General features: G+C 67.8%; 53 protein-coding genes (1 of these 53 running past the window's edge). 25 read left to right on the plus strand and 28 right to left on the minus strand.

Annotation, left to right across the window (positions count from 1 at the left end):
* Nucleotides 1-1412, minus strand: a 1412-nt coding sequence (locus BLR03_RS18235; RefSeq protein ID WP_139184594.1) for an HNH endonuclease, incomplete at its 3' end; no start/stop codon positions are given.
* A gap of 99 nt (nt 1413-1511) precedes the next feature.
* Between BLR03_RS18235 and BLR03_RS18240 the strand changes: the two genes are divergently transcribed.
* Nucleotides 1512-2024: a hypothetical protein gene (locus BLR03_RS18240; RefSeq protein ID WP_091255400.1), complete on the plus strand. Its 513-nt coding sequence runs from the start codon at nt 1512-1514 to the stop codon at nt 2022-2024.
* A 30-nt stretch (nt 2025-2054) separates the two neighbouring features.
* Here the strand turns inward: BLR03_RS18240 and BLR03_RS18245 are convergent, their stop codons facing one another.
* Nucleotides 2055-3581, minus strand: coding sequence for an amidohydrolase (locus BLR03_RS18245; RefSeq protein WP_091255402.1), 1527 nt, complete (start codon nt 3579-3581; stop codon nt 2055-2057).
* A gap of 304 nt (nt 3582-3885) precedes the next feature.
* On the opposite strand from BLR03_RS18245, the gene BLR03_RS18250 reads away from it, so the two are divergent.
* From BLR03_RS18250 to BLR03_RS18265, 4 genes are all read left to right on the plus strand, one after another.
* Complete coding sequence (locus tag BLR03_RS18250) at nt 3886-4257, plus strand: hypothetical protein (protein ID WP_139184595.1); 372 nt, start codon at nt 3886-3888, stop codon at nt 4255-4257.
* Nucleotides 4254-5309 carry a zinc-dependent alcohol dehydrogenase family protein gene (locus tag BLR03_RS18255; RefSeq protein WP_091255405.1) on the plus strand — a complete coding sequence of 352 codons (1056 nt, stop codon included), beginning with the start codon at nt 4254-4256 and terminating at the stop codon, nt 5307-5309. The genes BLR03_RS18250 and BLR03_RS18255 overlap by 4 nt, the downstream gene beginning before the upstream one ends.
* Nucleotides 5306-5752: a flavodoxin family protein gene (locus BLR03_RS18260; protein WP_091255406.1), complete on the plus strand. Its 447-nt coding sequence runs from the start codon at nt 5306-5308 to the stop codon at nt 5750-5752. Before BLR03_RS18255 ends, BLR03_RS18260 begins: the two co-directional genes overlap by 4 nt.
* An 81-nt stretch (nt 5753-5833) precedes the next feature.
* Nucleotides 5834-7921, plus strand: a complete 2088-nt coding sequence (locus tag BLR03_RS18265; RefSeq protein WP_254788585.1) for a DUF4389 domain-containing protein — start codon at nt 5834-5836, stop codon at nt 7919-7921.
* Nucleotides 7922-7944: 23 nt separating this feature from the next.
* Here the strand turns inward: BLR03_RS18265 and BLR03_RS18270 are convergent, their stop codons facing one another.
* The 4 genes from BLR03_RS18270 to BLR03_RS18285 all read right to left on the minus strand — a co-directional run bounded on the left by BLR03_RS18270 (nt 7945) and on the right by BLR03_RS18285 (nt 10344).
* Nucleotides 7945-8358: an oxygenase MpaB family protein gene (locus tag BLR03_RS18270; protein WP_139184596.1), complete on the minus strand. Its 414-nt coding sequence runs from the start codon at nt 8356-8358 to the stop codon at nt 7945-7947.
* A complete protein-coding gene (locus tag BLR03_RS18275) occupies nt 8355-9305 on the minus strand; it encodes a hypothetical protein (protein ID WP_091255410.1) in 951 nt (316 codons plus the stop codon). Before BLR03_RS18275 ends, BLR03_RS18270 begins: the two co-directional genes overlap by 4 nt.
* Entirely contained in the window at nt 9302-9784 is a 483-nt protein-coding gene (locus tag BLR03_RS18280; RefSeq protein WP_091255411.1) for a hypothetical protein, read from the minus strand. Before BLR03_RS18280 ends, BLR03_RS18275 begins: the two co-directional genes overlap by 4 nt.
* Nucleotides 9785-9891: 107 nt before the next feature.
* Nucleotides 9892-10344, minus strand: coding sequence for a hypothetical protein (locus BLR03_RS18285; RefSeq protein ID WP_091255413.1), 453 nt, complete (start codon nt 10342-10344; stop codon nt 9892-9894).
* A gap of 335 nt (nt 10345-10679) precedes the next feature.
* Here BLR03_RS18285 and BLR03_RS18290 point away from each other — a divergent pair, with 335 nt between their 5' ends.
* Nucleotides 10680-11459 (plus strand): SDR family NAD(P)-dependent oxidoreductase, encoded by a 780-nt coding sequence (locus tag BLR03_RS18290; RefSeq protein ID WP_091255415.1) that lies wholly within the window; start codon nt 10680-10682, stop codon nt 11457-11459.
* A gap of 6 nt (nt 11460-11465) precedes the next feature.
* Here BLR03_RS18290 and BLR03_RS18295 read toward each other — a convergent pair whose 3' ends face one another.
* The 4 genes from BLR03_RS18295 to BLR03_RS18310 all read right to left on the minus strand — a co-directional run bounded on the left by BLR03_RS18295 (nt 11466) and on the right by BLR03_RS18310 (nt 15536).
* Complete coding sequence (locus BLR03_RS18295; protein ID WP_091255417.1) at nt 11466-12125, minus strand: GntR family transcriptional regulator; 660 nt, start codon at nt 12123-12125, stop codon at nt 11466-11468.
* Nucleotides 12126-12241: 116 nt separating this feature from the next.
* The gene (locus tag BLR03_RS18300; protein WP_091255418.1) at nt 12242-13234 is read right to left on the minus strand and encodes a transketolase family protein; all 993 of its coding nucleotides are present in this window, start codon (nt 13232-13234) and stop codon (nt 12242-12244) included.
* Entirely contained in the window at nt 13231-14130 is a 900-nt protein-coding gene (locus BLR03_RS18305; RefSeq protein ID WP_091255420.1) for a transketolase, read from the minus strand. Before BLR03_RS18305 ends, BLR03_RS18300 begins: the two co-directional genes overlap by 4 nt.
* A 68-nt stretch (nt 14131-14198) precedes the next feature.
* Nucleotides 14199-15536: an MFS transporter gene (locus tag BLR03_RS18310; protein ID WP_091255422.1), complete on the minus strand. Its 1338-nt coding sequence runs from the start codon at nt 15534-15536 to the stop codon at nt 14199-14201.
* Nucleotides 15537-15729: 193 nt separating this feature from the next.
* Between BLR03_RS18310 and BLR03_RS18315 the strand changes: the two genes are divergently transcribed.
* From BLR03_RS18315 to BLR03_RS18335, 5 genes are all read left to right on the plus strand, one after another.
* Nucleotides 15730-16554: a sugar phosphate isomerase/epimerase family protein gene (locus tag BLR03_RS18315; protein ID WP_091255424.1), complete on the plus strand. Its 825-nt coding sequence runs from the start codon at nt 15730-15732 to the stop codon at nt 16552-16554.
* A gap of 101 nt (nt 16555-16655) precedes the next feature.
* Nucleotides 16656-17432, plus strand: coding sequence for an SDR family NAD(P)-dependent oxidoreductase (locus BLR03_RS18320; protein WP_091255425.1), 777 nt, complete (start codon nt 16656-16658; stop codon nt 17430-17432).
* A 60-nt stretch (nt 17433-17492) separates the two neighbouring features.
* Nucleotides 17493-19235, plus strand: a complete 1743-nt coding sequence (locus BLR03_RS18325) for a dihydroxyacetone kinase family protein (protein ID WP_091255427.1) — start codon at nt 17493-17495, stop codon at nt 19233-19235.
* Nucleotides 19232-19711, plus strand: a complete 480-nt coding sequence (locus BLR03_RS18330) for an RpiB/LacA/LacB family sugar-phosphate isomerase (RefSeq protein ID WP_139184597.1) — start codon at nt 19232-19234, stop codon at nt 19709-19711. The genes BLR03_RS18325 and BLR03_RS18330 overlap by 4 nt, the downstream gene beginning before the upstream one ends.
* 34 nt (nt 19712-19745) lie before the next feature.
* A complete protein-coding gene (locus BLR03_RS18335) occupies nt 19746-20627 on the plus strand; it encodes a cytochrome c oxidase assembly protein (protein WP_091255429.1) in 882 nt (293 codons plus the stop codon).
* A gap of 28 nt (nt 20628-20655) precedes the next feature.
* On the opposite strand, the gene BLR03_RS18340 is transcribed toward BLR03_RS18335, so the two are convergent.
* From BLR03_RS18340 to BLR03_RS18355, 4 genes are all read right to left on the minus strand, one after another.
* A complete protein-coding gene (locus BLR03_RS18340; protein WP_091255431.1) occupies nt 20656-21780 on the minus strand; it encodes a sulfite oxidase in 1125 nt (374 codons plus the stop codon).
* A 130-nt stretch (nt 21781-21910) separates the two neighbouring features.
* Nucleotides 21911-22765 (minus strand): SDR family oxidoreductase, encoded by an 855-nt coding sequence (locus BLR03_RS18345; RefSeq protein ID WP_091255432.1) that lies wholly within the window; start codon nt 22763-22765, stop codon nt 21911-21913.
* A 4-nt stretch (nt 22766-22769) separates the two neighbouring features.
* Nucleotides 22770-23774 carry an aldo/keto reductase family protein gene (locus BLR03_RS18350; RefSeq protein ID WP_091255434.1) on the minus strand — a complete coding sequence of 335 codons (1005 nt, stop codon included), beginning with the start codon at nt 23772-23774 and terminating at the stop codon, nt 22770-22772.
* Between the two features lie 40 nt (nt 23775-23814).
* Nucleotides 23815-24450 (minus strand): hypothetical protein, encoded by a 636-nt coding sequence (locus BLR03_RS18355; protein WP_091255435.1) that lies wholly within the window; start codon nt 24448-24450, stop codon nt 23815-23817.
* Nucleotides 24451-24756: 306 nt separating this feature from the next.
* On the opposite strand from BLR03_RS18355, the gene BLR03_RS18360 reads away from it, so the two are divergent.
* Entirely contained in the window at nt 24757-25146 is a 390-nt protein-coding gene (locus BLR03_RS18360; protein WP_254788588.1) for a YchJ family protein, read from the plus strand.
* Here BLR03_RS18360 and BLR03_RS18365 read toward each other — a convergent pair.
* From BLR03_RS18365 to BLR03_RS18375, 3 genes are all read right to left on the minus strand, one after another.
* A complete protein-coding gene (locus BLR03_RS18365; RefSeq protein WP_091255437.1) occupies nt 25119-26021 on the minus strand; it encodes a YrzE family protein in 903 nt (300 codons plus the stop codon). The two genes, BLR03_RS18360 and BLR03_RS18365, sit on opposite strands and share 28 nt — an antisense overlap.
* A gap of 137 nt (nt 26022-26158) precedes the next feature.
* Nucleotides 26159-28105 carry an acyl-CoA dehydrogenase family protein gene (locus BLR03_RS18370; protein ID WP_091255478.1) on the minus strand — a complete coding sequence of 649 codons (1947 nt, stop codon included), beginning with the start codon at nt 28103-28105 and terminating at the stop codon, nt 26159-26161.
* A 153-nt stretch (nt 28106-28258) separates the two neighbouring features.
* Entirely contained in the window at nt 28259-28597 is a 339-nt protein-coding gene (locus BLR03_RS18375) for a hypothetical protein (protein WP_091255438.1), read from the minus strand.
* Nucleotides 28598-28902: 305 nt separating this feature from the next.
* Between BLR03_RS18375 and BLR03_RS18380 the strand changes: the two genes are divergently transcribed.
* The 3 genes from BLR03_RS18380 to BLR03_RS18390 are packed head-to-tail and all read left to right on the plus strand — an operon-like array spanning nt 28903 to nt 34906.
* Nucleotides 28903-30375 carry a DUF3375 family protein gene (locus tag BLR03_RS18380; RefSeq protein WP_091255439.1) on the plus strand — a complete coding sequence of 491 codons (1473 nt, stop codon included), beginning with the start codon at nt 28903-28905 and terminating at the stop codon, nt 30373-30375.
* Nucleotides 30376-30377: 2 nt separating this feature from the next.
* The gene (locus BLR03_RS18385; RefSeq protein ID WP_254788586.1) at nt 30378-31370 is read left to right on the plus strand and encodes a DUF4194 domain-containing protein; all 993 of its coding nucleotides are present in this window, start codon (nt 30378-30380) and stop codon (nt 31368-31370) included.
* A complete protein-coding gene (locus tag BLR03_RS18390; protein ID WP_091255441.1) occupies nt 31367-34906 on the plus strand; it encodes an ATP-binding protein in 3540 nt (1179 codons plus the stop codon). Before BLR03_RS18385 ends, BLR03_RS18390 begins: the two co-directional genes overlap by 4 nt.
* 46 nt (nt 34907-34952) lie before the next feature.
* Here BLR03_RS18390 and BLR03_RS18395 read toward each other — a convergent pair whose 3' ends face one another.
* The 4 genes from BLR03_RS18395 to BLR03_RS18410 form a co-directional block, all read right to left on the minus strand.
* The gene (locus BLR03_RS18395) at nt 34953-35825 is read right to left on the minus strand and encodes a 3-hydroxyacyl-CoA dehydrogenase family protein (protein ID WP_091255443.1); all 873 of its coding nucleotides are present in this window, start codon (nt 35823-35825) and stop codon (nt 34953-34955) included.
* 30 nt (nt 35826-35855) lie between these two features.
* A complete protein-coding gene (locus BLR03_RS18400) occupies nt 35856-37337 on the minus strand; it encodes an aldehyde dehydrogenase family protein (RefSeq protein WP_091255445.1) in 1482 nt (493 codons plus the stop codon).
* 65 nt (nt 37338-37402) lie between these two features.
* Nucleotides 37403-38563 (minus strand): acyl-CoA dehydrogenase family protein, encoded by a 1161-nt coding sequence (locus BLR03_RS18405; protein ID WP_091255447.1) that lies wholly within the window; start codon nt 38561-38563, stop codon nt 37403-37405.
* Between the two features lie 32 nt (nt 38564-38595).
* Complete coding sequence (locus BLR03_RS18410; protein WP_091255449.1) at nt 38596-39984, minus strand: aminotransferase class III-fold pyridoxal phosphate-dependent enzyme; 1389 nt, start codon at nt 39982-39984, stop codon at nt 38596-38598.
* A 113-nt stretch (nt 39985-40097) separates the two neighbouring features.
* Between BLR03_RS18410 and BLR03_RS18415 the strand changes: the two genes are divergently transcribed.
* Nucleotides 40098-41639: a PucR family transcriptional regulator gene (locus BLR03_RS18415; protein WP_091255451.1), complete on the plus strand. Its 1542-nt coding sequence runs from the start codon at nt 40098-40100 to the stop codon at nt 41637-41639.
* On the opposite strand, the gene BLR03_RS18420 is transcribed toward BLR03_RS18415, so the two are convergent.
* Nucleotides 41608-42801: a CaiB/BaiF CoA transferase family protein gene (locus BLR03_RS18420; RefSeq protein WP_091255480.1), complete on the minus strand. Its 1194-nt coding sequence runs from the start codon at nt 42799-42801 to the stop codon at nt 41608-41610. The genes BLR03_RS18415 and BLR03_RS18420 overlap by 32 nt on opposite strands.
* Nucleotides 42802-43136: 335 nt before the next feature.
* Here BLR03_RS18420 and BLR03_RS18425 point away from each other — a divergent pair, with 335 nt between their 5' ends.
* From BLR03_RS18425 to BLR03_RS18445, 5 genes are all read left to right on the plus strand, one after another.
* Entirely contained in the window at nt 43137-43910 is a 774-nt protein-coding gene (locus BLR03_RS18425) for a FadR/GntR family transcriptional regulator (RefSeq protein WP_091255453.1), read from the plus strand.
* On the plus strand, nt 43903-44643 hold the full coding sequence (locus BLR03_RS18430; protein WP_091255455.1) for a cache domain-containing protein: 741 nt from the start codon (nt 43903-43905) through the stop codon (nt 44641-44643). The genes BLR03_RS18425 and BLR03_RS18430 overlap by 8 nt, the downstream gene beginning before the upstream one ends.
* A gap of 118 nt (nt 44644-44761) precedes the next feature.
* Nucleotides 44762-46195 (plus strand): aminobutyraldehyde dehydrogenase, encoded by a 1434-nt coding sequence (locus BLR03_RS18435; RefSeq protein WP_091255482.1) that lies wholly within the window; start codon nt 44762-44764, stop codon nt 46193-46195.
* A gap of 93 nt (nt 46196-46288) precedes the next feature.
* Complete coding sequence (locus BLR03_RS18440) at nt 46289-47806, plus strand: APC family permease (protein WP_091255456.1); 1518 nt, start codon at nt 46289-46291, stop codon at nt 47804-47806.
* Between the two features lie 22 nt (nt 47807-47828).
* Complete coding sequence (locus tag BLR03_RS18445) at nt 47829-49205, plus strand: flavin monoamine oxidase family protein (protein ID WP_091255458.1); 1377 nt, start codon at nt 47829-47831, stop codon at nt 49203-49205.
* Between the two features lie 103 nt (nt 49206-49308).
* On the opposite strand, the gene BLR03_RS18450 is transcribed toward BLR03_RS18445, so the two are convergent.
* From BLR03_RS18450 to BLR03_RS18460, 3 genes are all read right to left on the minus strand, one after another.
* On the minus strand, nt 49309-49803 hold the full coding sequence (locus BLR03_RS18450) for an FBP domain-containing protein (RefSeq protein ID WP_091255459.1): 495 nt from the start codon (nt 49801-49803) through the stop codon (nt 49309-49311).
* Between the two features lie 428 nt (nt 49804-50231).
* Nucleotides 50232-51431, minus strand: a complete 1200-nt coding sequence (locus BLR03_RS18455; protein ID WP_217639813.1) for an NAD(P)/FAD-dependent oxidoreductase — start codon at nt 51429-51431, stop codon at nt 50232-50234.
* A gap of 2 nt (nt 51432-51433) precedes the next feature.
* The gene (locus tag BLR03_RS18460) at nt 51434-51619 is read right to left on the minus strand and encodes a ferredoxin (RefSeq protein WP_091255462.1); all 186 of its coding nucleotides are present in this window, start codon (nt 51617-51619) and stop codon (nt 51434-51436) included.
* 334 nt (nt 51620-51953) lie between these two features.
* Here BLR03_RS18460 and BLR03_RS18465 point away from each other — a divergent pair, with 334 nt between their 5' ends.
* Both BLR03_RS18465 and BLR03_RS18470 read left to right on the plus strand, forming a co-directional pair.
* Nucleotides 51954-52901 carry a LysR family transcriptional regulator gene (locus BLR03_RS18465; RefSeq protein WP_091255464.1) on the plus strand — a complete coding sequence of 316 codons (948 nt, stop codon included), beginning with the start codon at nt 51954-51956 and terminating at the stop codon, nt 52899-52901.
* A 63-nt stretch (nt 52902-52964) separates the two neighbouring features.
* Nucleotides 52965-53804, plus strand: coding sequence for an SGNH/GDSL hydrolase family protein (locus BLR03_RS18470; protein WP_254788587.1), 840 nt, complete (start codon nt 52965-52967; stop codon nt 53802-53804).
* 36 nt (nt 53805-53840) lie between these two features.
* On the opposite strand, the gene BLR03_RS18475 is transcribed toward BLR03_RS18470, so the two are convergent.
* Complete coding sequence (locus BLR03_RS18475) at nt 53841-54128, minus strand: YciI family protein (protein ID WP_091255466.1); 288 nt, start codon at nt 54126-54128, stop codon at nt 53841-53843.
* Nucleotides 54129-54230: 102 nt separating this feature from the next.
* Here BLR03_RS18475 and BLR03_RS18480 point away from each other — a divergent pair, with 102 nt between their 5' ends.
* Complete coding sequence (locus tag BLR03_RS18480; RefSeq protein ID WP_091255468.1) at nt 54231-54710, plus strand: MarR family winged helix-turn-helix transcriptional regulator; 480 nt, start codon at nt 54231-54233, stop codon at nt 54708-54710.
* Between the two features lie 88 nt (nt 54711-54798).
* A complete protein-coding gene (locus tag BLR03_RS18485) occupies nt 54799-55560 on the plus strand; it encodes an SGNH/GDSL hydrolase family protein (protein ID WP_091255485.1) in 762 nt (253 codons plus the stop codon).
* 17 nt (nt 55561-55577) lie between these two features.
* On the opposite strand, the gene BLR03_RS18490 is transcribed toward BLR03_RS18485, so the two are convergent.
* Both BLR03_RS18490 and BLR03_RS18495 read right to left on the minus strand, forming a co-directional pair.
* Nucleotides 55578-56339, minus strand: coding sequence for an FAD:protein FMN transferase (locus BLR03_RS18490; protein ID WP_091255470.1), 762 nt, complete (start codon nt 56337-56339; stop codon nt 55578-55580).
* 40 nt (nt 56340-56379) lie between these two features.
* Nucleotides 56380-56534, minus strand: partial view of an FMN-binding protein gene (locus BLR03_RS18495; RefSeq protein ID WP_091255471.1) — the end only. The gene runs 394 nt beyond the window's last position; 155 of the gene's 549 nt are visible here — the last part of the coding sequence; its start codon lies beyond the right edge, outside the window — the gene reads right to left on this strand; it ends in the stop codon at nt 56380-56382.

A 56534-nucleotide genomic window follows, 5' to 3' on the forward strand; every position in this document is an offset into this window, starting at 1 on the left:
TGCCGCAGCCGGTGTCTTGGTCGTGGCCGCTCGGTAGCTTCCGTTCTGAGTGGCGTGCCCGGCAGGGGCGGGGCCGTGGACTGGTAGGTGTGGCCGGTGGGGGTGGTGAGCTGGATCGTGTGTCTGGGGCCGGGCCGGGGCTGGGCGTTCCAGCCGGGGGTTTCTTTGGTGTGGTTGCAGGCTTCGCAGAGTCCGGCGCCGTTGGTGCGCGTGGTGTCTCCGCCGTGATGCCAGGGGATGATGTGGTCCAGGTGCCGGATCGGGGCGTCGCAGTAGGGGGTGCGGCAGGTGTCGTCGCGGGCCTGGATGAAGCGGCGGAGTCCGGTGGGGAAGAGCCGGGACCGGGAGTCCATCCCGACGAGGTCCCCGGTGCCGGGGCGGGTGTAGAGGCGGCGGAGCCAGATGTCCGGGGCTGGGTTCTCGTCCGGTAGCAGGATCTTGCGGGCCCATCCGGCGGGGACGGTGCCGTAGCCGGGGAGCCGGGCGGGTTCGGAATCGGCCTCAAGGAGGGTGCGGTCGGTCATGATGAGTTGGAGTTCGATGCCGGCGATCCCGCCGGGGGTGCCGGTGGTGCGTTCGACGAGGGTGTCGGCCATGGCCTGGCCGCGGGTGCGGGGGTCGCCCGTGGCGCGGAGGGTCTCGGCGTGCCGGGTCAGGGCGTTATAGACCGCCACGCCCTGGCGGACGGGGAGCAGGGCGGTGAGGCAGGTCATGGTGTCCGGGGCCGGGCGGAGGCTGACGTGCCGGTCGGTGGCGGCGTGCGAGGCGCGGTCGGTGACGGTGACGGTGCGCGGGTCGCGCCGGTAGGCGGCGGTGCGGGCCGCGGCGATCAGGCCCCGGTCCCCGGCCCCGGCGAGGGCGCCGGTGTCGGCGGCCAATTCCTCGTCGACCCCGGCCCGGTCGGCGGCGGTCAGGCAGGCGGTTTCGCGCACGAGCAAGGTGGCGCGCCATTCGTTGAGGTTCCCGGTTTCCAGGGCGGTGAGGGTGTGCGGCATTTCGGTCACGAGGGCTTTGGCCAGGCCCAGGAGGCGGCTGCCTTTGGCGGGGGATTCGCGCCGGGCCAGGGCGATCTGCGCGCCGACACCGACGCCGAGTTTTTCGGCCGGGACGCCCGCGGCGGCCTGCTCGCGGCGCTGCAGCGCATCGAAGGCCACCGTCAGGCGGGCCTGTTGTGCTGCCAAGGCGGACTTCAGGTCCTCCAGGTCCCGGATCTGGTCGATCAGTCCGGCGCTGTCTGTCGCGGGCCGGGCAGAGAGGCAGCAGTTACTGTGGGCGGTCGTCACATCAGGATCGGCGCCGCACACCGGCGTACCGCACGCCGCGGCACCCCGGTGTGCGGCGCGGCGATCCGCGGAGCTGAAACCGCCGCGAAGTGTGGTCGGAACCGTGTCGGGCCCCTGTTTGCCGTCCATGAATCCAGTGTCCCGTCGACCACCGACATTTTTGAGGAGCGCCAAACTTGCGGGTCGGTAAGCTTCGAAGGAACGCCCCCGCCCCGATCCAAGGAATCCATGCCGATCAACAGACAGTCACTGACAAAGGACGGGTTCACCGGATTCCGGCTGCTCGGGGAACTTGACATCAACCGGATCCCACAGAAACCCGGAATCTTCGCGGTGCTAAAGCCCGAAGGGTACCGCCCGCAGTTCCTGGCCAGGAGCACGGCCGGCGTCTTCAAGAAGAAGGACCCCACCCTGAAAGCGGAGACGCTAGGCGCCGAATGGGTCGACGGCGCCGACGTCCTCTTCGTGGGCAAGGCCGGCCCCGGGAGCAAAGGCAACCGCGGGCTGCGGCGGCAGATTCAGGAATTCGTCGACTTCGGTGCCGGCAAGCCGCCCGGCCACTGGGACGGCCGGCTCATCTGGCAGCTCGCCGCGGCAGGGACACTGATCATCGCGTGGAAAGAGCTCCCCGTTGAGCAGCTCAACGCGGCCGAGGCCGGCTATCACGCGGCGTTCGTGGAGGAGTACGGCCGCCTGCCGTACGCCAACCTGGTCCAGGCGCGGGTCAAGGGCAAAGAGTAGTCGCCAGCCAGACGCCGTCGCTATCAACAACTAAACGCCGCCGAACGTAAATCTCCCCGCTATCAGCGTGGCGGCCACCGGCATCGCGGCAAACTCCGCCTCGGAGGCAGTCAGCGGGTCGACGTCGAGCACCGCGAGATCCGCCGGATCCCCGACCCGAATCCTGCCCCGCCCGCGCGTTGACGCGGTGAGGGCCTCTTGCCGGGTGAGGGCCTGTTCGGCATGCCAGGGTCCGCGACCGTCCTGCCGGGCGCGTGCTGTTGCGGCTGACATGGCGGTCCAGGGGTCCAGCGGAGCCACCGGGGCGTCGGAACCGAGGGCGAGCCTGGCACCTGCGGCCACCAACGAACGCAGCGGGAAGGAACGGTCCGTGCGGCCGGGCCAGTTCGCCTCGGCCGCGTCGCGGTCATCGAGGGCATGCGCCGGCTGGACGCTCGCGATCACGCCCAACCGGCCGAAGCGGGCGAAATCGTCGTTCCGGACAAACTGGGCATGTTCCACCCGTCCGGCAATTCCTGCCGCCTCAAACGCGTCCAGCGCCACGCGGTTGGCCGCGTCGCCAATCGCGTGGACGGCCGGCACGAAGCCGGCCTGCCGCGCCCGGATCAGCAGTGCGAGCAACTCTACTTCGTTCACCGTCAGCAGGCCGTGGCCGCCGTTCGGGTACGGGTCAACGCAGTATGCGGTGCGGGTATTGAGCGAGCCGTCGATCAGCACCTTCAGCGGGCCCACCGTCAGGAGCCCGCCGCCGCCGGCGACCTCCAAGCCTGTCCGCAGCCCCTCGGCCACGGCCCTGTCCAGATCCTGCGGGTAGACCCCCGCTTCGACCCGGAGCGCATCGAAGCCGCCGGAGATCCGCCGCAGCCAAGGGTCGCGGTTCCACGTCATCTCGAAGTCCACGATCCCTACCACGCCCCGCGCGGAGGCGGCTTGGGCCGCCTTCTGGACCCAAGCATCCACCAACGTGTCCGGAGGCGTGCCGAGTTCGCGGGTCAGGGCAAACGCCGGTTCTTCCCGGAGCAGGCCGCCCGCGTCCACCTGCACGCCGTAGCGCCGGGCCGCCGCGGAGTTGAGCCAGACGCAGTGGAGATCGTGGCTGATCAGGGCCGTCGGCAGGCCGCGCGTCACGCCGTCGAGGAGGTCCAGACCGGGCAGGTCCGTCCAGACGGCATCACGGAAACCGACTCCCACCAACGTCTGGACTGTACCCGCAGCGGCGTCCACGCCGCCGGTCCCGGCGAGGTGCGCACCGACGACGGCGGCCGCCTCGCGTGCCGAGTCCGCGCCGGAGAGATCAAGCCGATTGGAGGCCAGGGCCCACTGCGTCATGTGGACATGCTCATCCCACAGTCCCGGAATGATGAAGCGGCCGTCCAAGTCGACCACCCGGGCGCCAGTTGAACCTCCGGGAGTTTCGGTTGACGGACTAATCGCCACCACGGCGCCGTTTCGTATATGCACATCGGAGCATGTTTCGTCCCCGGGCTGACGCACTGCCGTCAGCACCACGTCGGGGGCGAGATTGGGCGCGAGGCGTTGATCGAGCTGTTCAGCCATAGACAACAGGCTAGGCGTGGAACGCCGAAGGACCCAAAAACGCCACACGGGACTTTCGCCCCTTACCCCTGCATCGCCCACCCCCCCAAGCTGAATTTGGGGCGGTTCCTGCACGGCCATTGGGGGATGAACCGCTTGCTTATCAGTTGCACGGTCTCGCTCAAACCTTGGGGAAGGAAAAGGGCATTCTGCGCTTTCCCGCGTCGGCGGGAACAGGGCAGTAGACCAAAGCCAAAATGACTATTGCCAGCGATTTTTACCTTCTTAAGTCCACTCACGGGCGGCGCGGGAGCTCTGACCTCACGTGACCCACAGGCAATACGGAAACCGAACCAGCGCCTACTACGCGCACCCCTCGCATGGGGATCCCCGCATCAAAGTCCTTATTCGGATCGACGCCATGGAGCAGTCGGCGAGGGTCAACGTGCGGGGTGTCGTCACGCCCGCAAATATCCGGGCCCTCTATGTTGTCTGCCGCCGCGTTGCAGCCAAACTCCCCGGGTACGAAATCGTGGTGGACCTCGCCCACTCCCTTGTGACGGACGATGCCATTGAAGAACTCTACGAGCATGCCCGTCGTTCAGTCATGTCCTCCGGTATCGACGACTCGGTAACGCCGTGCCGGCTGCGCATCGTGGATCCGCCGACCATCCTCAAAACCAAGGAGCACGTATGAAAGCCCTCGTCTATGGCGGCCCAGGGGAGAAATCCTGGACCGACGTCCCCGACCCCACCATCCAGAGCCCTAGCGATGTGATCGTCAAGGTGGACACCACCACCATTTGCGGCACGGACCTGCACATCCTCAAAGGCGATGTTCCGGCGGTGGCCAAGGGACGCATTCTGGGCCACGAAGGGGTCGGCACCATTACGGAGATCGGCGCGTCCGTGACCAGCCTGAAGGTGGGGGACCGTGTCATCATCTCCTGCATCAAGTCCTGCGGGCACTGCGCCAACTGCAAGACCGGCCTGTACTCCCACTGCCTGGGGGACGAGGGTACCTCCGGCATCGGCTGGGTCTTCGGGCACCTGATCGACGGCACCCAGGCCGAGTATGTCCGCGTCCCGTACGCCGAGAACTCACTGCACCTCCTGCCCGAGGGAGTCAGCGACCAGCAGGCCGTCATGCTCTCCGACATCCTGCCCACCGGCTTTGAGATCGGCGTGCAGTATGGCCGGGTCAAGCCAGGCGACACGGTCGCCGTGATCGGCGCGGGCCCCGTGGGGCTGGCCGCGATCTCCACCGCCGGCCTCTACGGTGCCGCCACGATCATCGCCGTCGACCTCGACGCGAACCGGCTGGAGAAATCCCGCGAATTCGGCGCCACCGATGTGGTCCTCTCCAGCGATGCCAATTGGAAGGAGCAGGTGATGCTCCTGACCGACGGGCAGGGCGTGGACGTGGCGATCGAGGCCGTCGGCGTCCCGGCGACCTTCGCCATGTGCACCGACATCGTGCGGCCCGGCGGCAATGTGGCCAATGTCGGCGTGCACGGCAAAGCCGTGGAACTGCACGTCGAAAACCTTTGGATCCAGAACATCAACATCAGCATGGGCCTGGTCAACACCAACACCACCCCCATGCTGCTCAAGCTCGTGGCGCAGCAAAAACTCCCCGCGGACAGTTTCGCCACCCACCACTTCACCTTTGACGAGTTCATGGAAGCCTACGACACCTTCGCCCGCGCGGCAGAGACGAAGGCCCTCAAAGTGGTGATCACGGCTTGAAAGCCTTCATTGTCTACGACTCGGCCTTCGGCAACACGAAGGCCGTGGCCGAGGCAGTGGCCGGTGAGCTCGAGGGACTGGACGCCGCGGCCGTCCCGGTCGACGACTTCAACGCCGGAGAGCTGGCGGCGGGGGACCTCCTCGTCGTCGGCAGTCCCATCAACGGATGGCGTCCGACGCCGAAGGTCACCGCGCTGCTTTCGGGCCTCGGCAAGGACCGGCTCACGGGAGTCAGGGCGGCCGCCTTCGACACCCGCGTGCGCATGTTCATCCACGGCGACGCCGCCAAGAAGATCACGCATGCCCTCCGTTCGGGCGGAGCCGACATCATCTCCGAGCCCATGCCGTTCTACGTGGGCGGCACCAAGGGCCCGTTGCGCAGCGGCGAAATCGAGAAGGCTGGCAGTTGGGCAAAGACCCTCCTGACCTCGCTCGGTCGGTAGCGGCGCGGCCAGGCGCACCCGGCATCCGGAAGTCCTGCCCGACCGGGCTGGGCAAACGGACCATCTGAAAGGACGGCGGCCATGAAAGCAGGCCGGATTGTCATGCTGGTCCTCGGCGCGCTGTGCGCCTTGGTGGGGCTCGGACTGCTGGCGGGAGCCGGCGTCACGGGCTGGGCCAACTACCAGCAGCGCGACGGCAGGTACTTCGTCACGCCGTCGGAGCAGTTCTCAGGCGATTCCTTCGCCCTGACGACCCCGCGGCTGGACCTCATGACCGCAGGCGGCCTGCCCGAGGGCACCCCCGTGGACCTTGCAGGCAGCGTGCTTCTCCGCGGCTCCACCAACGAGCCCGGCAAAGAAATCTTCATCGGAATTGCCCCGCGGGCCGACGTCTCGGCGTACTTGGCCGGGGTCCGGCATACCGAGATTGTCGACGTCAGGTTCGATCCCTTCCGCACTATCTACCGCGACGTGGACGGATTCAAGCCCCCGGCCGATCCGGCCCAGCAGAGCTTCTGGGCCGCGACCGCCACGGGCCCGGGTGAACAGGAACTCACTTGGAACCTGCGCTCCGGAAGCTGGGCCGTGGTGGTCATGAATTCCGACGCGAGTGCCCCGGTGGCGGTAAATCTGCAGGCAGGGGCACGTTCCGACCTGCTGTGGCCGGTCTTCATCGGCCTGCTGATCGGCGGCCTTGTGATGCTGCTGATCGGGGTACCGCTGATCGTGCTGGGCGCAGCCGGCCTCGGCCGCGCCGCACGGCCCGGCCGAGGCGGGTCGGGCAGTGGCGTCCCTCCCGGCAACCCGCCGCCCCAGCCCGGCCAGCCGCATCCGGTGGGTGCGTACCCGCCCGGGGCCCCAGGGCAGTTGAACAGCGCAGTGACTCCGGGCGCGACAGGGGCCGCCGCAGCCCCGCCAGGGGCCGTAGCTGCCTACGCGGCCGCGCCGGGAACTCCCTATCCGGTGCCTCCGGGCGGCCCCTCGCACTACGTGTATCCGGCCCGCCTCAACGGCTACCTCGACCCGAACCTCTCCCGCTGGATGTGGCTCGTCAAGTGGTTCCTGGCCATACCGCACTGCATCGTGCTGTTCTTCCTCTGGTTCGCCTTCGGCATCGTCACTCTTGTGGCCTGGTTCGCGATCCTGTTTACGGGCCGCTACCCACGCTCACTGTTTGACTTCAACGTCGGCGTGATCCGCTGGAACTGGCGTGTCGCCTTTTACGCCTTCAGCGCCATCGGCACCGATGTCTATCCGCCCTTCACCCTCGCGCGCACCAACTACCCGGCCGACTTCGACGTCGACTATCCCGACCGGCTGTCCCGAGGCCTGATCTTCGTGAAATCGTGGCTGCTGGCCATTCCGCATTTGCTGATCATCGGCGTGCTGACCGGGACGGCGAGGTCATGGGAGCTCCGGGACGGGCGCTGGGTGCAGGAAGGCGTGGGCATCTCGCTCCTCGGGCTGCTGGTCTTCATTGCCGGCGTGATCCTGTTGTTCACCGGCCAATACTGGCGGGGTTTGTTCGATCTGCTGCTCGGCCTGAACCGCTGGATCTACCGCGTCATCGCATACGTATCGCTGATGCGGGATGAATATCCGCCGTTCCACCTCGATATGGGTCCCGTCGATCCGGGCGACATGCCGGTGCCGGCCTATGCCGGACCCCCGGTCGGGCCGCCAGCCGGGCCTTATGGCGGTCCCGCCGTCGGGCCCCCATCCGGGCCTTACGCCGGACCCCCGGCCGGGCCTTATCCGGGGCCCCCAGCCGGGCCTTATGCCGGCTCGCCAGCCGGGCCCCCAGCCGGGTCCGCAGCGGCAGCCCCGTATCCGGGCCCCGGTCCATCCCCGTATCCTCCAGTAGCGCCAGGTCCGGGCCCGGGCCCGGGCCCGGACCCGGGTCAGGGTCAGGGTCAAGCGACCGTGCCAGGCCCGGCACCCGATCGTGAGGCTCCAAGCGGTTCGCCCGGCGGACTCCCGTCCGGTCAGGCCGACGGGCCGGCTGGTGGCCAGGCGGGCTTCTACGGCATCGGTGGCCCTGCGGCCGCGGTCAACGCTGAAGCCCCCGAAACGCCTGAAATCCCCAAAAACCAGGGCGGCCAGAGTGACCCTAAACCGCTGGCTGGCGCCGGCGGTGAAGGGCCCAAGGGAGAAGGGCCCAATGGATAGGTGCCCGGGGGTCCTCCCGGAACCTAGCGCCGAGTCACGCTGGTGATGGCCCCGGGGCCGATCTGGTCCAAGGTATAGCCATCCGGATAGACGGCAATGTTCGCAGTGCCCGGGACTGCCACTTCAGGCTTGTCCATCATCAGGGCCAGAACGAGCGGGGAAAAGCGGCGGAGCGGGGCAGGTAGCCGGTTTTCCAGTGCCGGGACGGTGGCGGCCAGGAAGGCCGCACCCTCGGGGCTGGGGCCAAGGTTCCGGTCCTCGTATTCGTCCAGGAAGCGGCATGCGGCGTCGAAAGACGCGGGGACCGGTCCGAGGCCCATCCGGCGTCCAAGTTCGGAGTAGAAGGCGGTTGCGGCGTCCTTTTCCAAGGCGGTCAGCCGCCGATCGAGGGGACCGCGAAGTTGCGCCCTGCGCCCTGTCGCGGAAGGCCCTGTCACGGAAGCCGGTTCAAATCGAGCTGCTCTTCCGCAGCAAGGAGGAAAGTCCGCTCTCCCGGAGTCAGGGTTCCGTCGGACGCGAGCTCAGCGTCCCAGACCTCGACGATCATCCGGTGAAGCCGTTCACGGGCCGGTGCGGCAGGGTCGTTTTCGAGGACACGTTCGGGGCCCACATTCTGCAAAACCCGAGCCCTGATGGGTTCGACGCCGGCGAGGGTATCGGTCTCCCAACGGGCCTGCCGTTTGCGGATGATTCGACCGGCCATCGCGGGTACCGTCAGCCCCGCCCCGACGAGGATGAAGGTGAGCATCTCCACGACTCGGATGACGGCGTCGGAGGGGATAGGCACCGCATTGAGCGCCGGCAAGGGGATGGAGAGCAGTCCGATGGTGAACTTGATCGACACGATCAGGCCGAGGATGCAGCCGGCGCCGACCATGGTGAAGCCTGCCTTAAACGATCGCCGCATCCGAGGGATGTAGCGGAAGCACGCGATGGCGACACCGGAGCAGACCCACCCTATGAAGGCGATCAGTACGGCGGAAAACAAAGCTGCCGGCAGCCGGTTATGGTACAGACCCCAACTGTCGGTCGTCGTGGTGGGCCCCGATAAGGCGAAGAACACCGATTGCAGCACCAACGTGAGCATCAGCGGCAGCGTGCGGATCAGGGCCCGGCGCATGTCGGCCGGCATGATCGCTTCGAGGACTGCCCGCCGGAGATACCAGAGTCCGACGATCAATGAGGAATGCATGGCGAGGTTGGCGAGGTTGATGCCGCCGACGAGGTGATCCGCCGCGGCGTACACGGCTGGCGACATTAGCACCGAGCCGACACCGGCGAACAAGGCCGCAAGGAGGACGGTGTCCCGGCCGTTCCGGCCCATGGCCGGGATGCGGGCCGCGGCGAGAACAAACAGGACCGCGGCCGTGATGAGTTGGATCATCCGAACACGGAGCTAAAGTTCCCCGGTTGACCGCCCGAGCGGTCTTGTGAACGGCGGATGCGTGCGGCGAGGCGGTCTGCCAAGAGCTCCGCAGTGACCTCCACCTCATTGAGGAAGTCGGTCCGCCTGAGTGCCCTGACGACGCGCTCTGGATCGAGGTCCGGGAAGAATGTGCCGGCGTATTCGGGGGAGACGATTTCCTGCTCGTGGCGCAGGACCATGTGGGCAAACTCGTGGAGGACAATCTGCTGCCGGTGGACCTCGGAGGCCGCCCGTGCGTGCAGGATCAGGTCCATGTGGTCCAGCCCGAACCACAGCCCACAGACCTTGTCTGTTGCCCCTTCGATGGGGTTGATGACGATCTTGCGTCCCCGCTGCCGTTCAAGGTGTCCCTTGATTGAGGCGAGGGACACCGGCTCGGCAAGGAAGAGGCCGGCTTCTGCTTCCCGTGCCCGTGACCGGGCGGCGTCGTAATCCATGTACCGAGTCCTTGGCAGTTGATGGAGCGTCAGTGTGGCCGCGACCATAGTCGCCAAGCTTCGCCAGAAGCATATCAGCGCAGGTCAAAGCAGGGTTGGCGGCTTACTCAGGGCTCGTCCATATCCCCGCGCGAGAGCTGTTCGTCAATCAGGTCCCGGATCTGGAGCAGGGTTTCGGGGGAGAGGCCGTCCAGTTGGCGGGCGGCAAAGTTACGGACTTTGTTGGCCCGCATCGAGGCCAGCAATTCAAGCTGAGCCTCCACCCGGGGCGGAAGTTCGTCGTCACCATCGATCAGGTAGTTCTCGTTCACGCCGAAGAACCTGGCCAGGTTCTGCAGGAGTTCGACCTTCTTGACGGCGGGGCCGGTCCCCGATCGCATGTAGTGCCATCTGGCGCGGGAGAGGGGCGTCCCGGCGTCGGACATGGCATCCCTGACGTCAATGAACGTGATTTTCCGGCCCTCGGCCTCAGCGGTATCCAGGAGAATGTTCAGTTTGCGGGCGAGGGCTAGGCCCGGTGCGGAGGTCGAGTGGTCACTGCTCACAGTGGCTTCTTTCATCAAGCGAATATCGTCGGGCGCGGCTCTTCACGTGTCGTCAGTTCGCCTGCAATGCTAACAGATTGGACATGTCTAATCTGTTCCGGTTACGCTCAGGGCGAGGAATTGGACGTGTCCAATTCCTCGTTGGCAGGACGGTGTTAAGCCGTCAGGCACGGCGTGATTCGGCCAGGCGTAAGCATTTGGGGGGCTCCTGGCCGGGTTGCGGCGTTGCCCCTGCCCCTCCCCGGTGTTGTCCGGCGGCGGTCCGCATGGCTCCGGGCCTCTTGCCACCGACGCCCGGCAAGAACATAGTTGAGGGAATTCACGAACTTCGCGGCACTAGGCAGGCGACCATGCTGAATAACGGGCTTCCGGACAACGGCTTGCTGCACGGCAAGACCGCACTGATCTACGGCGGCGGCGGGGCGGTCGGCGGTGCGGTGGCCAGGGCCTTCGCGGCCGAAGGCGCGTCCGTCCACATCGCCGGCAGGACCGAAGCGCGGCTGGAGAAAGTGGCCCGAGATATTCGCGAGGCCGGCGGCACGGCGGAGACCGCCGTCGTCGATGCCCTGGACGAAGAGCAGGTGGATGCCTTCGTGAATCGGGTGGCGAAGAAGAGCAAGAGAATTGACATCTCCTTCAACGTGATCTCGTTTGGAGACGTCCAGCAGCCGCTCATGGACATTGATGTGGACGACTTCACCCGGCCCATCAGCCTGGCTGCGCGCACCCACTTTCTCACCACCCGCGCGGCCGCCGCCCACATGGTCAAACAGCGTTCCGGTGTGGTGCTCATGTTCGGCGGCTCAGGCCCGCAGACCGTCCCGGGCCTCGGCGGGTTCAAAGTGGCGCTCGACGCGATGGAAGGACTGCGCCGGCAGTGGGCCCTCGAGCTGGGAAAGCATGGTATCCGCGTAGTCACCATGGTGACCGGCGGCATTATCGAAACCATCCCGTGGCAGGCCGAAGGTCGGGAAGAGATCGTGGTGGAGATCGCCAGGACGGCCCATCTGAACCGCACGGCCACCCTGACAGACGTCGGGAACGTGGCCTCGTTCATCGTCTCGGATAAGGCGGCAGCCATCACGGACGCGACGGTCAACATCTCCGCCGGCGCAATCGTGGACTACTGACGCCGGCTAGGCGACGAGGTTCGCCGCCGCGACGTCCATGTGTTCGAGGATGGTTGCGCGCGCCAGCACCGCGTCGCCGGTCTCGATTGCGGCGACGATGTCGTGGTGCCGGTCAACGCTCATGTTCTTGACGGCCCGTTCGATCCCGGCAAACATGATCGACATCCGGATGGAGCCCTCCAGCGATTCCCAGGAGTGCAGCAGTGTCTCGTTTCCAGTCAGCCGGCACATCGTCCGGTGGAACTCGAGATCGGACTCGATCCGCTCCTCCAGGGTCCCCTCCGCGGCCGCCGCCATGGCGTCGATCGCCGAGCGCAGGGACGCGATCACCGGGATCCGGTCCGGCAGTTCACACAGCGTCCGGACCGCGAGCGACTCCAGCGCCGCCCGGACGGCGTAGATATCCCGGATTTCCTTGCTGTCCAGATGCCGTACGGACAGCCGCCCCCGCGGTCCGGCCGAGAGCAGCCCTTCCTGCTCCAGCTGCCGCAGGGCCTCGCGAAGCGTTCCCCGGCTGATCTGGAGCATGTCGGAAAGTTCGGTCTCCACCAGATGCCGGCCGGGCTCAAGTTCACCGCTCGTGATCGCCGTGCGCAGCGCGGACAGCGCCTGCTCGCGAAGGCTCTTCTTTTCGAGTCCGAGCAGCGGGGCTGTTGCTCCGGCCATGGCGTGTCCTCACTGTCAGTGGTCAACTGTCTACAGGTGGTGTGTTAACAGTTGATGGTACGGCACGCGCGCGGGACCAGCGGCTGCCGGCCCCGCGCGGTGACTCTTCTTCGGGCTCAGCCCAGTTCGGCGAGGACCTTGGCGACGATCCGCTGCACCGAAAGCCCGTATCGTTCGTGCAGGGTGGGCAGCGCCCCGGCGTCGAGAAACTCATCAGGCAGCGCCACGGGCACCACCCGCTTGCCGAGTCCCGCCGTGACCACTGCTGAGGCCACGGTCTCGAAAAGGCCGCCCACCACGCTGTGGTTCTCCAGCGTCACCGCGAGGCGGTCGGTGTTCAGCTCGGCCAGGACCGTTGCGGAGTCGAACGGCTTGATGGTGGGGGCATGGACGACGGCGACATCGACGTTGTGCGCGGCCAGCGCCTCGGCCGCCTGAAGCGCCCGCATGGTCATGAGTCCGCTGGAGATGAAGACGACGTCATTGCCCCCGCGCAGGACTTTGGCCTTGCCGAGTTCGAACGTGTAGTCGTACTCGTCCAGCACCGTGGGGACGTTGCCGCGCAGCAGGCGCAGATACGTGGGGCCCTCGCTGGCCGCCAGCTGGGGGACGGCCTGCTCGATGTCGAGGGAGTCGCAGGGATCCACGATCGTCAGGTTGGGCATGCCGCGGAAGATCGCCATGTCCTCGGTGGCCTGGTGACTGGGGCCGTACCCGGTGGTCAGCCCGGGAAGTCCGCCCACGATGTTGACGTTGAGGTTCGGTTCGGCGGCGTCCAGGCACAGGAAGTCGTAGGCGCGCCGGGCGGCGAACACCGAGTATGTGGATGCAAACGGGACCAGGCCCGTTTCCGCCATCCCGGCCGCCGCGCCGAAGAGCAGCTGCTCGGCCATGCCCATCTGGAAGAACCGTTCCGGGAAGGCCTGGGCGAAGATATGCATATCCGTGTACTTGCCCAGGTCCGCGGTCAGGCCCACGATCTTGTCGTTCTCCTGCGCGGCTTTGACCAGGGCATGCCCGAACGGTGCGGACGCGGTCTTCTGGCCCGGGTCCGCGAAGGACGCGATCATGGCCGACGTCTTCAGCTTCGGCGTTGCGGTGGTGCTCATCGTGCGGCCTTTCCTTCGAATCCTGCGGTCAGCTGCTCGCGGCAGAGCTGCCATTCGTGCTCTTCAATGCGCATGAAGTGCGCCTTTTCGCGGTCCTCGAGCAGCGGAACGCCGCGTCCCACTTTGGTGTCGCACAGGATCACGGAGGGGCGTCCGGCGGCGGCCGCCTGGGCGGCGGCGTTGTCGAACGCGTCCAGCAGCGCGCCGACGTCGTTCCCGTCCACGCGCTGGGTGTACCAGCCGAACGCCTCCCACTTTTCGGTGACGGGTTCGGTGCGCAGCACGGTGTCGGTCTTCCCGTCGGCCTGCAGGGCGTTGATGTCCACCATGGCGGTGAGGTTGCCGAGCTGGTGGTGGTGCGCGCCCATAGCGGCCTCCCACGTGGAGCCCTCGTCGAGTTCGCCGTCGGAGAGGAAGTTGTAGACCCGGGCGTCCGACCCCTGGTAGCGCAGGCCCAGGGCAGCGCCGACGGCGATCGAGAGGCCGTGGCCGAGGGAGCCGCCGGAGATCTCCATTCCGGGGGTGTAGGTGGACATGCCGGACATCGGCAGGCGGGAATCGTCCGAGCCGTAGGTCTCCAGCTCCTCGACGGGGATGATGCCAGCCTCGGCGAGGGCCGCGTAGTGGCCGATCGCGTAGTGGCCCGTGGAGAGCAGGAACCTGTCCCGCCCGTCCCATTCGGGATCGTCGGCGCGGAACCGGAGCTGGTCCGCATAGACAACCGCCAGCATGTCGGCCGCGCCGAGGGCCTGGCCCACATAGCCCTGGCCCTGGACCTCGCCCATGTTCAGGGCGTGGTGCCGGATCCGGAACGCGGCCCCCTCGACCCGCTCAAGGCGTGCTGCCTCGACGTCGGAGGCTTTGCCCCGGGCTGCTTTTTCCTGTGTGAGAACCACAATTCTGCCTTTCAAAAGTGACGTGACGAGCTGTTGCGGAAGCCGATGACGGCGTCCGGAGTTGGTACCTATGCGCTCACGTGGGCGGGGGTGCTTTTGGTGGCCTCGTCCGCGAACTGGCGTTCGCGCTTGCCCCAGGTTTCCCGGGTGGCGACGGCGGCCCAGAGGCCGATGGCGGCGTACGCGCCGAACAGCAGTGCCGGGCCCATCCAGCCGAAGCTGACGAACAGCAGGGTGGTGATGAAGGGGGTGAAGCCGGAGATCGTGGCCGAGATCTGGTAGGCCAGGGAGGCGCCGGAGGCGCGGGTTTTGGCCTGGAAGAGCTCCGGGAACCAGGCGCCCTGAGCGCCGGCGAGCGAGTTCTGGCACACGGCGTAAGAGATCACGAGGGTGGCGATGATGAAGATGAACAGGCCGGTGTTGACCAGGAGGAACATCGGCACGGCGAAGGCCACGGCGAACGCGCAGGACCAGATGTAGAGCGGGCGCCGGCCGATCTTGTCGGTCAGGCGGGCCCAGGCCTGCGTGGCGAAGATGCCGATCGCGGAGGCGATGCACAGCGCGACGAGCGTCTGGGTCTTGTCGGCCAGGTGCTGGCTGTTCAGGTAGGAAATCATGTAAGTGATGGACACGGCGTAGCCTGCGGTCTCGGCGATGCGGAGGCCGATGCCCTTGACGATGTTGCGCCAGTCGGTCTTGAGGACCTCCGTGATGGGCGACTTCACGATGTTGCCGCTGTCCTTGACCTCGTCGAAGACCGGTGACTCGGGGACCTTGGAGCGGATGATCAGGCCGACGACGACCAGCACGATGCTGGCGAGGAACGGAATGCGCCAGGCGAGTTCGCCGCCGAGCTGGACGCTGAAGAGGAACACCAGGTTGGCCAGCAGCAGCCCGACCGGGAAGCCGGCCTGGACCATGCCGGTGTACTTGCCCTTGGATTTCCACGGCGCGTGTTCGTAGCTCATGAGGATGGCGCCGCCCCACTCCGCGCCGAAGGCCAGGCCCTGGACGATGCGGACGAACACCAGCAAAGCAGGAGCCATCAGGCCGACCTGGCCGTAGGTGGGAAGCAGGCCGATGACGAAGGTGGCGACGCCCATGAGGATCAGGGAGGCCACCAGGACGGGTTTGCGGCCGAGCTTGTCACCGAGGTGGCCGCCGATGATGCCGCCAATGGGACGGGCCGCGAAGCCCACGCCCAAGGTGGCGAAGGCGGCCAGGGTTCCGGTCACCGGGTCGCCCGTGGGGAAGAAGGCCGTACCGAAGTACAGGGCTGCCGCCGTGCCGAAGCCGATGAAGTCATAGGTTTCGATAACTGCGCCAACGCTGGAGCCGATCGCGACGCGCCGGGCGTCCTTCGTGCCATGCACGGGGCCTCGCATGGTGAGAGCTTCGTTGCTCATGTCAATCCCTTTCGAAGAGAGCTGCCGACGCTTTAGCGCCAACACTGTCGACTGTTAACAGATGATACGCCAGTGTGACCCGCGACATAAGTAATGTCAACAGTCAACTTCAAAGGTTGACTGTTGACAGTCGACTTTGTAGTGTGGTCCGTATCACCACCGCCCTCGGGGCACGACCAGAGGATCAACGACGATGTTCAATTCCCGACTCGGCTGCTCGTCCATCAGCTTCCGCCACCAGGACTTGCCCACGGCCCTGCGCACCATCAGCGGCCTGGGTTTCGAGGAAATCGATCTCGGCGCCCTCCCCGGCGTGTGCGACCACGTTCCCTACGACCTCGACCCCGCTGCCGTCGCCGCCGTGACGGCCGACGTCGTTGCCTCCGGGCTGCGGGTCCGTTCGGTCAACGGAGACATCGGTGACCTGAACGCCGTGCTCGACGCCGACGCGCAGTCCGCCCGGAACCGGCACCTTGACGCCCTCCTCACCCTGGCGGCCGGAATTGGTGCCAAGGCCCTTGTCCTTCCCTGCGGCGCCCTCGGCCACGAGCCCGTCCGCAGCATCGACGAGGACCTGGACACCATTGCCGTTCAGCTCATCCGGGCCAGGGGGCGCGCCGACGAGTTCGGCGTCGAGCTCTGGACTGAGTCACTGCACTTCCTGCGCTTCTGCTGGAACCTGGAGCGCGCGGAACTGCTGGCGGAGCGGCTGGCCGGATCCGGCGTCGGGATCGTCATGGACTTCAGCCACATCGTGGCCGCCGGCGAGGACCCGCTGCACTACCTTGAGCGGCACCGGGGCCGGGTTGCCCACGTCCACCTGCGCGATGCCGTGCCGGGAAACATCAACCTCAGCATCGGCAACGGCGACGCAGATTTCGCCGCCGGCCTGAGCGCACTCGCTGCCCACGGCTACGCCGGCCACTTCTCCCTGGAGCTGGAGACCCGCGACGTCACCCACGACGAACGCCCGGCAGCAGCCGCCAAGGCCGCCAGCTTCATCACAGACCTCATCTGACCCATCGATTGCTCCGAAACGGCCGTTTTGGACCGCCAAAACGGCGCTGTTGGAGCAATCGATTTCATCAAAGAGCTACAACACCAACTCCAAGGAGCATCATGAGCACCACCATCCAGCGCACCGCCGTCCTCACCGGGGCAACCTCGGACCGTGGCATCGGCATCACCACCGCACGCCGTTACGCCAACCAGGGCTGGGCCGTGGTGATCCTGGACCTCGACGGCGAGAAGTCCGCCAAGGTCGCCGCGGACATCGGCAACGAATTCAACGTTCCCGCCTTCGGCCACGAGATCGACGTCGCCAACGAGGACTCCGTCAACGCCGCCTACCAGGCCGTGGCCGCCGAAGTCAGCGCCGGCAACCTGCCCGCCGTCGGCGCCCTGGCCAACATCGCCGGCATCACCTCGCCGGTGCCGTTCCTGGAAACCACCCTGGAGCTCTGGAACAAGGTCATGGCCGTGAACGCTACGGGTACCTACCTGGTCACGAAGGCGTTCCTGCCGGCCATGATCGCCAGCGGCTGGGGCCGGATCGTGAACATGTCCTCGGTGTCCGCCCAGCGCGGCGGCGGCGTCTTCGGCAAGGTCCCCTACTCCGCAGCCAAGGCCGCGATCCTGGGTTTCACCAAGGCCCTGGCCCGTGAGCTCGGCAGCACCGGTGTGACCGTCAACGCCATTACCCCCGGCGCTGTGGACACCAACATCCGCGTGGGCAGCACCGAGGAGCAGGAAGCGGCCATCAACGCCGGTATCCCGCTCGGACGCAACGCCAGCACCGAGGAAATCGCTGCCGTCATCACCTTCCTGTCCTCCGAGGAGTCCGCCTACCTCACCGGAACCACCATCGACATCAACGGCGGAAGCCACATCCACTAGCAGCCTCAACGTCTATTGGACAGAGCGGCAGACGACCGAGTTCAGCTGAGAGAGCCCATCATGACAAGAATCTTTAACGACCCGTCCGATTTCGCCGAGGAAGCCCTCGCCGGCTTCTGCGACGTCCATGCCAACCTGGTGCGCCAGGTGCCCGGCGGCGCCGTCCGCAGGCACCGGCCCCGCCAGCCGAAGGTGGCCGTCCTGGCTGGCGGCGGCTCGGGGCACTACCCGGCCTTCGCCGGGCTCATCGGCACCGGCATGGCCGACGGCGCCGTCGTCGGAAACATCTTCACCTCGCCGTCCGCGCAGCAGGCGTATTCCGTTGCCAAAGCCGCGGACAGCGGCGCCGGTGTGGTGTTCACCTACGGCAACTACGCAGGCGACGTCATGAACTTCGGCCTGGCCAGCGAACGGCTGGCCGCCGAAGGGATCCAAGTGGACAACGTGCTCGTGATGGACGACATCGCCAGCGCACCGGCGTCGGAAGCCGGCAAGCGCCGCGGCATCGCCGGCGACTTCACCGTCTTCAAGATCATGGGCGCCGCCGCCGAGGCCGGCGAGACTCTGCCCGAGGTTGTCCGCCTGGGCCGCAAGGCCAACGACCTGACGCGCAGCATCGGCAGCGCCTTCAGCGGCTGCACCTTTCCGGGCGCCGACGCTCCGCTGTTCACGCTGGAGGACAAAATGATGGGGCTCGGCCTGGGCATCCACGGCGAGCCCGGACTGTTCGACACCGAACTGCCGCCGGCGCGGGAGCTGGGCGAGGAACTGGTGGCGCGCGTGCTTGCTGAGACGCCGCACGGTGCTGGCCGGCGGATTGCTGTGCTCCTGAACGGGCTCGGCTCCACGAAACAGGAAGAGCTCTTCGTGCTGTGGCTGACCGTCGCCCCGCTGCTTCGCGCCGCAGGCTACACACTGGTGATGCCGGAGGTCGGCGAGCTCGTCACGAGCCTGGACATGGCCGGCGTCTCACTGACCGTCACGTGGCTCGATGACGAACTCGAACCGCTCTGGACCGCTCCCGCCGAGACCCCTGCGTACCGGCGGGGCAACGCAGCCCTCCCCGGCGGCGCGGCGGAGGAGCCGACGCCGGACGAGGACACCACGGCACCGGAGACCTTCACCGCGGCCCACGCTTCACGTGATTACGCGCTGCGCTGCATCGCCGCCCTGACGGCGGCCCGGGACGCACTCCACGACGCCGAGAAATCCCTCGGCGACCTCGACGCCATCGCCGGTGACGGCGACCACGGGCGGGGGATGGTCCGCGGCATAGACGCGGCCTGTGCCGCCGCCTCGGACGCTGCGTCCCGCGGCGCCGGAGCCGGCGCCGTCCTGGCCGCCGCCGGCGATGCCTGGGCCGACAACGCCGGCGGCACCTCCGGCGTGCTGTGGGGTGCCGCCCTGCGGGCCTTCGGTGAGTCCCTCGGCAACGACCACGCGCCCGGGGCGTCCCAGCTCGCAGCGGCCGTGGCGGCTTTTGCCGCCCGGATCGCGGAGCTCGGCAAGGCCGACGTTGGCGACAAGACCATGGTGGACGCGCTTGTCCCGTTCACCGAGACCTTCAGCCGGCTGGCCGGCGAAGGCGCCGGCGCGGATGCCGGCTGGGCAGCAGCGGCGCGCGAGGCCACCGCCGCGGCGCAGGCCACCGCGGCCCTGCGCCCGCTCAAGGGGCGCGCCCGCCCCCTGGCCGACAAGAGCGTGGGGACGCCGGACCCGGGGGCCACGTCCCTGGCCATGGTGTTCGGCGTGTTCGGTCCACACCTCGCCGGTGTGCGGCAAGCGGCCGGAGCACGCTCATGAGCCCGGCAGGCATCCGGCTCATTGTCGGCGCGGACGAAGCCGGCGTGGACTACAAGGACCAGATCATGGCGGACCTCCGGACCGATCCACGGGTCGCGGAAGTCATCGACATCGGGGTCAACCGCGACGACGCCCCGGAGCAGTTCACCAAGCCCTACCCGTACGTGGGCATCGCCGCGGGGGAACTGATCCGGGACGGGCACGCAGACCGGGCCATCCTGTTCTGCGGCACCGGAATCGGCGTCGCCATTGCCGCCAACAAGGTGGACGGCATCCGGGCCGCGACCGCCCATGACTCCTTCAGCGTGGAGCGTTCCGTGCTCTCCAACGACTGCCAGGTCCTCACCATGGGCCAGCGTGTTGTGGGGCTGGAGCTGGCACGGCGGCTCGCGCGGGAATGGATCGGCTACACCTTCGATCCCTCGTCCGCCTCCGCGGAGAAGGTCAAGGTGCTCACCGACTTCGAGGGATGCTGAGGGTCTTCCAAGGTAAGGCGCTTATCATGAGCCAGTGCCACCCCTTGATGTAGTCCTCACCGCCTGGCAGATCGACTGGGCCGCCGCTGCCCTCATCAGCGCTTCGGCGGTGCTCTACGCCCTCGGCCTGAAGGCCGCGGCGGCGCGGGGGCACCGCCAGCCCGTGTGGCGGACATTGGCGTTCTATCTCCTGGGCCTGGGGTTCCTGACAGTGCTGACGTGCGGGTTCCCCGGCGTCTACAGCGCCCAGCTCCGGTGGGCCTTCACGCTCAAGATTTCCCTGATGCTCTTCGTGGTGCCGCTGCTGGTCGGCCTGGGAAAACCCATCTCCCTCGCGCGCGCAGCCCTGCCGCCGCGGGGCGTGACCCGGCTGAACAATGTACTCGCGCACCGCGCCGTGCGGTTTGTGAGCAACTCCATGGCCGCCCCGCTCCTTGGCCTTGCCCTGTTCTCCACCTTCCTCACGCCGGCGTTCTACACCCTCCGTACTGCGCCGTTGGCCGAGTCGCTGCTGACCGTCGGGGTTCCGCTGCTGGGCATGCTGATGGCCCTGCCGATCATCGAGGAAGCGGATTTCCGCCGGTCCAGCGCGTTCTTCATCCTGGAATTCGTGTTTGTCTTCATTGAGCTGCTGGTCGACGCCGTTCCGGGGATCCTGCTGCGCCTCAACGGCCAGGTACTGGATCACGTCACGACGCGGCAGTCTTCAGTGGGCTGGTTTCCCGACGCCCTGCGCGACCAGCAGCTGGCGGGCGACGTTCTATGGTTCATCTGCGAGATTGTCGATTTGCCGCTCATCATCCTGATGTTCATCCGCTTCTCGCGTAGCGACAAACGCGAGGCCCGCGGCTTCGATGACCTCACGGACGCGCAACTCGACGAACTGAACGCCGAGCACCTGGGACGCGGCCGCTAGGTCCCGGCCCCGGGCCGCCGCACGCGGTTTACTGCTCGACGGTGACCTTGATCCGCTGGACCACGTTGTTCCCCATCCCCTGGTAGTTCCACACCGGCTCCAGCGGCTGCACCGCGCCGCTGGCATCGGTGGCGCGGCAGATGAGCTCGTGTTCGCCCGGGTCGGCCACCCACGGCATTGACCAGGCGCACCACGCGAACGGCGCGGGCGGGTGCTCCAGATGGGCCGGCGCCCACTTACCGTCGATCCCGACGTCGACGCGCTGCACGGCGCCCTGCCCGGACCAGGCCCGGCCGGTCAGCAATACCGGCCCCGGGGGCAGGATCCGGCTGCGGCTGAAAAAGTCCGGAACGCCCGGCGGAACCATCAGCGAACGGACCTTCATCCACGTCACGGGAGTGCCGGCGTCGTCCGCGTCCTTCTGGTAGCGGTACGCCACGGCCTGCTGGAAACCGTCGTAGGGCCTGGTCAGGACCTTGATCGAGGACAACCACTTCACGCTCGCCATGCCGTACCAGCCCGGGACCACCAGGCGGAGCGGATAACCGTGCTGCGGCGGCAGCTCTGCGCCGTTCATCCGGTAGGCGAGCACGACGTCGGGCCGCAGGGCCTCCTCGATCGGCAGGCTCCGGGCGAACTGCTGGCGGACGCCGCCCTGGACCCCGGCGTCCGCTCCGCTGAAGAGCACCTCCACCGCGTCGTCCTCTACGCCGGCCTGGGTCAGCAGATAGGCGAGCGGGACGCCGGTCCACACAGCGGTGCCTACTGCTTCCAGGACCCACGGCTGGCTCAGCGGGCGGGGCCGCAGGAGGGACCGGCCGTTGCCAGCGCATTCGAGCGTGACCGGGATGGTGATGCTGGGAGCCCGAAGCAAGGCCCGGAAGCTCAGCTCCAGGGACCGCTGCACGGCGCCGCCGATCTGCAGGTGCCAGTGGTCGGTATCGATGAACGGGATGTCGAAGTGGGTGAGCACATAGTGCAGCCCCGGCGGTGTGGTGTCCTTTCGAAGGGCTTCGAGCGGCATCGAATGGTTCCGCACGGCGAGCTGGAGCTCCTCCGCTGTCAGCGGGCCGTGGGTGGGTTCGCCGGAATGCGGGCGGGCTTTCCCGGCCTGCCGGCGCGGACTCTTCAGGACAGCGGAGTGTCGGGACATTTGCTTTGGCATGGCGCGCTGCGATTCTTATGAAGGACCAGCCCGTTTTTGGCCGGTGTCACCTGAATTCAGGTCTACGCCGTGCCCCGGACGCCGTCAATACTGGGTTCTGTAAGTCCAGTGCCGCGGCCTACAGCGTGTGGGCCTCCGCCAGGAACTGCTCGAGGCTCAGCGGTTCGCGGCCCGTCAGCTCGTGCACGGCGGAGGTGGGGCCCGCCAGTTCGCCGGCCGCGATGGCCGTGTATGTGCTCACCCAGGCGTCCACCTGCCACGGCGGTGCACCGTAGGAGGCGCGGGAGGCATAGGCCTCCTCCAGGGTTTCGTTGTGGAAGGTGATGGTCCGGCCGGTTCCGGCGGTCAGGAGTTCCGCGCCGCGGGCCAGCGAGATGTCCTCCGGACCCGTGAGATCGTAGGTCCGTCCCACGTGCAGGACCGGGTCCCGCAACACAGCGACGGCCGAGCGGGCAATATCCGCCCGCGCGACGGCGGCCATCACGCCGTCGCCCGCGGGACCGCGGATGACGCCGTCGTCCCCGGCCAGAAGCGGCAGGAAGTCCAGGTAGAAGTTGTCGCGCAGGAACGTGTAGTCCATGCCGGAGGCCTTGATCCGCTCCTCCGTCGCGAAGTGGTCCCGGCCCAGGGTGAACGTGGCGTCCGGCGCCGCCCCGAAGAATGAGGTGTACACAATGTGCCGGACACCCGCGGCGGCCGCCGCATTGACGAAGGCGTAGTGCTGTTCCAGCCGGTCCTCGGCCTCGGCGGCGGAGACCATGAACAGCGTCGTCGCACCGGCCAGGGCCGCCTTCGCCTGTTCCCGGTCGGCGTACGTGGTCACAAACGGGACGGCGCCTTCGAGCTCAGGCGCCCGCGCGGCGTCCCGCACCAGCAGCCGCTGTTGGCTGCCGGCCCGTGCCAGCAGCCGGGCCACCAGGCCGCCCAGGTGGCCGGTGGAACCGGTGACGGCGAGCTCGGGGGCGTTGGTCATGGCCCTAGGCTTCGCGGGAGGCCGGCGACTTGGTCTGCGCGGGGTCGCGTTCGGCCAGGGCTCCGATGACGCCATCGATCTTGTCCATGATCGCCGGGTCCAGCGTGACGCCCGCGGCTGCCACGTTCTTCTCGATCTGCTCCGGCCGGGACGCGCCCATGATGGCCGAGGCGACGTTCTTGTTCTGCAGCACCCAGGCAATGCTGAGCTGGGCCATGGTCAGCCCGGCCTCATCTGCGATCGGCTTGAGCTGCTGGACGCCGGTGAGGACCTCGTTGGACAGCCAGCGCTCGATCATCCGCGAGCCGCCCTTCGTGTCCGTGGCGCGGCTGCCTTCGGGAGCCGGCTTGCCGGGGTGGTACTTGCCGCTCAGCACGCCCTGCGCCATGGGGGACCAGACAATCTGGGACAGGCCCAGCTCTTCCGACGTCGGAATCACCTCGGCCTCGATCACCCGCCACAGCATGGAGTACTGCGGCTGGTTGGAGATCAGCTGGAAACCGAGTTCCTGGGCAAGGGCATGGCCGTCGCGGATCTGGTTGGCCGTCCACTCGCTGACCCCGATATACAGGGCCTTGCCCTGCCGCACGATGTCGGCGAAGGCCTGCATGGTCTCTTCCAGCGGCGTTTCGTAGTCGTAGCGGTGGGCCTGGTAAAGGTCCACGTAGTCGGTCTGCAGCCGCCGGAGCGAGCCGTTGATGGCTTCCATGATGTGCTTGCGGGACAGGCCGAGATCGTTGTGGCCTTTGGGGCCGGTGGGGCCGAATACCTTGGTGAAGACTTCCAGTGACTCCCGGCGTTCATCCTTGAGGGCTTCGCCGAGGACCGTCTCCGCCGCGGTGTTGGCGTAGACGTCGGCCGTGTCGAAGGTGCTGATACCGGCGTCGAGCGCGGCACGGACACACTGGGTGGCGACGTCGTTCTCCACCTGGGAGCCATGCGTCAGCCAGTTGCCGAACGTGATTTCTGAAATCTTGAAGCCGCTGTTCCCGAGGTATCTGAATTCCATGGGTTCCAACGTAGCGGACTTGTCTGCCCGGGGTAAGGGCTCAGCCGGCTTTGCGCTCCTGGGCCTGCTGTTTGGCCTTCCCGACCGGAAGGCTGCCGTGCAGCGATACGAGCGAGCCGGTGTCCAGCATGGACTTCGCGGCGGGCGTGGGCGGTTTCTTGAAGGCCCGGGGGACAGCGCCGAGCGTTCCGTTGGTGTCCATGGCCGACTCGACGAGGGCTGAGACTTCCGTGATGTCCCGCGCCGGCGCCTTGGGGTTGGGCAGGTCCCGGACGGAGACCCGGACGGCGGGGCCGGCCTCGGCTTTGGCCCTCGCGGCGGCGCGGGCATCGGCCCGGGCCACGGCGGTGGCCCATTCCGGGGACAGCGCAGGCTCCTTCTTGGCGGGGTTCCTGGTTGCGTTCCTGGCCGGCTTCCCGCCTGTCATGGAAGAACGGGTCGGCTTGGCCGCCGCGGCAGGGCGCCCGGGCTTCGCAGCTGTCGAGGGATTATCCCGTGTTTCAGGGCGCCCGCCGAGCCCGGCGACGGCCATCACAACAACAGCCACCAGCCGCCCGATCCCGGCAAGGACGAGAGTTGCGGCAAACACCAGGAACAGACCGAGGAACATGACGAACGCCACCCCGAGGGTCCCGAAAAAGGTCAGGTGCAGCGCAATGGTCGTTGGATCTTCCATGTCACCTCTCCTTGCCGTCCTGCTGCAGCGCGGTCCCTGCCGCAACCATGTGGCGGGCAGGAGCCGCTCTTAACAATACGTACTTTTCGCCCGGCCACGTGTCGCCGCCGCTGCCCCCGGCGAAGATGTGTCAAAGCCGTTACCCGCGGGCGGGGACCGGCGCCGCGGGGCAGGCGTCTATAGTCAAAGTCAGCCCCGCCGGCGTCGTCCGGCCCGCCGGAAGGACACCTTGTGACGCACGCCGCAGCAGCAGATTCAGACCCCGACGGCGCGTCGCCGGCGAACCCTGGTGGGAGCCGGGCGGCCGTGCCGTACGAGGGGAACTGCCCGTGCCTGTCCGGTGAGCAATACGCCGACTGCTGCGGCCGGTTCCACCGCGGGGACGCCGAGGCGCCGACAGCCGAGCAGCTCATGCGGTCCCGGTACAGCGCCTTCGTAGTCCGGGACGAGGAGTACCTCCTGCGCACGTGGCATCCGACCACCCGGCCCGCTGAGCTCGGACTGGATGCCGGCATGCAGTGGCGCCGCCTGGACATCCTTTCCACCAGCCGCGGCGGTCCGCTGGACAGCGAAGGCGCGGTGGAATTCGCGGCGCACTACCGGCACGACGGCGAACGCGGAGTGCAGCGCGAAACCAGCCGCTTTGTGCGGGAGGGCAGGCGCTGGTACTACCTTGACGGCGTCGTGTCCGGCTGACGTGAGTCTCCGGCGGGGTGTTCTTCGACCGTAGTTGCCGGAGCGAAACCGGCCCGGTCCACCTTGCGGTGGAAACGCATGCCCGCGAGGCCGCCGAGCACCGCGCCCACCAGGGCAACCACCGCAACGACCACCGCCGCGATGATGCTCATGGTGTTCAGCTCGCCCTCGTTGACCGGGATGCGCGGGAAGCTGTTCAGGTTGGCCAGAATGTTGAAGCGCTGCCCGGCGACCATGCCCAGCACGGCGACCACGATCGCGGCGATCAGGGCCCAGACCCAGACCATGAAGCCCTGCCTGGCGCCGTTGAAGCGGGCCATCCGGCCGGCCACGTACCCGCCGCAGTAGTAGGCGACCAGAAGGATCGCCAGCAGCACGATGATGCCGGCCAAGCCGATTGTCTGGTTGCCTGCGGCCTGGTTGACGGCGTCGTTGACGTCGGTGTTGGTGGCCAGCCCGACGGCGGTGCCGCCGGCGGCGACCAGCGCGGTGAGCAGTACCGCGGTGCCGGTGGCGGCCAACCAGCCGAAGAACGCTGAGCCGACCTTGATGCCGCCGAACTGTTCCTTCTCGCGGGCCACGACGGTTTCGCGGGTGGGCGCCTCGGCCACCGCGGTGTCACGGAGTGGTTCGTGGACGTGTTGGACCGGTTCACGGATGGGTTCGTCGTGTCGCCGGACTGCCGTCACCGGTGTGGCGGGAAACGGGCGCGTGGCATCGGTCCGGTTCGCGCGGGGCGGCGCCTCTTCGACCTGCTCCTGGCGCGCGGCGTCCTGCCGGGCGTCATGGATGCGGGGTTCACTCGGCGCAGCCGTGCCGGCCTCCGGGACGGCGTGGCGGGGCGTGGTGTCGTCAGGGCCTGCGGTGCTGCTCATGAGGACTGCTCGCTTTCGCTGGTTGACCCGGGCACAGTAAGGGTGCCGGTCTCGGGTCCACCTAACCACGGCAGAATCAGGTTAGCAAGGATGCTTACTATCCGTTGTTGGTACGTCGGGGGTGGCTCAGCGGCCGGTCAGCGGTACTTGCGGTGCAGGTCTTCCTTCACTGAGGCGCGCGGGCTGGCGTCCGCGATCCACGGCCCGGTCCCCTCGGACTGGTCAAGGACGCCGGCCTCCAGCCAGGTGTAGTCGCCGCCCAGTGTCTTGCGAGCCAGGGCATGATCGGCTTCGTCGGTATTCCGCCACAGCCGGTCGAAGTATTCGTCCACACGCACACGGGCCTGTTCGCAGTAGGCCTCGGCGAGTTCGTACGCGGAGGCGCCGCGTTCCGGCTGCGTCCGCAGCAGCATCTCGGCGCGGGAACAGCATGCCGCCATGGCAAACAGCTCCGCACCGATGTCCACGATCCGGCCCAGGAATGCCTGCTTGTGCTCGAGCTTGGCCTGCCAGCGGCCCATCCCGTAGAAGGTCTGCCGTGCCAGCCGCCGGGAGGAGCGCTCCACGTACCGCAGCTGCTTGGCGAGCCGGCCGAAGTCGCCGTAGGACCTCGGGTCCATGCCGGCGCCCGCCACGAGCTTGGGCAGCCACTTCGCGTAGAAGCCGGAGGCGCCGACGGCGGCCTTCGCCTTGTCCGAGAGGGGGGCGTCTGCCGAGGCGAGGTCTCCCGCGGCGGCAAGGTGCGCGTCCACGGCTTCGCGGGCGATCAGCAGCTTCATGATTTCCGAGGACCCCTCGAAGATCCGGTTGATCCTCAAGTCGCGGAGCTGCTGTTCAGCGGCAACGGCGCGCTCGCCGCGGGCCTCAAGGGAATCGGCTGTTTCAAAGCCGCGGCCGCCGCGGATCTGCACGAGTTCGTCGGCGATGAGGCAGCTGATCTCCGTGGACCACAGTTTGGCCAGCGCCGCCTCGATCCGGACGTCCTTCTGCCCGGCGTCGGCCATTTCAGCGCAGAGTTCGAACACGGCGTCCAAGGCGAAGGTGCTGGCCGCGAGGAAGGCGATTTTCTTGCCCACAGCCTCATGCTGGCCGATCGGGCGGCCCCACTGGGTGCGGGCGTTGGACCATTCCCTGGCGATCTTCAGGCTCCACCGGCCCGAGGCGACGCACAGTGCGGGGATCGAGAGCCGGCCCGTGTTGAGGGTGGTGAGGGCGATCTTCAGGCCCTGGCCTTCGCGGCCCAGCCGGTTGGCCGCGGGGACCCTGACCTGATGGAAGCGGGTGACGCCGTTTTCGATCCCGCGGAGACCCATGAAGGCGTTGCGGTGCTCCACGGTGATGCCGGGGGTGTCCATTTCCACCACGAATGCGCTGATGCCGCCCTTGTGGTGGGTTCCGTCCGCGTCGGTGTGCGGCGGCACGAGTGCCATGACCACGACGAGTTCGGCAATGACGCCGTTGGTGGTCCACAGCTTGACGCCGTCCAGGACGTACGATGCGCCGTCGTCGGACGGGACGGCGGTGCTGCCCATCCGGGCGGGGTCGCTGCCGACGTCGGGCTCGGTCAGCAGGAACGCGGTGATGGCGCCGGCGGCGCAGCGGGGCAGGTACTCCTTCTTCTGGGCCGGAGTGCCGAAGACCTTGACCGGCTCCGGGACGCCAATGGACTGGTGCGCAGACAGGAGGGCGCCGAGGCTTGGGTGCACCGAACCCAGCAGTGCCAGTGCGCGGCCGTAGTACACGAGGGTGAGGCCCAGCCCGCCGTATTCGCGGGGGATCTTCATTCCGAAGGCGCCGAGCTCGGCGAGCCCCCGGAGGTATTCGTCCGGAATCCGGGCGTCCCGTTCGATGGTGCGTCCGGACATTGTGCGGCAGTAGTCGCTCAGGCGCGCCATGAACGCCTCGCCGCGTTCGACGTCGTCCGCCGGGGCCTCAGGCCACGGGTGGATCAGGCTCAGATCGAAGCTGCCCAGGTAAAGGCCCTTCGCGAAACTGGGCTGGCTCCAACTGGTCTCGCGGGCGGCCTCGGCAATGGCCCGCGCGTCGGCGGCAGTTGCGGCGGGGCCGATGTGCTCCGGCGGCACGGGAGAGTCTTGCGCGGGAGAGTCCGGCGTCGGATTGCCCTGCGCGGGAGTTTGGGGAGCGGTGGCGGGGTCTTCAATGGCGGAGCTCACTGGGCATCTCCTCTAACCGGGTGGCCGGCTTGAGCCTTGGATCCGCCTGGGGTGGAGGACCCTTCAGCTGTCCCGCAATACTACTCGCGGGTAAGTGCCTGTGCTAGGGGCGGCCTGCCCCGGATACTCGGCCCGGAAGTCCGTGCCGAAGTCGACCTGGAAATCGCCTGGCAAATCCACCGTGGAGGCGTGGTGGACCAGCCGGTCCCAGCCGTGGTTGATGGCGTGGACCATGCCCACCACCACACCGGCCACGAGGTACCAGGTGAGACGTCCCACGCCCACCAGAACCATGGCCGCGAAGGCGGACACCATCATGAAGAGGCCGATTAGCAGGGCAAACACCAGGGTTCCGATGACCACCATCGTGCCCGTCTCCACTGCGCTTAGGTCGAACTGCATTCTTCCCCCTGCACCATCGCTTCGGTTTGAACCAGTAGCCCGAGACTAGGGGGCCGGAGACGTGCTCAACTAGGGTCCATTGCACATTCCCCGCCTCTTGATACGGGATCGAAATGCTACCGATGCGTAGGTCACGGCCCGGTTGCGGCAACCCCACCAGTCCCAGGCGTCCCGTCATTCAAAGGCCGGGCAGGCCACGATGAATGCGGCCGGAGCCCTGCGTTAACCTTGTAGCTGGCAGTTTTTCGAATCCGCTGCCCCGCAACGCCAACCCAAACCAGCCTCTGGCAGCCGAAGGAGAGTGCGTGTCCCGCTCCGCCGTGTCATCAGCCGACGCCATCAGTGCCCGGCTCCGGGACCTCGAACTGCTCACCAAGGGACCCGCCTGGGCGCTCACGCGCTCGGCGCCCTGGGTGATCGCCGTGCTGCAGGCATCCTTTACGCGCACCCGCGCCCAGCTGCCGCTCGAGGAGTTCCACGCCGACGTCGACGCCTTCCTTGAGCAGCTGCGCCGGCAGGCGCCCGGCACGGGAGAGCAGCAGAGCGGACCGGCCAACGGCACGCCATCCGGCAAGAAGTACGCGGACGAGTGGACCCGCAAGAACTTCCTGACCCGCCGGAACCAGTCGGGCCAGATCGTCTACGAAGTCACCGAACCCGCCGCCCGCGTGCTCGCCTTCCTGGACAGCCTCTCCAGCGAACGGTCCACGCTGAACGGTTCCCGGCTCGGCACCCTGCTAGGCGACGTCGAGAAACTCGCCAACGAGACCAACCCGGACCAGAGCGCGCGGCTCGAATCCCTCGAAGAGGAGATCGACGAGCGCCGCCAACTGATGGAGGACATCAGCTCCGGGGACTTCGACGGACTGCTCGACGACGACGAGGCCGTGGAAGCCGCCGGTAACATCCTGGACCTCGCCGCAAGCCTGCCCGCGGACTACAAGAAGATGCGTGACCGGATCGAAGAGCTCGTGGGGGACCTTCGCAACCAGATCATCGAGGAATCCCTCAGCAAGGGGGCCACCATGGCCCAGGTGCTCGAGGCTGACAAGCGGCTCCGGCAGAGTCCCGAAGGCCGGACCTTCCGCTCCTTCACCGCGTTCCTGGAGGACCCGCAACAGCAGCTGCGGTTCCGGTCCGCGATCGGCGAAGTCCTGAGCCGGCAGTTCGCGGACGAACTCAGCCACGACGAACGCGAGACCCTCAAGAACCTGGTGGCCGAACTCCGCAGCCAGCACAGCCAGATCCAGAGGATCTACGGCAAACTCAGCGAGAGCCTCAACACGTACGTCCAGAGCGACGACTTCCGCCAGTCCGTCCGGCTCCGCAAGGTCCTGCGGGAGGCTGAGCAGGCCATCCGCTCCCTGCCCTACGAGCGCGAACGGCCCGGTCTGGTCCCCGGCCCGGTGCTGTACAGCGCCGGCTTCGAGGCCCTGGCCATGGTCAAGCTCTTCGACCCGGACGAGTTCGCGGCACCGCCCAAACTGGCCGACCCCATCGCTTTCTCCGACTCCGACCGCGCTCGCTCGCCCCGGACCGCCAAAGCCAAACCGGAAGCCATCCGCGCCGCGCTCGCCGGAGCCTCAACCCTGGCCGAGGCCTGGGCGCAGCTCCCCGCCGGGGAACGCCACATCAACTCCATCCGGGCCCTGCTCTCGCAGACCCTCCACGACGGCGCCGGGTTCGACCGTGAGGCCTGGGGGCCCATCGAATTCGAACAAATCGACGGCACCACCCGCACGGCATTCCTGCCTGTCGTCACGCTCACGAAGGATTGAAGATGACCGAACTCTCCCAAGAAGCGCCTGTCGCAGCGGACACGGTGGACACGGCCCCGGAGCCCGCCCCGTCTGCATCGGCCGACGAGCCCGCCCGGCACGTCCACGCCGCCCCCTTCACGGTCACCCCGCGGGACACCTTCGTCGACGGCGCCGCCCTCTACCCGGGCGACACGGGCGTGCTTCCGATGAAGGTCCGGCAGGCGCTCGTGAAGCTCCTCAAGGGCCCGTACATCGACGGCGGACGCGACGAAAAGCTCTGGACCACGCTTCTGGACAACCAGCTGATCCTGCGCAGCCGCCTCTCCGAGCTCTTCCTGACCCTGCAGCTGGACCACGAGCGCAAGGTAGCCGTCCTGCGCCCCGTGGACCCCGAGGCGATCGGCGGCAGCACCCGGTCCAGCATCCTGCGGCAGCAGCGCGCCCTGAGCCGGGTCGAAACCATCGTCCTGCTCCGCCTGCGCCTGCTCCTGGACCGCCACGTCACCGCCCAGACGGACCCTACGATCACGCGCGAGGAAATCGCCGAACTCGTCGCCCACTACCAGCCCTCCGGCCAGCAGGACGCCCTCCGCGACTCCGACGTCGTCAACCGCGCCATCACCAAACTCCTGGCCCGCCAGCTCCTGCTCACCACCGGCCTGGACGAGGTCTACACCATCTCCAACGCCCTCCCCCTGGCCCTCCCGTTCGAAAACATCGGCGACATCCCGGCCCACATCGAAGCCCTGGTAGCAGCCAGCACCGACCAGTCCGGCACAGAACCCCTGATCGAACTCGACGCAGAGAGTTCCGCGGAGGAAGACGGCGACGACGCCGATGCCGCCCCCGCCCCTTCGCCGGGCGGCTCCGCTGCAAGCAGCGAGCCGCCCGGCTCCGACCGGCCCGATGCCACTCCCGGGGCGGCATCGGCGTCGTCGCTCCTGAGCGCGGAAGGTGACCACAAGGTCTCGACCGGCGAAGGTTCGACCAACGAAGCGGAGGCGGCCAAGTGAGCATCGCATCCATGCTCCCGATGGGTGAGCTCACGAACCCGGGCCAGATGCGTCTGGCCCTCGTGCAGGTGGTCAACTGGGGCACGTTCCATGGCGCCCACACAATGCACGTGGACCGCAACGGCACACTGCTGACCGGCAACTCGGGCGTCGGCAAGTCGACGCTGTTCGACGCCATGCTTCGGGTCTTCGATGCCCGTCCGCGCTCCAACGAAGCCGCGGCACAACGGGTTGGGGGTGCCGTCGAGGACAAGCGCACCACGTTCACGTACATGCGCGGCAAAGTGGGCGACAAGGCGGTCGGCGAGGGCTCGGCAAGCGCCTTCCAGCGCCCCGGGGCGACCTGGTCCGCCGTCGCCCTGACGTTCGACAACGCCGTCGGCACCAAAGTCACGGTTTCGGCGCTGTTCGACCTCCCCAAGAACGGCACGGAATCCAGCGTCGGCCGCTACTACCAGATCGACAACAAGCCGCTGGACCTCGCGGCGATCGAGGGCATCGCGGACAAGCGGTTCACCAAGTCCGCGCTGGACGCGATCTTCCCGGATGCCCAGATCTTCGATGTCCACAAGGCGTTCGCCGAACGCTTCCGCCGCCTCCTGGGGATCAACTCGGACCAGGCCCTGCCGCTGCTGCGCGTCATCCAGGCTGGCAAGGGACTCGGCGGCAGCGTCAACACCTTCTTCCGCGACCAGGTCCTCGATGCCCCCGCCACGCTGGCCGCCGCGGACGACGTCGTCGAGGAATTCAGCAACCTCATGTCCATCCGGCAGCGCCTCGAGGACGTCCGGCACCAGCGTGACCAGCTGGCACCGGTCCCCGGGCTGAACAAGGAGTATGCGCAGGCGCTGCTGGACGCGAACCGGCTGCGGGAGCTTTCCGGCGAGGAATTCGAGGCCTACAAGCAGCAGCTCGCCGTCACGGTCCACGAGAAGACCCTGGCCCGGTTGAAGGAGTTCGCCCAGGCCAAAGCCAGCGACCTCGCCGCCGAACGCGCCGTCCGCGACGGCTTCGCTAAGGAGCTTCGGCAACTCGAGGGCGAGTACAACAACCAGGGCGGCAACGCGATTTCCGCGATCGAGCAGTCGCTGGAGAACGCGCGGGTGGGGCTCAAGCTCCGCCAGGAGGTGGAGGAAGCGGCCCGCAAGGCGCTCTCCGACGCCGGACTGGACCTTCAGTGGTCGGCCTCCGGCTGGGACCAGGCCCACGCCCATGCCGCCGCGCGCTCGGCCGAGCTGCAGGACGATTCCGAGGCCCTCCGGGAGCTGAGGTTCGAGGCGTTTGACGGCCACGCGACCAAGAAGCGCGAGCTTGCCGCGGCCCAGCAGGAACTGGTGTCGCTGAAGACGCGCAAGTCGCTGCTGCCGCCGTCGAGCATTGAAAACCGCAGCGCCATCGCGGCGGCCACCGGGGTGCCGGAAGAGCACATGCCCTTTGGCGGCGAACTGATCGACCTCGCCGAGGGCCAGGAACGGTGGCGCCCGGCCGCCGAGCGCGCGCTCCGCAGCCTGGCCACGACGCTGCTGGTCCCGGGAGAGCACTTTGCGGCTGTGACCCGGTACCTCAACGGCCACTCCGTGCGCGGGGCGCTGCGCGCCGTGGACGTCTCCCGGCCCCTGGCCGGCGGTGCGCTGGCCGTCGAGGACGTGGCGGACGGCGATCTGCTGACCAAGCTCAGCTTCCTCACCGACGCCGGACTGCCCGCTGGCCCTCAGGCCCACGCTCTGGCGGACGCCAGCGCCTGGCTCCGCGAACGGATTGCGCTCGACTTCGCCTACCCCTGCGTGGAAGACCCGGACGAGCTCGCCGGCCTCGACAAGGGCCTGAGCCTGGGCGGCGTGGTCAAACGCAACCGCCACACGGTGGAAAAGGACGACCGCTTTACGTCCCGCCAGGATTACGTCCTTGGTTTTGACAACGCCGCCAAGCTGGAGCTCGTGGCGGCCCAGGTGGAGGACCTGCAGCAGGAGCTGGCCAAGGCCGCTGAGCTCGCGCAAACCCGGGAAGAGTCGCACCAGGGCATGACCCGGCAGTTGGAGGCCCTGCGCCGGGTGGCCGAGGACCACCGGCCCTGGGACCAGGTTTCGGCAGCCGTGGCCGCGGAGGAGCTTGGCCGGATCGAGCAGCGCCTCAAGGACGCCCTCGCCGCGCAGGCGGACCTCGAACCGCTGCGGGCGAACATCGAGGCCGTGCGGCAGAAGCACCAGTCCAGCACGGAGGCGGCGGCCGTGCTGCAGAGCGAGTACAAGGCACTTGATTCGCGGCTGACTGCGGCTGATTCACTGCTCGACGGTGCACGTGACCGGCTGGCGCAGTCGCCGCCGTCGGACACCAGCGTGGCCGCGCTGGAACCGTACTTCACCGGCGTCGGCGACGTCCTGGAAATGCACGAGCTGGACAACCTCGCCAGCCAGGTTCGCACCCGGCTCTTGGCCGAACTGCACGCGGCCGAGTCCCGCGGTCAGGCCACCTCGGAGCGTCTCACCCGCATCTTCGAGGGCTTCGTCCGCGAATGGGGCACGGCGATTTCCGCGGACCACGGCACGTCGATCGGCGCCGCCGGGGAGTTCGAATCCCGGTATCACGCGATTGTCAGCGACGGACTGCCCGCCCAGGAGGCCGAGTTCCGGCAGTTCTTCAACCAGCGCACGCACGAATCCTTTAGCACCCTGCTGCACCTGCTGGATGAGGAACGCCGCTCCATCACGAGCCGCATCCTGCCGCTGAACGGCATCCTGTCCGAGGTCAACTTCCACGAAGGCAGCTTCCTGGAACTCGACATCAAGCAGACACTGCCCCCGACGGCGAAGCAGTTCAAGGACGCCATCCAGAACGCGCTCAAGGTCCGGCACACCCGGCCGGGTAAGTCCGCGGCGGCCGGCGGGGCGGTGTCCGGGGCGGAGACTGACGACGACGCTGAGCTCACCAACCGCTACAAGTCCCTCGAAACGCTGGTGAAGCGGCTCGGGTCACAGACCCCGGAGGACCGGCGCTGGCGGGCCGAGGTGCTGGACGTCCGCGGGCACCTGTTCATCCAGTGCAAGGAGCACCGCGAAGTGCAGGGCAGCGGTGCCCGGGGCGCCGGGTCCAAGGGCGCAGGTCCCAAGGGGGAAGGGAAGGCCGCGAAGAAGACCGAGGTCTTCATGCACGCGGACACCGGATCCATGTCCGGCGGCGAGCGGCAGCGCTTCACCGCGTTCATCATGGCCGCGGCGCTGAGCTACCAGCTGGGCATCGCCGAGCAGGGCTTCACCACCTACGGCACCGTCATGATGGACGAGGCCTTCGTGCTCGCCTCGGAGGAATTCGCCGGCGCGGGCATCAAGGCCCTGCACGAGTTCGGCTTCCAGCTCCTGCTGGCCGCGCCGGAGAACGTGATCGACCTCTCCCGTCACCTGGGGTCCGTGACGGAGATCCTTCGGGACAAGCGCACCAACCGTTCCGGCGTCCTGACCGCGCCCGTGATTGCTCCGCGTCCGGGAACCGAGGGCACCTGGCGGTCCGAGGCAAACCCGGTGGACATCGTCCTGCGCTGAACCCGCGATGCTTTGTGCTGGGGCCAAGGGACGGGGCGGAGCAGGCTCACCGGGAATAGCTGTACCAGCCGGCGCCTGACTTGCGGCCCAGCTTCCCGGCCCTGACGAGGGCGGCAACGGACTCGTCCGGGGCATCAGCCGGGTCGCCGGTCGCTGCATACGTGGCCTGGGCGATGTAGTCCACAACGTCCAGCCCCACCAGGTCCATCAGCTCAAATGGCCCCATCGGATGCCGTAGCGCGGTCTTGGCCGTGGCGTCGATGTCTTCCACGCTGGCCACACCCCCGGCCAGCAGCGCGAGTGCCTCCTTCTGCACGGCGCCCATCAGCCGGTTGGCCACGAAGCCCGGCACTTCCCGGTTGATCAGTACCGGCGCCTTGCCCAGGCTGCGGGCGAGATCGAGGGTGGTCTCCACGGTTTCCCGGGACGTGCCGGCATGGCGGACCACTTCCACGCATTCCATGACCAGCACGGGATTGAAGAAGTGCATATTGCACACCTGTCCGGGCCGGCCGCTGGCCTCGGCCACGGCGGAGGAGCCGATCGTGGAGGAGTTGGTGGCCAGGATGGCATGGGGCGGGGCGAGCCGGCCCAGCCGGGCAAAGATGGACTTCTTGATCTCGAGCCGTTCGGTGGCGGCCTCAATCACAAAGTCGGCAAAGGGCGCCACCGCGTCCAGATCGGTGCTGAACGCCAACCGGTCATGGGCGCGCTCGGCCTGCTCCGAGGCCAGTTTGCCGGATTTCACCATTTTGTCCGTGCGTTTACGCAGTTGGGCCGCGGCGTCGTCCAGTTGGCTCGGCGACACGTCCTGCACGGTGGTGGTGTACCCGGCCAGGGCAGCGGTCAGCGCAATCTGGGACCCCATGGCGCCGGCGCCGATGACGAGGACGTGCGTGATGGTGGTGCTGGGTGGCATCGTTTTCTCCGGTTCGGTGGGGACGGGCTGCTAGGACTGTGCGCCGGACAGGGCCCGGCCGCCCCGAAGGTAGACGGTGGTGGTGTGCGTGTAGAACTCCTTGGCGCTCTGTCCCTGCTCCTTGGGTCCGTAGCCGCTCTTCTTGGCCCCGCCGAACGGCACATGCGGATCGGCGCCGGCCGATTCGGAGTTCACATGCAGGATCCCGACGTCCAGCTCCTCCATTCCCTCCAGCGCCAGGGTGACGTCCTGCGTGAAGAGTGCCGCAGAGAGCCCGAAGTCACTGTCATTCGCCAGGTCAAAGGCTTCCTGCGTTGAGGCTGCCCGGCGGACGCTGAGCACGGGGCCAAAGAGCTCATCGCGCCAGACATCAGCGTGGCGTGCCTCCGTGAGTTCCAGGATCGTGGGGGCAACGAAGTGGCCTTCGGCCCGCGCCGCGTCGTCATAGGGGAGGCCGCCCGTCAGCAGCCCGGCGCCCTGGTCCAGCGCCGTCGCGATGCCGCGCTGGATGGATGCCCGGGCGTCGGCGCTGACGACGGGGCCCATCTGGGTGGACGGATCTGCGGGGTCGCCCACCAGCAGGGACTGGGCCCGGGCGGTCAGCCCGGCGAGGAATTCATCGGCGACGGCGTCCGCCACGATCAGCCGCGACGTCGCCGTGCACTTCTGCCCTGTGGAGCGGAAAGCGCCGAGCATGACCTGCTCGGCGGCCAGTTCGAGGTCCGCGTCGGCCAGGACGATGGCGGCGTTCTTCCCGCCCATTTCCGCCTGGATCGGGACGCCGCGGCCCGCCGCCGCGGCGGCCAGGGTACGGCCCACGCCGGTGGAGCCGGTGAATGACAGCCCGTCCAGCGCCGGATGCTGCACCAAGGCGGTCCCGATGGCGCCGGGGCCAATCACCAGATTCAGGACGCCGGCGGGCAGGCCGGCCTGTTCCAGCGACTGGGTCAGCCGCATGGCGAGCAGGGGCACTGTGCTGGCCGGCTTCCAGACCACCGTGTTGCCGTATGTGAGTGCGGGGGCGATCTTCCAGGCCGGGATGGCGATGGGGAAGTTGAACGGCGTCACGACGCCCACCACTCCCAGCGGCTTGCGCGTGACGAAGATCTTTTCGCCCCGCCGCGGGGAGGCGTAGATCGCCCCGGCTTCACGGTCGCCGTCGTTGCCGTAGTAGCGGAAAATCTGCGCGGCGCGCAGCACCTCGCCCTGGCCCTCGGCCAGCGTCTTTCCTTCCTCACGGGCCAGTTCCAGCCCCCAGGCCTGCGAGTTCGCTTCCAGGATCGCCGCCGTGCGCAGCAGCACCGCGCCGCGTTCATGGGCGGGGGTGCGGGCCCAGCCATGCTTCGCCGCGACGGCGCTGGCCATGGCGCGGTCGACGTCGTCCGGTCCCGCCTGCAGGCCGTGTGCCACCGTTTCGGCGGGGCGGGCGGGATTGACGGAGGTGATGACGCCGCCGTCGCCCTGAGACCAAGTGCCCGAGATGTAGTGCTGCAGTTCGACTGCTGTGGTCATTGCTGTTCCTTTACTGGCGGTCTTGTGGCTGGCGTTCCTGCTGGCATTTCTTTGCTGGGAGCGCCTTAGCGGAAGGCCGGGATGCCCGTGATGTGGTTGCCGAGGATCAGGGTGTGGACCTCGTCGGTGCCCTCATACGTGCGCACGGATTCGAGGTTGTTGGCGTGCCGCAGCGGCGAATAGTCCAGGGTGATGCCGTTGCCGCCCAGCATGGCGCGGGCATCACGGCAGATCTGGATGGCCTCGCGGCAGTTGTTGAGCTTTCCCACGGAGATGTGGTGCGGCTTGAGCTGGCCGGCTTCCTTGAGGCGGCCGATCTGCAGTGCCAGGAGCATGCCCTTGTTGATTTCCAAAGCCATGTTGACCAGCTTTTCCTGGGTCAGCTGATACCCCGCCAGCGGCTTGTCGAACTGCAGGCGCTCCTGCGAGTAGCTGACCGCCGTCTCGTAGCTGTCGCGGGCGGCCCCCATGGCTCCCCAGATGATGCCGTAACGGGCTTCATTGAGGCACTCAAACGGGCCGCGGAGTCCCTTGGCGTTCGGCAGCATCGCGGTGGACGGGAGGCGGACCTCGCTCAGTTCGATGTCGCACTGGATGGAGGCGCGCATGGAGAGCTTGGGCTCAATCGGGGTGGCCTTGAACCCGGGGGTGTCGGTGGGCACGATGAAGCCGCGCACGCCGTCGTCGGTCATGGCCCAGATGATGGCAATCTGGGCGATCGAGGCCAGTCCGATCCAGCGCTTGGAGCCGTTGATGACCCAGCCGTCCCCGTCGCGGCGGGCGAAGGTCTTCATGCTGCCGGGATCGGAGCCGGCCGTGGGCTCGGTCAGGCCGAAGCAGCCGACGACGTCGCCGGCGGCCATTCTGGGCAGCCACTGGTTCTTCTGCTCCTCGGAGCCGTGCTTGTAGATGGCGCTCATCGCGAGGGAGCCCTGCACGCTGACGAAGGTGCGCAGGCCTGAGTCGCCCGCTTCCAGTTCCATGGCGGCGATGCCGTACTCCACGGCGGAACGGCCCGGGCAGCCGTAACCCTTCAAATGCATGCCAAGCAGGCCCAGCCCGGCCATGTCCTTGATGATCTCGACCGGGAAGATGGCCTGCTCGTACCAGGCGGCGATATTGGGCCGGATGGTGCTGTCCACAAAGGACCGCACCTTGTCCCGCATGGCCAGTTCTTCGGGGGTGAAGAGAGAGTCGATGTTCAGCAGGTCAGAGGATTCGTTCATGGTGTTCTCCAAGAGTTTGCGGGTCTGGGGACTTAGACGGCTGTCAGTGCCGCGGTGCTGGCGGTGTCTGTCTGAGCGTCATTGGCGGCCACGATGGCGTTGCGCAGCACGTCGAGGCCGTCGCGGATCAAGTCCGGGCCAATGACCAGGGGCGGCAGCAGACGGATCACATTGCCGTGGGTGCCGCAGACCAGGACCAGGACCCCCTGCCGGTGGCAGGCGGCCGCCACCTGGGCCGCAAGATCGGCGCGCGGTTCCAGTGTGTCCTTGTCCGCGAATTCGACAGCGAGCATGGCGCCGCGGCCGCGGAACTCCGCAACGATGGCCGTGCTGTTCACGAGGGGCTGCAGCACCTCGCGGGCGGTTGTCTCGATGGCCTGGGCGTTCGCCAGCAGCGTGCCGTCTTCGAAGGCCTCGAAGACACCCAGCGCGGCCGCACAGGCCACCGGGTTTCCGGCGTACGTGCCGCCCAGGCCGCCGGCGTGCGGGGCGTTCATGAGCTCGGCCCGGCCGGTGACCGCGCTCAGCGGCAGGCCGCCCGCCAGGGCCTTGGCGGTCAGGGTGAGGTCGCCGGCAATGCCCTCGTGCTCGCTCGCAAAGAGCTTGCCGGTCCTGCCCACGCCGGTCTGGATCTCGTCCATCACCAGCACGATGCCGTATTTGGTGGCCAGCTCCCGCAGCCCCGCCAGGAAGCCGGGGGCGGGCACCAGGAAGCCGCCCTCACCCTGGATGGGCTCGATGACCATGGCGGCAAACGATCGGGGATCGTTCTCCAGCAGCAGCGCCTCGACGCCAGCCAGGGCGGTGGAAGCCGTGGCGTCCCCGCCGCCTCTGGCCCACAACCGGGTGGCCGTGGGAGCGCGGAAGACCTCGCCCGGGAACGGGCCGAAATTCTTCTTGTACGGGTTGACCTTGGCGGTCATGGCCATCGTGAGGAGGGAGCGGCCGTGGTAGGCGTCGTCGAATACCAGCACCCGTTCCCTGCCCGTGGCGGCGCGGGCAATCTTGACCGCATTTTCCACGGCTTCCGCGCCGGTTGAGAAGAGTGCCGTGCGCTTCTGGAAGTCTCCCGGGACATGTGCGTTCAGCCACGCGGCCACCTGAGTGAAGGAATCGTACTCGGTCACCATGAAGCAGGTGTGGGTGAATCTGGCCATCTGGGCGGCCACGTGCGCCTGGACCTGGGCGTTCGCGGCGCCCACGCTGGTCACGGCGATGCCGGAGGCGAAATCGATGATGCGGTTGCCGTCAACGTCTTCCAGGATTCCACCGGAGGCACGGTTGATGAAGACGGGCATGGTCACGCCGAAGCCGGCGCTGACCTGCGCTTCGCGCTCGCGGTGCAGGGCTGTGGAGACGGGGCCCGGAATGGCGGTGGCAAGGTGACGGGTCTGGGGGAGGCTGTCTGTGGAACTGGTCATGTAGACAAAGTAATGTGCACTCCTCGGCCTGGCATTGGATGGTCTGTCCAAGCTTGAGCCTGATTTGGTTAGAATATCCAAAGAATTCGTGTCTGCCCTGAAAGGACCACCGCGTGATCAGCCTGGCCCAACTGCACAGCCAGCTCGGCAGCGATCTTCGCCCGGCCGCGGGAGGGGCGGTGGCCGTGCGGCAGATCTCGGGTGTGCACATCTCCGAGCTCGACGATCCCACGCCGTATCTGGAAGGCGGCGAGCTGCTCCTCACGACGGGCATCCCCGTCTCGGGCGGAGAAGCCAAGGTGCAGGCCTACGTCCGGCGCCTTGTGGAGCGCAACATCTCGGCTCTGGGGCTCGGCCTGGGGGCCGGCGTGGATGAGGTGCCGCCGGCTTTGAGTGCCGCCTGCGCCTCGGCCGGGCTGGAGCTTCTGGTGGTGCCTGACGGCACGCCGTTCATGAACGTCTCCCGCGCCTATTGGGACCTCGTGGGCCGCGAAGGCCAGGCGGACTTGACCGCCAGTCTCGGCACGCAGACGGCGCTGGCCCGGGCCGCGACGCAGCCGGATGCGCTCCCTTCCGTGGTCAAGGCCCTGGCCCAGGCGCTGGGCGGCTGGGTGGCGTACCTTCCGGCCGACAGCGGGGCGGAAACACTGTGGCCGGCGGACAACCACACAATTGTGGAGCAGCTGCGCAGGGAGACCTCGCGGCTTGACATGGCCGTGACGCATTCGGCCTCCACGTTTCAGATCCACGGCACCGACGTCGTGGAGTATCCCGTGCTGGTGGGGCGGCGGACGGTCGGGTTCCTGGCCATTGGTGCCGGGCGCAAACTGACCCGCGCTGACCGGCAGATCATCATGACGGTGTGCGTGTTGCTCTCACTCAAGGCCGCCCAGCAGCTGGAGAGCGACGCCACCGCTGCCGCGCTCGGATCGGCCGTGACCAAGCTCTTTCTCACCGGACATGTTGACGCCGGCCGGGCCCTGGCACCGGATCTGGGCATTGCCGCGCCCACCGGCGCCGTGCGGCTCCTGGTGGTGCGTGGCGAGATCGATCCCGCGGCGGCTTCCGGGGAGCTGGAGTCGAGGCTGCGCACCGGAACCGGATGGGCTGGCTGGCCCCAGGCCGGTGGCGCCCTGCGTTCCTGCCGCCTGCGCCACATGGCCGGCGGCCTCAGCTACTACGTGCTGGACGCAGAATACCGCGACGCCGGCACTCCCGGCAGCGGCGGCGGCAGCGCCGGCAGCACTACGCAGTCGGAGCCGTACGACGCCGACGGCGGCGCCGGCAACACCGCTGTCACGGCCGTGCTGAGCCGGCCGATGCCGCTGGAGCGGGTGCACGAGGAGGCCGGACAGCTGGCCGCCATGGTGCGTGCGCTGGCTGCCGGGCAGATTGTCGACGCACCGGAGGGAGCCCTGGATCCGCGGGCCCAGGGCTGGGTGGCGGCGCTGCGCGGGTACCAGCGCGCCGACCTGGTCGGAACCGTCCGCGCCTATCTGCGGCACCGGGGCCAGTGGGAGGGCGCCGCCCGCGAGCTGGGGATCCACCGGAACTCGCTGCGCCACCGGATGGGAATAGCGGCGGAACTGCTGCAGGCGGATCCGGACGATCCCGACGTCGCGGCTAACCTCTGGCTGGCACTGCGCTGGGCCTAGCGCCGGACTGGTTAGCGCCGGACAGCCACGCCCGGAGGGGGTCGCTGTGTTCGCCCAACGACGGCGGGGCCGCTGCGGGGGCCCGGAACGCCGGCGTCCAGGTAATGGGATGGCGGATCTGCCTTCCGGCCGGCTGGCCGGCCGCGTTGCGGACCTCGATGGTCGGTTCAAGCCCCAGTGACTCGGCGTACTCAAGACCCTCGTCGATGCCTGCGACATGGCCGGCCGGGACGCCGGCGTCGATCAGCTTGCCCTGCCAGATAAGGGCAGACGACTCGGACAGGGCATCCTCCAACAGGGGCACCAGCTCGGTGCGGTGTTCCACCCGCGCGTTGTTGGTGGAAAAGCGCGGGTCACTGGCCAGCCCGGCAATGCCCAGAACCTGGGTCAGCTTGGCGAATTGTCCATCGTTGCCGCAGGCCACCGCCAGCGGCGCATCCGCACACTCCAGCAGCTGGTAGGGCACGATCGAGGGGTGGGCGCTGCCCATCCGGTGCGGAACCTTGCCCGCGCCCAGAAAGGCCTGGCCCTGATTGGCCAGCGCGCCCTGCAGGCTCGAGAGCAGATTGAGCTCCAGGTGGGCCCCGCGCCCCGAGACGCTACGGGCCGCCAGCGCGGCAAGGACGCCAATGGCGGTGTCCTTGGCCGTCAGGACGTCGACGAGCGCGACGCCGGCCTTGGTGGGGCCGCCGTCTTTCTCCCCGGTGATGCTCATCAGTCCGCCCAGGGCCTGGACGATGAAGTCATAGCCCATCAGGTTGGCCCCGCCCGCGCTGCCAAAACCCGTGATCGAGGCGTAGATCAGGCCGGGGTTGGCGGCGGAGAGCTCCGCATAGCCCAGGCCCAGCTTCGCCATCCCGCCGGGCTTGAAGTTTTCCACCAGGACATCGGCACGCAGGGCCAACTCCCTGGCCAGCTGCAGATCGCCGGGGTCGGCAAGGTCCAGGCAGACGGACTCCTTGTTGCGGTTGGCACTCTCAAAGTAGGTGGCCCCGGTGGGGGAGTACGGCGGCCCCCAGCTGCGGGTGTCGTCCCCGGCGCCGGGGCGCTCCACCTTGATCACGCGGGCGCCCAGATCAGCCAGCGTCATGGTGGCCAGCGGTCCGGCCAGGACCCGGGAGAAATCGGCCACCAGGAGACCCGACAGCGGTCCGGCAGGCATGTCCGTGGGCTCTTGGGCGGCGTCCCGGGCGGCGGAACCGGGCTGGGGGCCGGGCGTCGGAGTCATGGGGAGTCCCTTCGTGGAGTGCCCGCGGCACATCGCCGTGCCCGGGCGTCTGATCAAGGATTCGAAGCCTAACAAGGCGCAACCACCCAAACATTGGATGAACCGACCTGGCACTGGCTGCTCTGCACAACAACCATTCGCCACCGAACGCGGCACTGCAGCGGGCGGCCACGGCGGACCGTGCACCCGCGCGGCCGATAGAGTGGCGCTATGGAAGCAGAGCCTTCGGTTCCGGCCAGCCCGGAACGCGGCCGGCCGCAGGCGCCGCGGTGAGTCAGGAACCATCCGCCACCACGCCGTCGCGCGGGGCCCGGGCCGCCGTCTTCGCCCAGCTGACCGGCGCCGGCAGGTCCGAGCAAGTGGCCCAGCGGCTGACCGATGCCATTCTGCTCGGCGTGCTGGCCCCCGGCGACCGGCTGCCCAGTGAGGCTGAGCTGGCCAAGCGCTTTGGCGTGGCCCTCGTGACGGCGCGCGACGGGCTCGGGGCTGTCCGCGAGGCCGGGCTGGTGGAGACCCGGCGCGGACGCGAGGGCGGCAGCTTTGTGCTGGCCACCGAACAGACGCCGGAAAGGCTCCTGCAGGCCCGGCTGCGCGGACTCGCGCAGGTGGAGATTGCCGACCTCGCCGTCTATTTCGGCACGCTGGCCGCCGGCTGCGCGGAACGGGCGGCCGAGCTCGCGTCCACCGATGAAGCCGAACGGCTCACCGCCTGGCTACAAGATGCCGACTTCAGCTCCGCCAGCGATTCCGGCCGGAACGCCGGCGGTTTCTACCTCGAGATCGCCGTCGTCAGCCAGTCGCCGCGCCTGGTGCGCGAGCAGATCCGCCTCCAGGCCGAGTTCGGCCCCATGCTGTGGCTGTGCCTGACCGACCCGGCCATGCGGGCGCGGGTCTATGCGCAAAACCAACGCACCGCCGAGGCGATAGCCGCCCATGACGCCGCCGCGGCCCGCGCCTCGGTCCGGGCACAGATCGCCGACCTTTCCGCCTGGCTGCTGGCAGCCAAGGAACGTCTTGAACAAGGAGCAGCAGCCGATGGCTGAGAACCACAGTGCGGATTCCGTGCAGGCCCGGGCCCGCAACTGCGCCGCGGCCATCGGAGCGTTGTTCAACGGCGTCTTCGGAACCCTGGACCACTGGCGCAGCCGGGTCGAAGCCGCAACCGCCTGGGGAGCGGGAGACATCGATCCCGCCGTGTACGCGATGGTCGGTCCGGAACTCACGGCCGCCGACCCGCTGCTGATCGGCGCCGGATTCATCGCGGCACCGGGCGTGGTCCGCGGCAGGGGCCTCCATTTTGCCTGGTGGCTGGGCCCGCTGGAGGACAACCCGATCCTCGGCACCACCACCGAGCCGAGCCAGCTGGATCTGGCGTCGCGCGAGTACGCCGACTATCTGCGGGACCTCAGCGCGCTGGAGTGGTACCGGGTACCCGAAGCCACCGGTGCCCGGCACATCACGGGCCCCTATGTGGACCACTTGTGCACGTGCGACTACATCCTCACGCTCACCGCGCCCGTCGTCGTCGGCGGATCCATGGCTGGAGTGGTAGGCGCGGACGTCCTGGTGCGCCGGCTGGAGCGGGACGCCCTCCCGCTGATGCGCGCCGTGGGCGCCCCGACAGCTCTGGTGAGCGCCGCCGGCCGGGTGATTGTGTCCACCGATCCGCAACTACCCGTGGGCACTCTTGCCACCGCAGATGCGGGCCCGGCCTGGGCCAGCGCCATCACCTGCCCCGGAACCAACCTGAAAGTCCTAGTGCGCACAGCTCAGTAATTTAAACATCCCATTTCAGATGAATAAGGTGTAGTCTCACCATGTGGCCGTGAACCAGGTCACATCGTGGCAGGGTTCGCGGCGCGGACCGGCCACCCAATTCATTGAAGGGAACCACATGAGCGTGCGGAATTTGCGGAACTTCGTCAACGGCCAGTTTGTTGACTCAGCCGCCACCAGCCGGCTGGAGATCCACAACCCGGCCACCGAAGAAGTCATCGCCACAACGCCCGTTTCCACCGCCGCCGACGTCGCTGCCGCCTACGCTGCGGCCGCTGCAGCGTTTGAGATCTGGAGCGAAACCACTCCCGCAGAGCGCCAGCGGGCGCTGCTGCACATTGCCGACGCCGTCGAGGCCCGGGCCGAGGAACTGGCCGACCTCGAATGCGCCGACACCGGCAAGCCCCGGGCCGGGATTGTCCCGGATGAGATCGAGGTACTCGTGGACCAGATCCGCTTCTTCGCCGGCGCAGCCCGGACCCTGGAAGGGCGCGCCACCGCCGAGTACCTCGCGGACCACAGTTCCTCGATCCGGCGCGAGCCCATCGGCGTCATCGGCCAGGTGGCCCCCTGGAACTACCCCCTGATGATGGCCGCGTGGAAGGTCATTCCCGCGCTTGCGGCCGGCAACACCGTAGTCCTCAAACCCTCCGATTCAACGCCGAGCTCCACCCTGCTGTTTGCCGAACTGGCCAGCGAATTCCTCCCCGCCGGCGCGTTCAACGTGGTGCTGGGGGACCGTGAGACTGGCAAGGCCCTGGTGGCGGACGAGGCCCCGGAAATGGTGTCCATCACCGGCAGCGTGCGGGCCGGCATGGAGGTGGCCGGAGCGGCCGCCGCCGACGTCAAGCGCGTTCACCTGGAGCTGGGCGGCAAAGCCCCGGTCATCGTGTTCGACGACGTCGACATCGCCACCGCGGTGGCGGGGATCGTCCCGGCGTCGTTCTACAACGCCGGCCAGGATTGCACCGCGGCCACGCGGCTGCTGGTGCATGAGGACATCCACGATGAGTTCGTGGCGGCTTTTGCCGAGGAAGTGCGGCAGAACGCCAAGACCGGCGGCCCCGCCGAGGACGGAATCCTGTACGGCGCGCTCAGCAGCGCCGACCATCTTCAGCGCGTCGCAGGATTCCTGGAGCGGCTGCCGGAACACGCCACCGTGGAAGTCGGCGGCAAGCGCCACGGGGGTGTGGGCTACTTCCACGAGGCCACCGTCGTGTCCGGGCTGAATCAGGACGACGAGCTCGTCCAGAGCGAGGTGTTCGGCCCCATCGTTACGGTGCAGAAGTTCTCCACCGACGCCGAAGCCCTGGCCATGGCCAACGACGTCGACTACGGGCTGGCGTCTTCCGTGTGGACCAAGGACCACACCCGGGCCATGCAGTTCGCCAAGCGCCTGGACTTTGGCTGCGTCTGGATCAACACCCACATCCCGCTGGTGGCCGAGATGCCCCACGGCGGATTCAAGCACTCCGGGTACGGCAAGGACCTGTCCATGTACGGGCTGGAGGACTACACCCGGATCAAGCACGTCATGAGCTACATCGGCTAAGCCACCCCGCGAGCCCCCGGCACCCGGGAACCACCGGCATCTCCGGCCGGCACCCCCGTCAGCAACTCCCGCCAATGTCGTCGGAAGGAAACCATGTCTACCGAACCACGCAGTACCACCGAGCTCAACGATAGTGAGCACCTTGCCGTCCTGGGCTACCAGGATTCCTTTGACCGGTCCATGTCCCTCTGGGCAAACTTCGCTCTCGGATTCACCTACCTTTCGCCGCTGGTGGGGGTGTACTCCCTCTTCGCGATCGCCATGGCGGCCGGCGGCCCGCCGTCGGTTTTCTGGATCTTCATCGTGGGGGCGGGACAGATGCTGGTGGCTCTGGTATTCGGCGAGGTGGTCTCGCAATACCCGATCCACGGCGGCATCTATCCGTGGACCAGGCGGCTGTGGGGCCGGCGCTACGCCTGGATGGCCGCCTGGGTCTACATCTGGGCCATGATTGTCACCATTACCGCGGTGGCCGAATTCGGCAGCGGCTTCCTGGCCAGCCTGTTCGAGGTTGAGGTGACCCGGGAAACCACGCTTGGCCTGACGGTACTGCTCCTTGTTGTGGCGCTGGCCTTGAACTTCACCGGTACCAAGACGATGGCGCGGGTCGCCCGGATCGGACTGGCTTCGGAGCTGATCGGCGTGATCGCCGTCGGCCTCTACCTGTTGATTTTCCAGCGCAAGCAGAGCTTCGGCGTGTTCTTCGACTCGATGGGGGTGGAGGGCGATGGCAGTTACCTGCACGCCTTCATGGGAGCCGCCCTGGCCGGCCTCTTCCTTTTCTACGGCTTTGAAGCCTGTGGCGACGTGGCGGAGGAAGTCGCCAGTCCGGCGCGGCGGATCCCGCGGGCCATGATGATGACCATTGTGGTCGGAGGCGTCTCGGCGCTGTTCTCCTTCGGCGGCTATGTGCTCGCGGCGCCCAACCTGCAGGAAATCGTCAACGGCCAGGATCCTGACCCGATCCCCGCCATCCTGGAATCGGCCCTCGGGCCGGTGGGTGCCAAGATCTTCCTGGTGGTTGCGATCACGGCCTTCCTGTCCTGCGTCCTGAGCCTGCAGGCAGCGGCCAGCCGGCTGATCTTCTCCTTTGCCCGTGACGGCATGGTGCCCGGCCACCGCTGGCTCTCCAGGGTTTCCGGCACCGCCAGGGTCCCCGCGAACGCCCTCATCGTCGCCGCGAGCATTCCGTTGGCCATCTGCGTCATCATCTATCTGGGGTCCGACGAGCTGCTCACGCAGATCACGTCCTTTGCCGTGCTGGGCATCTACATTGCGTTCCAGTCGGTGGTGCTCGCCTCCCTGCGCCAGCGGCTCAAGGGCTGGCGGCCTGCCGGGCCGTTCAGCCTGGGCGCCGCAGGGTTCGCGATCAATGTCGCGGCCCTGGCCTACGGCATCTTTGCCATGGTGTTGCTGGCTTGGCCCGGCTCGACGGGCGTCTTTGTCACCGACTGGACCGTCCTGATCGGCCTTGCAGTTGTGGCGGGCACCGGCCTCCTCTACCTGCTGCTGGCCCGCCCGGACGCCAAATCGACGGCGCCGGCCGGCGACGCGATCGACGTCGCCGCCAAGCTGCGGGCCGGCAGTGCCCGGCAAGCAGCGGTCAACTAACGCACCAACGAAAGAGCAGACAGTGAAAAGTATTGAACGCGATGTTGTCATCATCGGCGCCGGCCCGGCCGGGCTCAACGCCGCCCGGGACCTGAAAGCGGCGGGCCTGACGGTTGCCGTGCTGGAGGCCCGCGACCGGGTTGGCGGCCGGACCTGGACCAGCACTATTGACGGCGCCATGCTCGAAATCGGCGGCCAGTGGATATCACCGGACCAGACGGCACTCAAAGGCCTGCTGGGCGAGCTGGGCCTGGAAACATTCAGCCGCTACCGTGAGGGCCAGTCTGTCTACGTCGCCCCGGACGGCACCCGCAGCCTCTACACGGGGGAGATGTTCCCGGTGTCCGAGCGTACCGAGGCCGAAATGCGCCGGCTGATCGGCATCCTGGATGAGCTGGCCGCCGAGATCGGCGCCGAAGAGCCATGGGCGCACCACCGGGCCCGCGAACTCGACACCATCTCGCTGCACCACTGGATGCGCCAGCTCTCTGACGACGAGGAGGCGTGCGCCAACATCGGCCACTTCCTGGCCGGCGGCATGCTCACCAAGCCGGCGCACGCCTTCTCCGCACTGCAAGCCGTCCTGATGGCGGCATCGGCGGGCTCATTCTCGAACCTCGTGGACGAGGACCTGCTGCTGGACCAGCGCGTAGTGGGAGGGATGCAGCTCGTGTCGGAGACCATCGCCGCCGCGCTGGGGGACGACGTCGTCCTTGAGTCCCCGGTGCGGACCCTGCGCTGGGACGACAACGGCGTCACCGCCGTCTCGGACCGGGCCACGGTGAACGCCCGGTACGCCATCATGGCCGTGCCGCCGAACCTGTACTCGCGCGTGAGTTTTGACCCGCCGCTGCCCCGTCGGCAGCACCAGATGCACCAGCACCAGTCGCTGGGCCTCGTCATCAAGGTGCACGCCGTCTACGAGACGCCGTTCTGGCGCGAAGAGGGCCTCTCCGGCACCTGCTTCAGCCCCGATCTGGTGGTCCAAGAAATCTACGACAACACCAATCACGAGGACCCGCGCGGAACCCTGGTGGCCTTCGTGCCGGATGAGAAGGCGGACGCGATGTTCGCCCTCGACGCCGGGGAACGGCGCCGGGTGATCCTCTCGGCCATGGCGGAGTCCTTGGGCCCGAAAACCCGGGAACCGGTGGTCTATTACGAGTCCGACTGGGCCTCCGAGGAATGGACCCGCGGCGCCTTCGCCTCCAGCTACGATCTGGGCGGCCTGCACCGCTACGGCGCGGATCAGCTCACCCCCGTGGGACCCATCTACTGGGCGTCCTCGGACCTGGCAGCCGAGGGCTACCAGCATGTGGACGGCGCAGTCCGGATGGGCCGGGCCACGGCCGCCCGGATCCTGGACCGCGACGCCGCCAGCACGGAGGCCGCCGCGTAGCTGCCGCACCGGCCAGCCTTCCAGCCCGGCCTTCCAGCAACGCGGGGTCACATACGGCCCATAATTCCGGGCCGTACGTGACCCCGCGTTGCTTGTGCCGGCGCTACGCTCCCCGCACCCGCTCCACGAATTGGGCCGTGCGGGCCGCCAGCCCGGAGATCTGCCGCAGCACGACGGCGGCGGGGTCCGGGTTGATCTCGTTGGCCGGAGGCTCCACCCGGACATTGCGGCAGCAGAGGAACTCGGCACAGATCAAGGTGCCCAGGGTGTTGCCGTTGCGGCCCGACTGCCCTGCGCGCTTGGCCACCCAGAGCAGGACATCGTCCTTGGAGAACACATCCCGGCACAGCTCGCAGAGCACGGAGCGGTTCTTCTTGGCGCCGCCTTCAGGGGCCCGGAGCATGATTCCGGTGGGACCCTTCGGCCCGGGCACCACGAGATAGCCGCGCAGGGGCATCTTCTCGTCCCGCCAGGCCAGGAAGTCGAGCTTTTCCCAGTCCAGGGTGTCGAAGTTTTTGGGCAGATTGAGTTTCGCTGCTTCTGACCGGCTCGCGTTGATGAAGGACGAGCGGATCTGCTGCGGCGTGATTTTTTGCATGACGGAAACTTTCGGAATCGAAGAGGTGCCGCCCGGGCGGGCAACAGCGCACCAAGGCGGAACGGGGGCAGACGACTGCCAGCCTGCGACTCCGGTTAGGACCGGGCGTCTCCGCGGGGTGATTCCGCAGCGGGACGGGATTGTGCGGAAAGGGCTGGCAGCAGTGCGGGCGCGTAGCAGGCCACAGCGGCCACCTCGCTAACCGTGGCAGCGGTGATCGTCGCGATCCCCATGCTCACTCCCCTGTTCCAAGAGTTCCCCGGTTCTGATGATCCGGGTCCGTTTATCCGGAGAGCCCATCCTTGCAAAGCCCTGGATTCCTGTCCAGCCGACTGCAAGAACCCGGACCAGCCCGCAGGCGCCCTGCCGTTCTCCAACTGACGCGCCCGCAGCTTTCGCGGGACTGGTTCTGACGCTCCCGGTTCACCTCAGGCAGTGGGCGACGCAACCAGGGGAGCGGTATCGCTCAGACGCCGCAACTTGGGAATGGGGATCCGTTTGTTGATGGCGACGGCGGTGCCCGAGCCGTCGTCGTGGGACCAGCGCATGAGGGCAGGGCCGTCGGCGGGGTCGCCTTCGAGAAATTCGGGGGTACCGGCCAGGGGCAGGAAGCCGCTCGCCTTCAGGCTGAGGCCGAACTGCTCGGTCCAGAAGTAGGGCTGGAAGTCGAGCTCCGGTGCTTCATCACCCCGCGCCAGTGCCAGGGCCGCGGCCTTGCTCTGCTCGATGGCGCTGGTCCACAGGGGAACACGCCGGATGCCGTGCTTGGTCGGGAACGCGGCCACATCTCCGGCGGCGATGATGCCGGGACGGACGCGCCCGCGGGCGTCGACTTCGAGCCGGCCGTTGGTCAGTAAGCCGCTGGAGGCGAGCCACTCGACGTTGGGGACATCTCCTACGGCACTGACCACGAGTTCGGCTTCGATGGTTGAACCGTCCGCGAGGACAACCAGCGGACGCCCGTCGGCCGTGCGCCCACTGGTACTGCGCAGTTCGACCGCGTGGGACGGCGCTAGCTTGAGCCCGTAGCGGCGGGCAGCGGCAAGGAAGACGTCGGACAAGTACGGGCCCAGCTGTCTGGTGAGCGGACGGTCATGCGCCACCACGGTTACCTCGCAGCCCACGGAGAGGCACCCGGAGGCGATCTCCATGCCCAGGGCGCCGCCACCAATGACGACGACGGACGGCCGGTTCGTGAGCCGGCGGCGCAGCGTCAGCGCGTCCTCCAGATTGCGCAGGGTCAGTTCGCCGTCGCAGCGGCCGGCATTTCCCCCGGTCTTGGGTCCAGTACCGAGGCGGCGTGCCCGGGAGCCGGTGGCGATGACCACGGCATCGTACGGAAGGCCGCTGCCGTCGTCGAGGTGGACCACCTTCCGGTCGGCATCAAGCCCCGTCGCGCTCACGCCCTGGACCTCCTGTGCCTCGTGGGTGGACGCTGGCAGCTGATGGGACGTCATGTCCTCGGCGTCCAGCAGGGCAGCCTTCGACAGGGCGGGGCGGCTGTACGGTGCATGGGACTCGTCGCCCACGATGGTCAGATCTCCGTCGAAGCCTGCCGCCCTCAGGGAGTCTCCCGCGGTAAGGCCGGCAATGCCATTTCCGACGACGACGATGCGTTTCAGTGTCATGCTCATGCCAGCCGCAGCGCGGCAACCGGGCAGACGCGAACCGCGGCCTTTGCCGGTTCCACGTCGTTGTCGACCGTCTCGGTGTCCAGCACGAGTTCGCCCTCTTCGTCCAGGTGCATCAGCTGTGGGGCGACTTCCTCGCACAGGCCGTGGCCTTCGCAGCGCGGTCGATCGAGGACAATCTTCATGGCTTTCTCCTTTGAAAACGGTGGCGTGGATCACAGCCAGAGCGTATGTTGAGTTTTCCAGCTGTATAGTATGTTCGGCAAATGAATAATGCTTATCCTTCATATGCACCGTATAAATGATTAGTAGGCTGGGCCACGCGCCTGAAAAGGGGCGTGCGACAAGTGAGGTGTGCAATGGCAATGAAGCCGGGACTGACCTGGAATGCGAAAGACTGTTTTGTGTCGTATGTGGTCGCCCTCGACGTCGAATTGCGGGACCCGCGCATCCAGCCGCTGGGTCCACTCCGCGTTGTTTTCCCGGCGAGTCATGCCCGGTAGCCAGGGAAGATCCGGGATGGACGGAGAGCTGGCCCGGCTGGCTGCGGTCGACCTCAACCTCCTGGTGCCACTCCTGGCGCTGCTTGAAGAGCGGTCGGTGACGAACGCTGCGGCCAATATCGGTCTGTCGCAGCCGGCCATGAGCCATGCGCTGACACGCATGCGGCGCATGCTCAGCGACGAACTCCTCGTGCGGCAGGGGCGCGGAATGGTGCTGACGCCGCGGGCCGCGGAGCTCTTGCCGGCGCTACGCCAGACGCTGACGCAGACGGCCCGGCTCGTCAATGCCGCCCCGTTTGACCCCGCAACCGACGACCGCCTGATCACTGTGGCAATGACCAACAGCACCGCGTTCGTTATCGGCAGCGCGCTGACCCGGCTGCTGGCCGAGCGTGCGCCGAACACGGTCCTGCGGTTGCGAACTACGTCCTCGCCGACCATCGCGGTGTTCGCGGAGGATGCGGCGGACGTCATTCTGCTCCCCGAGACGTTCGCCACGCCGTATCCGCGGGAGCGCCTGTACGACGACCGCTGGGTGGTCGTCACTTCGTGGGACTCGCCGCGGCAGGCCAGTGCGCTGAAGCTCCTGGAGACGGTGCCCCATGTGGTGCTGGACGCGGCCCCGGAACGCCTGCGGCCCTATGAAATCCTCGACGAGCGCAAGGTGCCCTACACGGTCCGGCAACGCGTGTCCGACTACCTGTTCATTCCCCACCTGATCGCGCAGGCCGGCGGGGTGGCGGTCCATCGGTACCAGGTCGGATTGGCGTTCGAGGGCCGGTTCGACCTGCGCATGGAGGAGTTCCCCTTCCCCATCCAAACCCTGGGCATCGACATGGTGTGGAACCCGTGGCTCGCGGAGGACCCGTTCAAGGATTGGCTGCGGGGGATCCTCCTGGAGGCCGCCGTCCCTTTGCGGGCCAGGTACGGTCCTGTGCCCCCCAGATCCGGGCCGCCCGCGTGACTGACACCCGCCTGTTAACCCCGCTGTTCCCTGATGGCCGGATGGACTGGCTACCGTGGGCGCGTGGTTGGAGACATTCTTGGTGCGGGACCGGGGGGCCGGCGGCTGTTTGTTGCCCTGGGCGATTCCTTCACCGAGGGTGTGGGCGACTATGACCCCCGGTTCCCCAATGGCGTGCGGGGCTGGGCGGACCGGGTCGCGGAGAAACTGGCCAAGGCGCAGCCGGGGTGGCAGTACGCCAATCTGGCCATCCGCAGCAAACGGCTGCGCCACATCATTGCCGAACAGCTCGGACCCGCCGTGGCCATGGAGCCGACGCTCGTTACGCTGTACGCGGGCGGCAACGACATCCTTGATTTCGGCACGGACATCGGGGCCCTCATGCAGGATTATGAGTCCCTGGTCGAGGCGCTCGCCGGCACGGGGGCGACGCTGGTGCTGTTCACCGGCTTCGATGTCAAGGTCTCCGCGCTCCTTGAGCCGCTGAAGAAGCGCAACGCCTTCTATAACGAGCGGGTCCGCGAGATCGCCGGCCGCTACGGTGCGGTACTGGTGGACTACTGGTGCTTCGACGCATTCCATGACCCGCGGATGTGGGATTCGGACCGGCTGCACATGTCCAAGGCGGGCCATAAATACCTTGCCTCGCAGGTCCTGGATCATCTCGGTGTGCCCCATACGATCAAGCCCAAGGAATGGGAGCCGCTGGTGAAACAGGGCCTGCGTGAGTGGGAACGCCGGCAGCGCCGCTGGGTGCGCGACTGGGTGCTGCCCCTATTCGGTCGGAAGCTCCGCGGGGTCACCCTCGGCGACCAGCTCCGGCCGCGCTGGGCGGAACCCGTAGTGGTCCCGCGCAAGGGCGGCCTGAAGAAACTGTTGCAGGCCCAGCGCGACGGCGGTTAGGCCGGATCCCGGCCCTCGCTCCGGGCCCGCTCCGATTCAGCTGTCCAGCAGGTTTTCGAAGCCGGGGGCCACCCTGTTGGCGTGGAACTCCATGACCTCGAAGTCGGCCACACCGTTGACGTAGAACGGGTCCTTGGCGAGGGCGGCGTCCAGGCTGTCCCTGTCCGCGTTGGAGAGCAGCAGGCCGCCGGTGCGCGGGATCTTGCGCCCGGCGACCATGAAGATGCCCTCATCGAAGGCCGCCTGCAGCCACGTGACGTGGGCCGGGAGATGGAACTCCACAATGTCGTCGGGGACCTTGTATGTCAGGGAGACTACGTACATGCGGCCAGCCTACCGGTAGCGGGTCGCGGACAGGACGGAACTTTTCTGGGAATCCCCGGCCGAAGTTGAATCGTCAAGCTTCAAGTCTCCTAGAATGTAGCCATGACCGAACCCCGCTGGCTCAATGCCGACGAACGCCGGGCCTGGCTGGCCCTGCTGAGCATCACCACGCTGCTGCCGGCCGCCCTAGACACCCAGCTTCATGCCGCGGGCAAGCTGTCCCTGTTCGACTACAACGTGCTGGCGATGCTCTCCGAGGCCGAGGGGCGTTTCCTGCCCATGAGCGAGCTCGCCGCGCGCACGAGCGCCTCCCTGTCCCGGCTCTCCCACGTGGTCACCAAGCTGCAGAACCGCGGCTGGCTTGAGCGCCGCCCACACCCCGGCGACGCCCGCGTCACCACAGCGCACCTGACCGATGCCGGCATGGAGACGATCGTGAAGCTCGCCCCGGGCCACGTGGAGGCCGTCCGGTCGCTCTTCCTCGACGCCTTGAGTCCCAAGGACGTCGCGGACCTGGCCCGGATCGGCGAGAATATCGTCGCCCGACTCGACGACGATCACTGGATCCTGCGCGACAACTAAGTGCGGTAACCAAGCGCGGAAGATGGACGCGTCGCCGTCGGGCGCTGCCGTCTTTGTTGCTTGCGGCAACTGCTGGCAGACTTGGTTCATGGATTTCACGTCCCGCTATGTAGCCCTTGGAGACTCGTTTACGGAAGGCGTCGGCGACGACGACCCCACCCGTCCCAACGGCGTCCGCGGCTGGGCGGACCGGGTGGCAGAGCAACTCGGCGCCGCCGATCCGGGCTTCGGGTACGCGAACCTCGCCATCCGGGGCAGGAAACTGCGCCAGATCATGGCCGAGCAGGTGGACGCCGCCGTCGAACTCCAGCCCACCCTGGTGAGCATCTACGCCGGCGCCAATGACATCCTCCGGCCCAAGATCGACATCGATGACCTGCTCGTGGAATACGACGCCGGGATCCGCAAGCTCGCGGCCACCGGCGCCACCGTTGTGATGTTCACGGGCTTCGACGCGCGCGGCTCCAAGATATTCGGCACCATGCGCGGCCGCACCGCCATTTACAACGAACTGGTGCGCGGAATCGCCGGCGACCACGGTGCCCTACTGGTCGATTACTGGCGCTTCATCGAATATTACGACTGGGGCATGTGGGCCACGGACCGGATGCACATGTCCGCCGCCGGCCACGCGAACATGGCCAAACGGGTCCTGACGGTCCTGGAACACGAACACTCGATTGACGTCCCGCCCATGACGCCGGTGCCGGAACTGAGCCGCGCGGACGCCATCCGAGCCAATGCCCGCTGGGTCCGTGAATTCGCCGGCCCGTGGGTTGTCCGGCGCGTCACCGGCAAGTCGTCCGGGGACGGTCTGCAGCCGAAGTACGGCCAGCTCACGCGTCCCTAAGGGGAAGACCCGGCAGTTCAGGCGCGGAATCCCGGCGTCGCGAGCAGTTCCCCGTCGCGGCGGACGGCGAGCACATCGATTTCCCAGCCGTCCGTGGCCCGGTGCAGCATCGCGGTGCCGCCCGCGACGATCGCCGTGGCCAGCACATCGGCCGTGACAATGTCCGCCGCCGCCACGGAGACCTGGGTAAACTCCGCGCCGCCGGCGCCGGCTGTCCAGATGTGGTCACCCCGCTCCGCCGAACCCGACGTCGCCAAGGCGCACCGGGCGCCGGGCCCGCCCAGCTCGAACGCCGAAAGCAGAGCCGTACGGTCCTGCGGGTCAACCACCCCTGCGGCCCAGGACGCTCCGCTGCCCGGAACGGGCGAGCCCATCACCAGCACATCGCCCCCGGCGTTCAGGCACCAGTCGGTGATCCCTTGGGACTGCAGCGTCTCGCCTGCCTGCGCGATCGCGTAGCCCTTGATGAGCCCGGAAAGGTCCAGCACGCCGTCGGGCCGTTCCGGTGAGAACGCACCCTCCGTCATGAGCCGCCAGCCCACGGCATCCGCGTACCGGTCCCGCATCCCGGCGGATGCTGCCCGCAGTGAATGCTCCCCGCGGGCCAGCCTGCTGGCCTCGGAATCGGGGCGGTACAGGCTGAAGGATTCATCCAGCCGGGCAAACACCCGTTCGACGGCGGCGACGGCGGCGTCGAGTTCGTGGTCGGCGACGCCGGCCCTTCCCCCGGTGGCGATGGCTCCCCCGGCAGGAACGGTCAGACTGATGACGGTTCCCATGGAGCCAAACGTCCTGGCCTTCAAGGCCGAACCGCCCAGCTTAGAGGTGGGCTGCATCGAGGGCCGACTGGAGGGAAGAGAGGTATCCGTCGCTCGTGATCGTGGCACCGCTGATGGTCTGCACGTTCGCGGACTGCGCTTGGAGCACCTCGTCGCGCAGGAGCGGGGCCGCCTGGTTGCTGATGGAGACGGACC

It is taken from the genome of Arthrobacter sp. ok909 (assembly GCF_900104405.1).
Classification (GTDB): Bacteria; Actinomycetota; Actinomycetes; order Actinomycetales; family Micrococcaceae; genus Arthrobacter; species Arthrobacter humicola.

Excerpts from the sequence above, each read along its gene's own strand:
- BLR03_RS18245 (WP_091255402.1), bottom strand. The coding sequence starts at position 3,581 with ATGGCTGAACAGCTCGATCAACGCCTCGCGCCCAATCTCGCCCCCGAC.
- BLR03_RS18280 (WP_091255411.1), bottom strand. The coding sequence starts at position 9,784 with ATGGATTACGACGCCGCCCGGTCACGGGCACGGGAAGCAGAAGCCGGC.
- BLR03_RS18355 (WP_091255435.1), bottom strand. The coding sequence starts at position 24,450 with ATGGAAGATCCAACGACCATTGCGCTGCACCTGACCTTTTTCGGGACC.
- BLR03_RS18385 (WP_254788586.1), top strand. The coding sequence starts at position 30,378 with ATGACCGAACTCTCCCAAGAAGCGCCTGTCGCAGCGGACACGGTGGAC.
- BLR03_RS18325 (WP_091255427.1), top strand. The coding sequence starts at position 17,493 with ATGACAAGAATCTTTAACGACCCGTCCGATTTCGCCGAGGAAGCCCTC.
- BLR03_RS18440 (WP_091255456.1), top strand. The coding sequence starts at position 46,289 with ATGTCTACCGAACCACGCAGTACCACCGAGCTCAACGATAGTGAGCAC.
- BLR03_RS18365 (WP_091255437.1), bottom strand. The coding sequence starts at position 26,021 with ATGAGCAGCACCGCAGGCCCTGACGACACCACGCCCCGCCACGCCGTC.
- BLR03_RS18455 (WP_217639813.1), bottom strand. The coding sequence starts at position 51,431 with ATGACACTGAAACGCATCGTCGTCGTCGGAAATGGCATTGCCGGCCTT.
- BLR03_RS18275 (WP_091255410.1), bottom strand. The coding sequence starts at position 9,305 with ATGATCCAACTCATCACGGCCGCGGTCCTGTTTGTTCTCGCCGCGGCC.
- BLR03_RS18405 (WP_091255447.1), bottom strand. The coding sequence starts at position 38,563 with ATGAACGAATCCTCTGACCTGCTGAACATCGACTCTCTCTTCACCCCC.
- BLR03_RS18395 (WP_091255443.1), bottom strand. The coding sequence starts at position 35,825 with ATGCCACCCAGCACCACCATCACGCACGTCCTCGTCATCGGCGCCGGC.
- BLR03_RS18460 (WP_091255462.1), bottom strand. The coding sequence starts at position 51,619 with ATGAAGATTGTCCTCGATCGACCGCGCTGCGAAGGCCACGGCCTGTGC.
- BLR03_RS18300 (WP_091255418.1), bottom strand. The coding sequence starts at position 13,234 with ATGAGCACCACCGCAACGCCGAAGCTGAAGACGTCGGCCATGATCGCG.
- BLR03_RS18465 (WP_091255464.1), top strand. The coding sequence starts at position 51,954 with ATGGACGGAGAGCTGGCCCGGCTGGCTGCGGTCGACCTCAACCTCCTG.
- BLR03_RS18410 (WP_091255449.1), bottom strand. The coding sequence starts at position 39,984 with ATGACCAGTTCCACAGACAGCCTCCCCCAGACCCGTCACCTTGCCACC.
- BLR03_RS18295 (WP_091255417.1), bottom strand. The coding sequence starts at position 12,125 with ATGGCCGGAGCAACAGCCCCGCTGCTCGGACTCGAAAAGAAGAGCCTT.
- BLR03_RS18475 (WP_091255466.1), bottom strand. The coding sequence starts at position 54,128 with ATGTACGTAGTCTCCCTGACATACAAGGTCCCCGACGACATTGTGGAG.
- BLR03_RS18350 (WP_091255434.1), bottom strand. The coding sequence starts at position 23,774 with ATGGAATTCAGATACCTCGGGAACAGCGGCTTCAAGATTTCAGAAATC.
- BLR03_RS18420 (WP_091255480.1), bottom strand. The coding sequence starts at position 42,801 with ATGCCTGCCGGACCGCTGTCGGGTCTCCTGGTGGCCGATTTCTCCCGG.
- BLR03_RS18430 (WP_091255455.1), top strand. The coding sequence starts at position 43,903 with ATGGCTGAGAACCACAGTGCGGATTCCGTGCAGGCCCGGGCCCGCAAC.
- BLR03_RS18315 (WP_091255424.1), top strand. The coding sequence starts at position 15,730 with ATGTTCAATTCCCGACTCGGCTGCTCGTCCATCAGCTTCCGCCACCAG.
- BLR03_RS18435 (WP_091255482.1), top strand. The coding sequence starts at position 44,762 with ATGAGCGTGCGGAATTTGCGGAACTTCGTCAACGGCCAGTTTGTTGAC.
- BLR03_RS18400 (WP_091255445.1), bottom strand. The coding sequence starts at position 37,337 with ATGACCACAGCAGTCGAACTGCAGCACTACATCTCGGGCACTTGGTCT.
- BLR03_RS18490 (WP_091255470.1), bottom strand. The coding sequence starts at position 56,339 with ATGGGAACCGTCATCAGTCTGACCGTTCCTGCCGGGGGAGCCATCGCC.
- BLR03_RS18240 (WP_091255400.1), top strand. The coding sequence starts at position 1,512 with ATGCCGATCAACAGACAGTCACTGACAAAGGACGGGTTCACCGGATTC.
- BLR03_RS18340 (WP_091255431.1), bottom strand. The coding sequence starts at position 21,780 with ATGTCCCGACACTCCGCTGTCCTGAAGAGTCCGCGCCGGCAGGCCGGG.
- BLR03_RS18345 (WP_091255432.1), bottom strand. The coding sequence starts at position 22,765 with ATGACCAACGCCCCCGAGCTCGCCGTCACCGGTTCCACCGGCCACCTG.
- BLR03_RS18310 (WP_091255422.1), bottom strand. The coding sequence starts at position 15,536 with ATGAGCAACGAAGCTCTCACCATGCGAGGCCCCGTGCATGGCACGAAG.
- BLR03_RS18375 (WP_091255438.1), bottom strand. The coding sequence starts at position 28,597 with ATGCAGTTCGACCTAAGCGCAGTGGAGACGGGCACGATGGTGGTCATC.
- BLR03_RS18265 (WP_254788585.1), top strand. The coding sequence starts at position 5,834 with ATGAAAGCAGGCCGGATTGTCATGCTGGTCCTCGGCGCGCTGTGCGCC.
- BLR03_RS18320 (WP_091255425.1), top strand. The coding sequence starts at position 16,656 with ATGAGCACCACCATCCAGCGCACCGCCGTCCTCACCGGGGCAACCTCG.
- BLR03_RS18480 (WP_091255468.1), top strand. The coding sequence starts at position 54,231 with ATGACCGAACCCCGCTGGCTCAATGCCGACGAACGCCGGGCCTGGCTG.
- BLR03_RS18330 (WP_139184597.1), top strand. The coding sequence starts at position 19,232 with ATGAGCCCGGCAGGCATCCGGCTCATTGTCGGCGCGGACGAAGCCGGC.
- BLR03_RS18450 (WP_091255459.1), bottom strand. The coding sequence starts at position 49,803 with ATGCAAAAAATCACGCCGCAGCAGATCCGCTCGTCCTTCATCAACGCG.
- BLR03_RS18290 (WP_091255415.1), top strand. The coding sequence starts at position 10,680 with ATGCTGAATAACGGGCTTCCGGACAACGGCTTGCTGCACGGCAAGACC.
- BLR03_RS18255 (WP_091255405.1), top strand. The coding sequence starts at position 4,254 with ATGAAAGCCCTCGTCTATGGCGGCCCAGGGGAGAAATCCTGGACCGAC.
- BLR03_RS18485 (WP_091255485.1), top strand. The coding sequence starts at position 54,799 with ATGGATTTCACGTCCCGCTATGTAGCCCTTGGAGACTCGTTTACGGAA.
- BLR03_RS18285 (WP_091255413.1), bottom strand. The coding sequence starts at position 10,344 with ATGAAAGAAGCCACTGTGAGCAGTGACCACTCGACCTCCGCACCGGGC.